General features: G+C 72.7%; 38 protein-coding genes, 3 tRNA genes and 1 pseudogene. 23 read left to right on the forward strand and 19 right to left on the reverse strand.

Annotation, left to right across the window (positions count from 1 at the left end):
• Window positions 1–114: 114 nt before the first annotated feature.
• The 5 genes from J7E93_RS37065 to J7E93_RS14180 all read left to right on the forward strand — a co-directional run bounded on the left by J7E93_RS37065 (window position 115) and on the right by J7E93_RS14180 (window position 5,005).
• The gene (locus J7E93_RS37065) at window positions 115–483 is read left to right on the forward strand and encodes a hypothetical protein (protein ID WP_251066542.1); all 369 of its coding nucleotides are present in this window, start codon (window positions 115–117) and stop codon (window positions 481–483) included.
• 427 nt (window positions 484–910) lie between these two features.
• On the forward strand, window positions 911–2,080 hold the full coding sequence (locus J7E93_RS14165) for a helix-turn-helix domain-containing protein (RefSeq protein WP_215069177.1): 1,170 nt from the start codon (window positions 911–913) through the stop codon (window positions 2,078–2,080).
• Between the two features lie 127 nt (window positions 2,081–2,207).
• Complete coding sequence (gene orn / locus J7E93_RS14170; protein WP_215069179.1) at window positions 2,208–2,810, forward strand: oligoribonuclease; 603 nt, start codon at window positions 2,208–2,210, stop codon at window positions 2,808–2,810.
• 105 nt (window positions 2,811–2,915) lie between these two features.
• Window positions 2,916–2,988: transfer RNA gene (locus J7E93_RS14175), tRNA-His, on the forward strand.
• Window positions 2,989–3,106: 118 nt separating this feature from the next.
• The gene (locus J7E93_RS14180) at window positions 3,107–5,005 is read left to right on the forward strand and encodes a rhamnogalacturonan lyase (protein ID WP_215069180.1); all 1,899 of its coding nucleotides are present in this window, start codon (window positions 3,107–3,109) and stop codon (window positions 5,003–5,005) included.
• On the opposite strand, the gene J7E93_RS14185 is transcribed toward J7E93_RS14180, so the two are convergent.
• The 5 genes from J7E93_RS14185 to J7E93_RS14205 all read right to left on the reverse strand — a co-directional run bounded on the left by J7E93_RS14185 (window position 4,992) and on the right by J7E93_RS14205 (window position 13,007).
• Window positions 4,992–6,338 (reverse strand): endo-1,4-beta-xylanase, encoded by a 1,347-nt coding sequence (locus J7E93_RS14185; RefSeq protein WP_215069182.1) that lies wholly within the window; start codon window positions 6,336–6,338, stop codon window positions 4,992–4,994. The genes J7E93_RS14180 and J7E93_RS14185 overlap by 14 nt on opposite strands.
• Window positions 6,323–8,977, reverse strand: coding sequence for a cellulose binding domain-containing protein (locus J7E93_RS14190; RefSeq protein WP_215069184.1), 2,655 nt, complete (start codon window positions 8,975–8,977; stop codon window positions 6,323–6,325). The genes J7E93_RS14185 and J7E93_RS14190 overlap by 16 nt, the downstream gene beginning before the upstream one ends.
• 227 nt (window positions 8,978–9,204) lie before the next feature.
• A complete protein-coding gene (locus tag J7E93_RS14195; protein ID WP_215069186.1) occupies window positions 9,205–10,710 on the reverse strand; it encodes a cellulose binding domain-containing protein in 1,506 nt (501 codons plus the stop codon).
• A gap of 165 nt (window positions 10,711–10,875) precedes the next feature.
• Complete coding sequence (locus tag J7E93_RS14200) at window positions 10,876–12,300, reverse strand: HAMP domain-containing sensor histidine kinase (protein WP_215069188.1); 1,425 nt, start codon at window positions 12,298–12,300, stop codon at window positions 10,876–10,878.
• Entirely contained in the window at window positions 12,297–13,007 is a 711-nt protein-coding gene (locus J7E93_RS14205; RefSeq protein ID WP_215069190.1) for a response regulator transcription factor, read from the reverse strand. The genes J7E93_RS14200 and J7E93_RS14205 overlap by 4 nt, the downstream gene beginning before the upstream one ends.
• A 78-nt stretch (window positions 13,008–13,085) precedes the next feature.
• On the opposite strand from J7E93_RS14205, the gene J7E93_RS14210 reads away from it, so the two are divergent.
• A complete protein-coding gene (locus tag J7E93_RS14210) occupies window positions 13,086–13,652 on the forward strand; it encodes a hypothetical protein (protein ID WP_215069192.1) in 567 nt (188 codons plus the stop codon).
• A gap of 19 nt (window positions 13,653–13,671) precedes the next feature.
• Here J7E93_RS14210 and J7E93_RS14215 read toward each other — a convergent pair whose 3' ends face one another.
• The gene (locus J7E93_RS14215) at window positions 13,672–14,547 is read right to left on the reverse strand and encodes a spermidine synthase (protein WP_215069194.1); all 876 of its coding nucleotides are present in this window, start codon (window positions 14,545–14,547) and stop codon (window positions 13,672–13,674) included.
• A gap of 49 nt (window positions 14,548–14,596) precedes the next feature.
• Window positions 14,597–15,034, reverse strand: a complete 438-nt coding sequence (locus J7E93_RS14220) for a hypothetical protein (protein WP_215069195.1) — start codon at window positions 15,032–15,034, stop codon at window positions 14,597–14,599.
• Window positions 15,035–15,255: 221 nt separating this feature from the next.
• Here J7E93_RS14220 and J7E93_RS14225 point away from each other — a divergent pair, with 221 nt between their 5' ends.
• Window positions 15,256–16,542 (forward strand): tetratricopeptide repeat protein, encoded by a 1,287-nt coding sequence (locus J7E93_RS14225; RefSeq protein ID WP_215069197.1) that lies wholly within the window; start codon window positions 15,256–15,258, stop codon window positions 16,540–16,542.
• A 52-nt stretch (window positions 16,543–16,594) separates the two neighbouring features.
• On the opposite strand, the gene J7E93_RS14230 is transcribed toward J7E93_RS14225, so the two are convergent.
• Window positions 16,595–17,188 (reverse strand): histidine phosphatase family protein, encoded by a 594-nt coding sequence (locus J7E93_RS14230; RefSeq protein ID WP_215069199.1) that lies wholly within the window; start codon window positions 17,186–17,188, stop codon window positions 16,595–16,597.
• Between the two features lie 137 nt (window positions 17,189–17,325).
• On the opposite strand from J7E93_RS14230, the gene J7E93_RS14235 reads away from it, so the two are divergent.
• Genes J7E93_RS14235 through J7E93_RS14250 form a run of 4 tightly spaced genes read left to right on the forward strand, consistent with a single transcriptional unit; the run spans window position 17,326 to window position 22,240 of the window.
• Window positions 17,326–18,195, forward strand: coding sequence for a phosphatase PAP2 family protein (locus J7E93_RS14235; protein ID WP_215069201.1), 870 nt, complete (start codon window positions 17,326–17,328; stop codon window positions 18,193–18,195).
• Window positions 18,128–19,270, forward strand: coding sequence for a hypothetical protein (locus J7E93_RS14240; RefSeq protein ID WP_215069203.1), 1,143 nt, complete (start codon window positions 18,128–18,130; stop codon window positions 19,268–19,270). The genes J7E93_RS14235 and J7E93_RS14240 overlap by 68 nt, the downstream gene beginning before the upstream one ends.
• A 46-nt stretch (window positions 19,271–19,316) precedes the next feature.
• Entirely contained in the window at window positions 19,317–20,912 is a 1,596-nt protein-coding gene (locus J7E93_RS14245; RefSeq protein ID WP_215069205.1) for a hypothetical protein, read from the forward strand.
• Entirely contained in the window at window positions 20,909–22,240 is a 1,332-nt protein-coding gene (locus J7E93_RS14250) for an AAA domain-containing protein (protein ID WP_215069206.1), read from the forward strand. The genes J7E93_RS14245 and J7E93_RS14250 overlap by 4 nt, the downstream gene beginning before the upstream one ends.
• Here J7E93_RS14250 and J7E93_RS14255 read toward each other — a convergent pair.
• Window positions 22,221–22,814 (reverse strand): peroxiredoxin-like family protein, encoded by a 594-nt coding sequence (locus J7E93_RS14255; RefSeq protein ID WP_308368566.1) that lies wholly within the window; start codon window positions 22,812–22,814, stop codon window positions 22,221–22,223. The two genes, J7E93_RS14250 and J7E93_RS14255, sit on opposite strands and share 20 nt — an antisense overlap.
• Before the next feature lie 77 nt (window positions 22,815–22,891).
• Between J7E93_RS14255 and J7E93_RS14260 the strand changes: the two genes are divergently transcribed.
• From J7E93_RS14260 to J7E93_RS14275, 4 genes are all read left to right on the forward strand, one after another.
• Complete coding sequence (locus tag J7E93_RS14260) at window positions 22,892–23,506, forward strand: TetR/AcrR family transcriptional regulator (RefSeq protein WP_215069210.1); 615 nt, start codon at window positions 22,892–22,894, stop codon at window positions 23,504–23,506.
• 95 nt (window positions 23,507–23,601) lie between these two features.
• A complete protein-coding gene (locus J7E93_RS14265; protein ID WP_215069212.1) occupies window positions 23,602–23,958 on the forward strand; it encodes a hypothetical protein in 357 nt (118 codons plus the stop codon).
• Window positions 23,959–24,183: 225 nt separating this feature from the next.
• Entirely contained in the window at window positions 24,184–24,882 is a 699-nt protein-coding gene (locus J7E93_RS14270) for a bifunctional DNA primase/polymerase (protein ID WP_215069214.1), read from the forward strand.
• A tRNA-Lys gene (locus J7E93_RS14275) sits at window positions 24,873–24,946 on the forward strand. The genes J7E93_RS14270 and J7E93_RS14275 overlap by 10 nt, the downstream gene beginning before the upstream one ends.
• Before the next feature lie 55 nt (window positions 24,947–25,001).
• On the opposite strand, the gene J7E93_RS14280 is transcribed toward J7E93_RS14275, so the two are convergent.
• The gene (locus J7E93_RS14280; protein WP_215069240.1) at window positions 25,002–26,270 is read right to left on the reverse strand and encodes a M6 family metalloprotease domain-containing protein; all 1,269 of its coding nucleotides are present in this window, start codon (window positions 26,268–26,270) and stop codon (window positions 25,002–25,004) included.
• Window positions 26,271–26,885: 615 nt separating this feature from the next.
• Here J7E93_RS14280 and J7E93_RS14285 point away from each other — a divergent pair.
• Window positions 26,886–28,601: a bifunctional diguanylate cyclase/phosphodiesterase gene (locus J7E93_RS14285; protein ID WP_251066535.1), complete on the forward strand. Its 1,716-nt coding sequence runs from the start codon at window positions 26,886–26,888 to the stop codon at window positions 28,599–28,601.
• 92 nt (window positions 28,602–28,693) lie between these two features.
• Here the strand turns inward: J7E93_RS14285 and J7E93_RS38350 are convergent, their stop codons facing one another.
• Window positions 28,694–28,981, reverse strand: a complete 288-nt coding sequence (locus J7E93_RS38350; RefSeq protein WP_374105384.1) for a carbohydrate-binding protein — start codon at window positions 28,979–28,981, stop codon at window positions 28,694–28,696.
• Between J7E93_RS38350 and J7E93_RS38355 the strand changes: the two genes are divergently transcribed.
• Window positions 28,905–29,075: a hypothetical protein gene (locus tag J7E93_RS38355; RefSeq protein WP_374105385.1), complete on the forward strand. Its 171-nt coding sequence runs from the start codon at window positions 28,905–28,907 to the stop codon at window positions 29,073–29,075. The two genes, J7E93_RS38350 and J7E93_RS38355, sit on opposite strands and share 77 nt — an antisense overlap.
• Here the strand turns inward: J7E93_RS38355 and J7E93_RS14290 are convergent.
• Window positions 29,042–30,601 (reverse strand): annotated as a pseudogene (locus J7E93_RS14290) (glycoside hydrolase family 18 protein); the annotation flags it as partial. The gene J7E93_RS38355 and the pseudogene J7E93_RS14290 sit on opposite strands and share 34 nt — an antisense overlap.
• A 59-nt stretch (window positions 30,602–30,660) precedes the next feature.
• The gene (locus tag J7E93_RS14295; protein WP_215069218.1) at window positions 30,661–31,740 is read right to left on the reverse strand and encodes an LLM class flavin-dependent oxidoreductase; all 1,080 of its coding nucleotides are present in this window, start codon (window positions 31,738–31,740) and stop codon (window positions 30,661–30,663) included.
• A gap of 127 nt (window positions 31,741–31,867) precedes the next feature.
• Between J7E93_RS14295 and ehuB the strand changes: the two genes are divergently transcribed.
• The 6 genes from ehuB to J7E93_RS14325 all read left to right on the forward strand — a co-directional run bounded on the left by ehuB (window position 31,868) and on the right by J7E93_RS14325 (window position 35,885).
• Window positions 31,868–32,758, forward strand: a complete 891-nt coding sequence (ehuB, locus tag J7E93_RS14300) for an ectoine/hydroxyectoine ABC transporter substrate-binding protein EhuB (protein ID WP_215069220.1) — start codon at window positions 31,868–31,870, stop codon at window positions 32,756–32,758.
• Window positions 32,755–33,414 (forward strand): ectoine/hydroxyectoine ABC transporter permease subunit EhuC, encoded by a 660-nt coding sequence (ehuC, locus tag J7E93_RS14305; RefSeq protein ID WP_215069222.1) that lies wholly within the window; start codon window positions 32,755–32,757, stop codon window positions 33,412–33,414. Before ehuB ends, ehuC begins: the two co-directional genes overlap by 4 nt.
• Window positions 33,411–34,061, forward strand: a complete 651-nt coding sequence (gene ehuD, locus J7E93_RS14310) for an ectoine/hydroxyectoine ABC transporter permease subunit EhuD (protein WP_215069224.1) — start codon at window positions 33,411–33,413, stop codon at window positions 34,059–34,061. Before ehuC ends, ehuD begins: the two co-directional genes overlap by 4 nt.
• Complete coding sequence (gene ehuA / locus J7E93_RS14315; RefSeq protein ID WP_215069226.1) at window positions 34,051–34,812, forward strand: ectoine/hydroxyectoine ABC transporter ATP-binding protein EhuA; 762 nt, start codon at window positions 34,051–34,053, stop codon at window positions 34,810–34,812. The genes ehuD and ehuA overlap by 11 nt, the downstream gene beginning before the upstream one ends.
• Before the next feature lie 167 nt (window positions 34,813–34,979).
• Window positions 34,980–35,738: an IclR family transcriptional regulator gene (locus tag J7E93_RS14320; protein WP_215069228.1), complete on the forward strand. Its 759-nt coding sequence runs from the start codon at window positions 34,980–34,982 to the stop codon at window positions 35,736–35,738.
• A 73-nt stretch (window positions 35,739–35,811) separates the two neighbouring features.
• Window positions 35,812–35,885: transfer RNA gene (locus J7E93_RS14325), tRNA-Lys, on the forward strand.
• A gap of 144 nt (window positions 35,886–36,029) precedes the next feature.
• On the opposite strand, the gene J7E93_RS14330 is transcribed toward J7E93_RS14325, so the two are convergent.
• From J7E93_RS14330 to J7E93_RS14355, 6 genes are all read right to left on the reverse strand, one after another.
• On the reverse strand, window positions 36,030–36,692 hold the full coding sequence (locus J7E93_RS14330; RefSeq protein WP_215069229.1) for a response regulator transcription factor: 663 nt from the start codon (window positions 36,690–36,692) through the stop codon (window positions 36,030–36,032).
• Window positions 36,623–37,933, reverse strand: a complete 1,311-nt coding sequence (locus J7E93_RS14335; protein ID WP_215069231.1) for a sensor histidine kinase — start codon at window positions 37,931–37,933, stop codon at window positions 36,623–36,625. The genes J7E93_RS14330 and J7E93_RS14335 overlap by 70 nt, the downstream gene beginning before the upstream one ends.
• A gap of 154 nt (window positions 37,934–38,087) precedes the next feature.
• The gene (locus J7E93_RS14340) at window positions 38,088–39,752 is read right to left on the reverse strand and encodes an AMP-binding protein (RefSeq protein WP_215069233.1); all 1,665 of its coding nucleotides are present in this window, start codon (window positions 39,750–39,752) and stop codon (window positions 38,088–38,090) included.
• A gap of 25 nt (window positions 39,753–39,777) precedes the next feature.
• On the reverse strand, window positions 39,778–40,368 hold the full coding sequence (locus J7E93_RS14345) for a lytic polysaccharide monooxygenase (RefSeq protein ID WP_215069236.1): 591 nt from the start codon (window positions 40,366–40,368) through the stop codon (window positions 39,778–39,780).
• Window positions 40,369–40,499: 131 nt separating this feature from the next.
• Window positions 40,500–41,648 (reverse strand): SPFH domain-containing protein, encoded by a 1,149-nt coding sequence (locus tag J7E93_RS37070; RefSeq protein WP_308368571.1) that lies wholly within the window; start codon window positions 41,646–41,648, stop codon window positions 40,500–40,502.
• A gap of 1,314 nt (window positions 41,649–42,962) precedes the next feature.
• A partial coding sequence (locus J7E93_RS14355) for a peptidoglycan-binding protein (protein ID WP_215069238.1) occupies window positions 42,963–44,104 on the reverse strand: 1,142 nt, incomplete at its 5' end.

Here is a 44,104-nt window from a genome sequence, read left to right on the forward strand (position 1 = left end):
CGGTTGTGTCCTACAGGTGTCCGTACGGGGGCCGAACGGACGCTCCGCGCAGTGACCGGAACGTTCCGCTCCTCGTTCCCACAGGTCCACCCCACCGTCGCAGGGAGATCGCCCGTGCCCGCACCAACGGCCACCGCCGCCCACACCTCCGCCCCCGCCTCCGTCCCCACCCCGGCACGCGGCCGGCGCCGCGCCCCGGGCCGGCCGTCGGCGGCGGAGCCCGCGGGGGGCGCGGGCGGTCCGGCCGCGGAGTCGGCGGGGGACGTCGTCCGCTGGGCGTCGTTCTGCTGCGTCCTCGTCCCGGTGGTCCTCGTCGTCTACGGCACCTCGCTGGGCGGGGCCGCGGGCACGGCCCTCGGACTCGTCGCGGTGACGGCGGTCTGCCGGGTGCTGCTGCGCCGCTCGGAGCGCGGACTGCGCGCCGAGGCGACGGGGCGTCCCGCCCGGCACTCGCACGGCGCCCGGAACCGGCGCCCCGGCTGACACCCGCCGCCGAGACCCGGCCCGACCTGACATACCCCTCGTGGAGCTGACAGGTTCGTACACCCACACCCGTAGGTTTTCAGCCAACTTCCACTCACGGGCGATTCCTTGACGGAATGGTCTCCCAACCCCGTTGCCACCAGGCATGAAAGCCCCGCGGCGGGCGCGCACACCCTACGGGGACGGGCCATGCACGCACGGCGCACTTCCCTGCGCGGCTCCCGAGTGGAACGCTTCGTGATCGAATGCTTCGCGCCAAGTTGCCTTGTCGACAATGTGCCGGATGGAGAACTTGTCACGCCGGCGCCACGGAACACAGTAGATTCGATCATGGGTATCGAAGACTGGGGTCTCGTGCAAAACCGAGGGGAAACGTGCAGGAGCGACAGGACCAGGGAGACGCGAACACCGAGGGGGGCTTAGCGTCATGAGCCAGGACTCCGCCGCGCCGGAGGCCGCACGGAAACTCTCCGGGCGCCGCCGTCGCGAAGTCGTCGCGGTGCTGCTGTTCAGCGGCGGCCCCATCTTCGAGAGCTCCATCCCGCTCTCCGTGTTCGGGATCGACCGGCAGGACGCCGGGGTGCCCCGCTACCGGCTGCTGGTGTGCGCCGGCGAAGAGGGCCCGCTGCGGACCACCGGGGGGCTCGAACTGACCGCGCCGTACGGCCTGGACGCGATCAGCCGGGCGGGCACGGTCGTCGTGCCGGCCTGGCGGTCGATCACCTCGCCGCCGCCGCCGGAGGCGCTCGACGCGCTCCGCCGGGCGCACGAGGAGGGGGCCAGGATCGTCGGGCTGTGCACCGGGGCGTTCGTGCTGGCCGCCGCCGGACTGCTGGACGGCCGGCCGGCGACCACGCACTGGATGTACGCACCGACGCTCGCCAAGCGCTACCCGTCGGTCCACGTGGACCCGCGGGAGCTCTTCGTCGACGACGGGGACGTACTGACCTCGGCCGGGACCGCGGCCGGAATCGACCTCTGCCTGCACATCGTGCGGACGGACCACGGCACGGAGGCCGCGGGCGCCCTGGCGCGCCGGCTGGTCGTCCCGCCGCGGCGCAGCGGCGGCCAGGAGCGCTATCTCGACAGGTCTTTACCTGAGGAGATCGGCGCCGACCCGCTCGCGGAGGTCGTCGCCTGGGCGCTGGAGCACCTCCACGAGCAGTTCGACGTGGAGACGCTCGCCGCCCGTGCGTACATGTCACGGCGCACGTTCGACCGCCGGTTCCGCTCGCTGACGGGCTCCGCCCCGCTCCAGTGGCTGATCACCCAGCGGGTGCTGCAGGCGCAGCGGCTGCTCGAGACCTCCGACTACTCGGTCGACGAGGTCGCGGGGCGCTGCGGCTTCCGCTCCCCGGTGGCGCTGCGCGGCCACTTCCGGCGCCAGCTCGGCTCCTCGCCGGCGGCCTACCGGGCGGCCTACCGGGCCCGGCGCCCGCAGGCCGAGACGGCGACGACGGTGCTCGACCCGGTCGTGCCCTCGCAGCTGTCGCCGGGCGTACGGCGCCCCGGCGGCCCGCTGGAGCAGGGCAAGCCGCAGACCGACATGTACGCGTCCGGCCGGGCGGCCCTGCCGGGCCAGCGGAGCGCCCAGTAGAACCGCTCGCCACGAGCCGCGCACCGAACGACGGGCGCCCGGGAACACCATCCCGGGCGCCCGTCGGCGTGCGAGGCGCCGCCACGACGCGGGTCCGCCGCCCGACCGACCCCATAAGGTAGGACGCATGAACGATCGCATGGTGTGGATCGACTGCGAGATGACCGGGCTCTCGCTGACGGACGACGCACTCATCGAGGTGGCCGCACTGGTCACCGACTCGGAACTGAACGTGCTCGGCGACGGGGTGGACATCGTGATCCGCCCGCCGGACGCGGCGCTGGAGACCATGCCTGAGATCGTGCGCCGGATGCACACGTCCTCCGGCCTCCTCGACGCCCTGCCCGGCGGCACCACGCTCGCCGACGCCGAGGCCCAGGTCCTCGCCTATGTGCGCGAGCACGTCAAGGAGCCGCTCAAGGCGCCCCTGTGCGGGAACTCGGTCTCCACCGACCGCGGCTTCCTCGCCCGGGACATGCCCGCACTGGAGAGCCACCTGCACTACCGGATCGTCGATGTCTCCTCGGTCAAGGAGCTGGCCCGCCGCTGGTACCCGAGGGCGTACTTCAACAGTCCGGAGAAGAGCGGCAACCACCGTGCGCTCGCCGACATCCGGGAGTCCATCGCCGAGCTGCGCTACTACCGCGAGGCGATCTTCGTCCCGCAGCCCGGACCGGACTCGGACACCGCGAAGCGGATCGCCGCGCGTCACGTCCTGCCCGCGGAATGAGCCCGCGCTCGCGCCCGCGGTGAATGCGGGCGCGAGCACCCCCTCGGACCCTGTAGACTTCTTCTCGGCCGGTCGGGGAAACCTTCGGGAAAACCGCCGGTCATGGTGGGTGTAGCTCAGCTGGTAGAGCACCTGGTTGTGGTCCAGGATGCCGCGGGTTCGAGTCCCGTCACTCACCCTTGAGGGTCAAGGCCCCGGTTCTTCGGAACCGGGGCCTTGTCGCATGGTCGGCAACGGATCCCGGCCGGGCGGCGACTGTGAGGTACGCAACGTCTCTCTTCCCCGCAGGAGGATTCGTGCAGCACCCGCAGCCACCTCGCCCCACGCGTCGCCCCACCCGTCGTACCGCACGGCGCAGAGCGGCGGCCGCCCTGGCGGCCGGTGTCCTCGCCGGCGTCGGGCTCACCGTCACCACCACCACCGGCACGGCGTCCGCCGCCGTCGCGCGGCAGGCCGAGCGGCTCGACCGGGGCGTGGTCAGCGTCCACACCGGGACCGGCAATCTGGTGAGCTGGCGCTGGCTGGGCACCGACCCGGACACCGTCGCCTTCAACGTGTACCGGGCCGGTACGAAGGTGAACGCCACCCCCGTCACCGCGTCCACCAACTACTTCCACGCCGGCGCGCCCAACCACGCCGACTACACCGTCCGCGCGGTCGTCGGCGGTGTCGAGCAGGCGGACTCCGTCCACGCGGTGCAGTTCCGCACCGGGTACAAGGACGTCCCGATCACTCCCCCGGCCGGCGGCACGACACCCGACGGGGTGGCGTACACCTACGAGGCCAACGACGCCTCCGTCGGCGACCTCGACGGCGACGGCGCGCTGGACTTCGTCCTGAAGTGGCAGCCGACCAACGCCAAGGACAACTCGCAGTCCGGCTACACCGGCAACACGATCGTCGACGGGATCAGGCTCGACGGCACCCGCCTGTGGCGGATCGACCTCGGTCGCAACATCCGCTCCGGCGCGCACTACACGCAGTTCCAGGTGTACGACTACGACGGCGACGGCAGAGCCGAGGTGGCGATGAAGACCGCCGACGGGACCGTGGACGGGCGCGGCACGGTGATCGGCAGCGCGTCCGCCGACCACCGCAACAGCGGCGGGTACGTGCTGGCCGGGCCCGAGTACCTGACCATGTTCAACGGGCTCACCGGAGCCGCGATGGGCACCACCGACTACGTACCGGCCCGCGGCACCGTCTCGTCCTGGGGCGACAGCTACGGCAACCGGGTCGACCGGTTCCTCGCCGGAACCGCTTACCTGGACGGCGCCCGGCCCTCGCTCGTCATGGCGCGCGGCTACTACACGCGGTCCGTGATCGCGGCCTGGGACTGGCGCGACGGCCGGTTCACGCGGCGCTGGACCTTCGACAGCAGCTCCTCCACCAACGCCGGCAAGGGATTCGACGGGCAGGGCTCGCACAGTCTGTCCGTCGGTGATGTGGACGGCGACGGCAAGGACGAGATCGTGTACGGGTCGATGGCCGTCGACGACAACGGCAACGGCCTGTGGACGACGAGGACCGGCCACGGCGACGCCCAGCACCTCGGGGACCTCGACCCGTCGACGGCGGGCCTGGAGTACTTCAAGGTGTCCGAGTCGGCCTCCCAGCCCGCCGAGCTGTACGTCGACCCGGCGAACGGGGCCGTCCGCTGGCGGCTCGCGGCCTGCTGCGACAACGGGCGCGGGCTCGCCGGGGACATCTGGGCGGGGAACGACGGCGCCGAGGTGTGGTCCTCCTCCGACACGTCGATACGGGACGAGGCCGGAGCCGCCAAGGGACGTGAGCCGTCGTCCGCCAACTTCCTGAACTGGTGGGACGGCGACACCACCCGCGAACTCCTCGACGGCACCAGGATCGACAAGTACGGCACGGGGGGCGAGACCCGGCTGCTCACCGGCGCCTCGGTCGCCTCCAACAACGGTACGAAGGCGACTCCGGCGCTCTCCGGTGACATCCTCGGCGACTGGCGCGAGGAGGTCGTGTGGCGTACGGCGGACAACCGGGCGCTGCGGATCTACTCCACCCCGCACGAGACCGGGACGAGGATCACGACCCTGCTGCACGACACGATGTACCGCACGGGGCTGGCCTGGCAGAACACCGCCTACAACCAGCCCCCGCACCCGAGCTTCTACCTGGGCGGCGGCATGCGGACCGCCCCGCGTCCGCTGATCACGACCCCGTAGCGCAGGAGAGGCCGGTCGGGGGCGGATTCGTCCCCGACCAGGTGCCGTTGAGTCCGAAGCTCACCGAACCGCCCGGCGGCACCGAGGCGTTGTAGGAGAGGCTCGCCGCCGTGACCCGGGCCGCTGTCTGGGTCACGGTGGCGTTCCAGGCCTGGGTGACCCGCTGCCCGGACCCGTAACCCCACTCGGTCCGCCAGCCGTCGAGCGCCGTCGTGCCGGTGTTGCGGACGGTGACCTGGGCGGTGAAGCCCGTGTTCCACTGGCTCTGCACCGTGTACGTCACGGCGCACGCGGTCCCCGTCGGCGGCGGGTTCCCGACCGGCGTCAGCGCCTCGGCGATCCCGTCGTACGCCGGTTTCCGGGCGAGGTTCTCGTCGTACGGGGTCGCCGCGCCCTCGCCGGGGAAGAAGTCCGGGATCCAGGAGTCGGCGTCGGTGAAGCCCCAGACCGTGACGCCCGCGCAGCGGGTGACAGCGAGGCAGGCGCGGAGCACAGAGGCGTAGTCGGCCTTCTGCCGGTCCAGTTTCGCCTCGGTCGCGGGCAGTTGCATGCGGATGTCGAGCTCGGTGATCGCGACGTCCACGCCGAGGTCCGCGAAGCGGCGGAGGTTCGGCTCCAGGGTGACCGGGACCTGCCCGAGGACGAGGTGGGCCTGGAAGCCGACGCCGTCGATCGGCACGCCCTGCGCGAGGAGCCGCTCGACCAGGGCGTACATGCCGTCGCTCTTCGCGCCGATGCCGTCGGTGGAGTAGTCGTTGAGGTACAGCTTCGCCGCCGGGTCGGCGGCCCGGGCGGCGCGGAAGGCATCGGCGATGTAGGACTCGCCGAGTGCCTTGGCCCACAGCGACTGCCGCAGCGTTCCGTCGTCGTTCAGCGGCTCGTTGACGACGTCCCAGTGGTCGATCCGGCCCTTGTACCGGCCGGCCTCGACCGCGATGTGGTCGGTCATGATCCGGCGCAGTTCGTCGGCGGTGAAGCTGCCGCCGGTCAGCCAGGACGGGAGCTGGCTGTGCCAGACCAGGGTGTGGCCGCGCACCTCCTGGCCGTTCGCCTCGGCGAAGGCGACGACCCGGTCCGCGCCGGACCAGTCGTAGGTGCCCCTGGTGGGTTCCACCGAGGACCACTTCATCTCGTTGCCGGGGGTGACCGATCCGAATTCGGCCCCGGCGATCTGTGCGTACCCGCCGGTGAGTCGGGAGGCGGTGACCGCCGTGCCGAGGTAGACGCCCCGGGCCGCTGCCAGGTCCCGGAGCGGGGCGTCGGCGGCGGAGGCGGGCGTCGCGGTCAGGGCGGCGGCGAGCAGGGCGACGGATGCGCTCAGACGACGGAACACGGGGCACCTCCCAGGGTGAAGGACGTCGGTACGCCGTTCACGCCCGACGCGTTGCCGGTGAAGCCGAAGGAGACCGAGGCACCGGCGCCGACGGCCGCGTTCCAGTTGACGTTCTGCGCGGTGGCGGTCGCGCCGCTCCCGCCGGGCACGGCGTTCCACATCTGGGTGACCGTCTGCCCGTCCGGGAACGTCCAGCCCAGCTTCCAGCCGTTCCAGGCCGCCCCGCCGGTGTTCTTCAGCGTCACATCCGCCTGGAAGCCGCCCTGCCACTGGTGGGTGACCTTGTACATGACCGCGCAGCCCGTCCCCCCGGTGGGCGGCGGCTGTTCGACCGAGGAGGTGTCGCCGTACACGATGCCCCGGCCGTTGGTGGAGACGTACACCCGCCCGTAGACCCGTGGATCGCCGGTGATCGCCGCTCCCGTCCAACCCCACTGGTGGGCGTCGTCGTTGATGCGGACCCAGCTCGCGCCCGCGTCCGTGGAGCGGAAGATGCCGCGTACGCCGCCGATCTTCGCGCTGGTGTAGAGGGCGGGGTAGGTGGCGCCGGGCGCCGCCTTGCCGAAGCCGATGGTGTCGGCCTGCTCGACCCCGCCGGCCTTGGTGAAGGTCGCGCCGCCGTCCGTGGAGTGCCACAGGCCGTAGGCCGCGTCGGTCGCACCGCCCGCGAGCCAGATGTCGCCGGCCCGGCCCGGGACCGCCTTGAAGCGGGCGTTCCCCTTCGCCGGGAGGCCGGTGGCCTTCGCGGTGAACGACACGCCGCCGTCGGTGCTGACGTAGAAGGTGCCGGAGTGGAAGCCGTAGAACGTCTTCGGCCGCACCCGGTCGGACTCGACGACCGCCCCCGCCGGAATGCCGCTGGACGCCGTCCACGCGCTCCCGGCCCCCGTTCCCGTGTGCACGCCCGTACCGTCCGGGCTCCACACGAAGCGGCTGCCGTCGGCGGCCGCCGCGACCGTACCGCCGCCGGTGACGCCCGACGGCTCCTGCCCGGCGGACCAGGTGGCGCCGTTGTCGGTGGAGAAGGCGATCCGCGGGCCGCCGTCGAGGTTCCCGGCCCGCACCACCCTGTTCGGGTCGGTCTCGGCGTGGTCGAGGCTGGTGGTACTGGTGAAGTTCGGGCCGGTGAACATCATCGAGGGGACCTTGGTGAGGTCGGTGTGGCGGAAGCCGCCGATGTCGCCGAGCGCGCTGAGCAGCGGCGCCCCGGAGGCCGGGGAGGCGAGGTCGTTGACGGCGGTCTCCTCCAGGCCCTGGACCATCGGCCTGATGGTGAAGGTGCCGCCGCTGTCCCACCGGCCGAGGTCCTCGGTGCCGTAGAGCGTGGCGCCCGTCCCGTACATCATCCGGTTCGAGTCGAACGGGTCGATCTCCAGGGCCTCGGTCATCCACCCCAGCTTCGGGCTCTGTTCGGGGGGTGCCGGGTTCGCGCCCCAGGCCAGCCAGGGCACGGAGGAGACGTCCATGGTGTAGCGGTTGGCGCGGGCCGGGTACGAGGTGTAGTCCCACGCCTTGGTCCAGCTCGCGCCGCTGTCCGTGGAGCGGAAGATCTGGGTGTCGGGCCACCAGGCGCTGTAGCCGGAGACCATGACCGTGCCGGGTTTCTTCCGGTCGACGGTCAGCCCGCTGAAGCCGTAGAAGGTGTCGGCCTCGGCGACCGGGCTGATGTCCTTCCACTCGCCGGTGGCCGTCGCGTACCGCCAGACCCGGCCCTTCCCGCCGTCGTAGGGGCCGCCCGTGTCGCTGTACGCGAGGTAGAGGTGGCCGTTGACCGTGTCGAGCACGCCCTTGTGGGCGAGGTACCCGGTGGGCTGACCGGGCAGCCGGGTCCAGGTGGCGCCCGCGTCCGTGGAGCGGTAGACGGCGTTCTCCTTGTCGGCCACACCGACGTAGATCGTCCGGGTCGCCGCGCCGGCCGTGCCCGTGGACTCGTCGAAGGTGACCCAGACGATGCCCTGGTTGTCGGAGTTGTAGCCACTGGTGTCGGTCGGATCCGCCTGATAATTCCCGGGGTTGGGGAAGGCGGTGACCTGTGACCAGGTGGCGCCGGAGTCGGTGGAGCGCCACAGGCCCTTGCCGCTGGGCGCGCCCAGGTAGAGCACGCTGTTCTTGTGCGGGTCGATCGCGAGCCGCTCCCCCATGCCCCGGCCGGGCATGTTGCCGCCGAGCTTGAACGGCAGGTCGGTCCGCTGCCAGCTCTCGCCCCGGTCGGCGGAGCGGAGCACGGCGCCGTTGCCCGGATCCCAGTCGTTCGTGTACGTACCGACGGCGGCGTACACCCGGTCCGGGTCGACGGAGTCGGAGGCGAGGCCGATGACTCCGGTGTGGCCCCAGTGGTCCCAGTCGACCGCGTCGAGCAGCGGGGTCCAGGTCTTCGTGGACTGCTCCCAGCGGTAGGCGCCGCCGATGTCGGTACGGGCGTAGGCCAGGTTCTTCTCGGTCCGGTTGAACACGATGCCGGGGACGAAGCCGCCGCCGTCGATCCGGACGTTCTTCCAGCTGTACGTGTCGGCGGCCGGGGCCTCGACCGATGCGGCCGCCACCGCGGTGGTCGGTGGCGCCGCGCCCGTGAGCAGGCCGGCGGCCAGGGCGAGCCCCGCCGCCAGATATCGGCCTGTTCGATGTCGTCCTGTGCGCATGGAGATCCCCTCGGAGCAGGTATGGGAGCGCTCCCACTATTGGACCGCTGTCAGAACACGGTCAAGATGCGTGCCCCGTCGAAGACGTTCGACGCGGGCGCGGGGAGGCGGGGAAGGCCTCGGGGATCCCATGGAGAAGCGCGCCCCGGTCGGCGGTGGGGTGGAACCGGCCGGGGCGCGCGTGTGGGGGAGGGTGAGGGCTCCGGGGAACCGCTCCTGAGGGGTGGCTACTTGTAGGCGGAGAACGCCTTGGTGAAGGCCAGCGGCTGCTGGAGGATCGAGGAGCAGGTGGGGTCCGCGTGGTTCACCGCGCCGCCCGCGCACTGCTTGTCGCGGGTGGCGGACCACATCGAGAGCCAGCCGATGCCCTTGGACTTGGCGAAGTCGACCAGCTGGGTGGCGTCGCCGACCGTGAAGATCTCGGACGTCACGTCATTGACGCCGATCATCGGGGTGACGGCGACGGCCTTCCACGCGGCCGCGTCGGAGAGGCCGAGGACCCCCTTGATCTGGGCCTGGGTGGCGGTCGCCGCCTGGATCGCGTACTGGCCCATGTCACCGCTGTAGGCCGGTCCGTAGTCCATCGCCATGATGTTGACGGCGTCGACCCGGACACCGTTCCTCTCGGCGTCGGCGAGCAGGTCCACACCCGGCTGGGTCAGGCCCTCCGGCATGACCGGCAGGGTGAAGGAGACGTTCAGGCCGGGGTGGGACTTCTGCAGCTGCGCGATGGCCTGCGAGCGGCGGGTGTTGGCGGCCGTGTCCGGCAGGGCCGCGCCCTCGATGTCGAAGTCGACCTTGGTCAGCTCGTACCGGTCGATCACCTTGCCGTACGCGGCGGCGAGGGCGGAGGAGGTCGAGCAGTTCAGGGCGAGCTCGTGACCGGCGGCACCGCCGAAGGAGACCCGGACGTCGCCCCCCTTGGCGCGCAGGGCACCGATCTGGGACGCCACCTTGTCGTTCGCGAGGTCGGTGACGCCGCCCCACAGCGGGGCGCAGGCGCCGCCGGAGGTGATGAAGGCGAGGTTGAACTCCTTCACCCCCGTGGTGTCGGCGGTGGCGAGCATGTCGTAGGCCGGGTGGAGGGATGTGTCGATGTAGGGCGCGTACGTGGCGGCCGCGCCGGGGGTGCCCGGAGTGCCGGTGGCGGTCGCCGTGGGCGTGGGCGTCGGGGACGCGGTGGCGGTCTGGCTCGGAGCGGCCGTGGGGGTGGCGCCGGGCGTCGCCGAGGTGCTCGGGGAGGCGGTGGCGGTGGGCTGCTCGGTGGGACGGCCGCTGGGCGTGGGGGTGGCGCCGCCGACGGAGCAGGAGGCCTTGTCGATGAGGCAGTTGGCGGGGTCGTCGGCCTCGCCGGTCGCCGAGGTCACGAAGCCGACGGTGACGGACTGGCCGGGGGCTAGCTCCTTGTTCCAGCTCGCGGGCTTCACGGTGACGTGTTGCCCGGAGACGGTGTGTTCGCCGTTCCACAGGGAGCCGATCGTCGTCCCGGCGGGCAGGTCGAACTCCAGCGTCCAGCCCCCCGACCGGACGCTGGAGGTCTCGTTGGTGACGACGTACTGGCCGGTGTAGCCACCGGTCCAGGTGCTCGTCCTGGTGTACGCCGCGCCGACCGCCGCGGCCTGCGCGGTGCCGGTGAGCGCCAAGGCCGCGCCGCCGATCACCGCGGCGGCGACGACGGCGCCGACGGCCTTGGTGCTGCCGCTCGCCCTGCGCCGGTGCGAACTGGTGCCCATCGCGTGCCTGCCTCTGCGTGCCGGGGGTGGGGTGGGGTGCGGCAGCACGTTAGCGAGCGGGATCCGGACAAATGCCCCGAGTGGGCGAGGGTTGAGGATTCTTAGGCTCCGCTTAAGGAAGCCATCGGGAGGGCGAAAGGTTCGGCCCTCCGGCCGGGTTCCGGATCAGGCCCCGGCGCCCCGCCGGGCACCCACGCCGGTGCCCGCGCCGCCCCGCCTGCGGCGGCCCACCCGGTGGCCCCGCCGGCCTCCCGTACCGCCGGAGCGGCGCCCGTCGAGCCCGATCCAGATGCGGACCTCCGTACCGCCGAGCACCGAGTGGCCGATACGGACGTCACCGCCCGTGGACTCGGCCATCCGGCGCACGATGTCGAGGCCGAGACCGGTGGATCCGTCGCGGTGGCCGCTGTTGCCCCGGGTCAGCGCGGCGGCCGGGTCGGGGATGCCGGGGCCGGCGTCGGAGACCAGGACGATGACGGCGTCGTCGCCGTTGTGGACGTCGACGGAGAAGGCCGTCCCCTCGGGGGTGTGGCGGAAGACGTTGCCGAGCAGCGCGTCGAGGGCGGCGGCGAGTTCGGGCCGGGCGACCGGGATGCGCACCGGCCGCTCGATGCCCGCGACCCGTACCTTGCGGCCCTCGTCCTCGGCGAGCGCGGACCAGAAGTCCATCCGCTCCCGTACGACCTCGGAGGCGTCGCAGCCGGCACCCGGGCCGGTGGCGTGGGTCTGGGGCTTCGCCTCGCGTGCCGTACGGATGATCGTGTCGACCTCGCGCTCCAGCTGCTCGACGGCGGCGCGGGTCTGCTCGGCGGCCGGACCGGAGCCGAGCGAGGCAGCGTTGAGCCGGAGCACGGTCAGCGGCGTGCGCAGCCGGTGGGAGAGGTCGGCGGCCAGCTCGCGCTCGTTGGCGAGGAGCTGGACGACCTGGTCGGCCATGGAGTTGAAGGCGATCGCGGCCGACTTGAGCTCCGGCGGCCCCTCCTCGGGGACGCGCGCGCCGAGCCTGCCCTCGCCCAGGTCGTGGGCGGCGCCCGCGAGCCGCTGGGCGGGCCGGACCATCCGGACGCCGAGCCGGTCGGCGACGGCGACGGAGCCGACGATCAGGGCGATGCCGACACCGGAGAGGACCAGCCAGGCGGTGGCGACGCCGTTGGAGACCTCGCCCTCGGGGACGAAGAGTTCGACGACGGCGACCTGTCCGGAGCTCAGCGCGGTGGGCTGGAGCAGCACGGAGCCGCCGGTCACCTCGGCGATGGTGGCCCGGCCCAGTCGGCGGGTGGTCCGCAGGTCCTCCTCGCCGGCCCGGCGGGTGCCGATCTCCAGCGCCTTCCCGCCCGGCTCGTCGGCGGCCGGGACATGGACGGCCATCCGCCCGGCGGCGCCGTCCTCGGTGGTGGCCACCGCCCGGTCGAGCTCCTCGCGGTCGGTGGTGATCGCCAGCACGGGCGCGAGCCCGGCGGCGCGCCGTTCGGCGTTGGAGAAGGCGCGGTCGCGCGCCATCTCCTTGACGACGAGGCCGAGCGGGACGGCGAAGGCGACGACGACCATGGCGGTGACGGCCAGCGACACCTTGACGAGCGCCCATCTCACCGCTGTGTCTCCTGGGGCTCCCGCGGCGGTTCGAGCTTCACGCCCACCCCGCGCAGGGTGTGCAGATAGCGGGGCCGGGCGGCCGTTTCGCCCAACTTGCGCCGCAGCCACGACAAATGGACGTCGATGGTCTGGTCGTCGCCGTAGGACTGCTGCCACACCTCGGCTAGCAGCTCCTTGCGCGGCACGACCACCCCCGGCCGGCCGGCGAGGAAGGCCAGCAGGTCGAACTCCCGGCGGGTCAGGTCGAGCCCGGCACCGTCGAGCTCCGCCTGCCGCCGCAGCGGGTCGATCGAGAGACCGCCCACCCGGATGACCCGCGACGGCGGCGCCTCTCCCGCGGCGGCCCGCGACCGCCGCAGCACGGCGGCCATCCGCGCCGACAGGTGCTCCACGGAGAAGGGCTTGGTCAGATAGTCGTCCGCCCCGTCGTTGAGGAGCCGGACGATCTCGCTCTCGTCGTCCCGCGCGGTCGCGATGATCACCGGTACGTCGGTGATGCCGCGCAGCATCTTCAGCGCCTCGGACCCGTCCAGATCGGGCAGTCCGAGGTCCAGGACGACCACGTCGAAACGGAAATGGGCGACCTCGCGCAGCGCCTCCAGGGCCGTGCCGACGCTCCGTACGGTGTGGGAGGCCTCGGTCAGATGCCGGATGAGGGCCGAGCGTACGAACTGGTCGTCCTCGACCACGAGCACACTTGCCATGGCCCGCACCGTACGCCATACGGGGGACGGCGAGGGAAGGTCCACCCTCCGCTTCGACGGTGCGCACGGTGGTGCACTATGGCCCGGATGCGAAGAGGACTTGTTCACGCCATGGCGTGGTCGCTCGCCACCGGCGCGGCGGTCACGCTCTCGTGGTGGGGTGTGCACACGGTGCTGGCCGGTACGGTCTACGACCCGCCGCGCGCGCTCCCCATTCCGGCCGGCAGCGGCGAAGGAACGGCCGCCACGAGCGGCGGCCCGTCGGCGTCCCCCACCGGGCGCCCGGCCGGCTCCCCCACCTCCTCACCGACGCCCTCCCCGGCGAGGACGGCCGGCGCCCCCACGACGTCCCCGTCCTCGCCCCCGTCGCACAGGCCCACCGCCACGAAGCGGCCGGACGGCGACGCCACCGCCGGGAGCACGGTCAAGAGCTACCCGGTCGACGGCGGCCGGGTGGTCTTCGACCTGGGCGAGACCTCCGCCGAACTGGTCTCGGCGACCCCCGCGTCCGGCTGGCAGATGCAGGTGTGGAAGCAGCCGACCTGGATCCGGGTCACGTTCACCAGGGACGGCCGCGAACTGTCGGTCTTCTGCGTGTGGCACGACACCGCACCACGGGTGGAGATCGAGGACCGCAGGACCTGAGACAGGCCCCGGACAGGTTCTAGCGGAAGACGGACGCCGGCGGTACGGGTGAGGGCCTGGCGCTCGCGTCGGTGACCGGGACCGCTCCCCCGGTGAAGTCGGCGAGCGCCCTGCCGTGCTCCACCCGCCCGGCGTGCGGGTCCGTCGCCACCCGGCGGGTCAGCTCGGCGACCGGCAGTTCGCGGTCGGAGGCGAGCAGCACGGCGTTGCCGAAGCGGCGGCCGCGCAGCACGGCCGGGTCGGCGGTCAGCGCCAGCTCGGGAAAGACGGTCGCGGCGGTCGCGATCTGGCCGCGCAGGTGCGTCAGGGGCGGGCCGTCGGCGAGGTTGGCGGCGTAGAAACCGCCGGGCTTCAGCACCCGGCGGACCTCGGTGAGGAACTCCGTGCTGGTCAGGTGCGCGGGCGTGCGGGCGCCGCTGAACACATCGGCGATGACCAGGTCCGCCCAGCCGTCCTGCACCTTGGCGAGTCCGGCCCGGGCGTCGGTGGAGCGGACGCGGATCCGGGCACCGGAGTCCAGCGGGAGTTCCCTGCGGACGAGCTGCACCAGCGGGCCGTCGAGCTCCACGATCTGCTGGGTGGAGCGGGGCCGGGTGGCGGCGATGTAGCGGGCGAGCGTGAAGGCTCCGCCGCCGAGGTGGACGGCCTGGAGTGGCCGGTTCGGCGGGGCGGCGAGGTCGGCGATGTGGCCGAGGCGCCGCTGGTACTCGAAGGAGAGATGGGCCGGGTCGTCGAGATCGACGTGCGACTGCGGGGCGCCGTCGATCAGCAGCGTCCAGCCGCGCGGGCGCTCCCGGTCGGGTATGAGCTCCGCGAGCCCGCCGTCGACGGTCTCGACGACGGCGGCGGCGGCTGCCGCCCGTTCACGCTGTTTGTTCCTGGCCACGAGCCCCATTATCGGCGCTCGCGCCGACACCCCGCCCGACGAGCTCGGGACGCGGCGGTCAGCGGCAGCCGTCGGCCGCCTCGATCAGGCGGGCCGCCTGGCCCAGGGCCTCCCGGAGCACCGCCGGGTCGGTGACCTCGCCGGTGTCGCCGGGCGGCAGCAGCCAGCCCGCGGGGCGGGGCGCGTCACCGGCGGGCTCGGGAAGCTCCGGCAGCTCGGGGATGCGCAGCCCCCGCCCCGAGGTCTGGGTACAGGCGCTGCCCGGCATGTCCCAGCCCGCGGCCGTGCCGGGCGGGACCAGGAAGCCGAGGGTGTCGCAGGCTCCGTCGTGCAGCACCGGGCCGACCACGGGGGCGCCGCCTCGGCGCAGGATGTCCACGGCCTCCAGGCCCTGTCGGACCGGCACGGTCACCAGGTCGCAGGCTTCGCCGTGCGGGGCGCCGGCGTCCGGGGTGGGTGCATGGCGTTCGGTCGACTGCGATCCGATCTCCAACAAGGGGACCCTCCTCGCTCCTGAGAAGACACGTTCCGTCTCTCCGCATGGTTCAACGCCCGTGCGCGTCAACGGCTACGGCGGCACGCCGCCGCAAAGGATGGCAGTTCATGGCAGATCACGCGTGAGATATCCGATTTGTAGCCAAACTCTGCGTACGCGTCCGGTGACAGCAGGTACGTTCTTGCCGCCGGAACACCGGCAGCACAGGAGAGGGCTCGGCCATGGCGATGTCACGGGCAGTTCCCAATCTCGCCTTCCGCCGGCTCCGCGGGCAGCTTTCGCCGGCGGAGTTCGCCGCCGCGGTCCGCCGGGCGGCGCGGGAGATCGGCGAGCAGGTGGCCTGCGACGCCCGCTACATCGGACGCGTGGAGGCGGGCGAGATCCGCTGCCCCAACTACGCCTACGAACGGGTGTTCCTGCACATGTTCCCCGGTCTCGGCCTGGCGGACCTGGGCTTCTCGGCACGGGAGGCGGTACGCGGCCGACGGCCCGCCGCCACGGCCGGGGCCCCGCCCCCCACCGCCATCACGACCCGGAACGATGAGGAGAGCGACGTGCTGCGTCGCGCATTCATGACGAGCGGCACCGCCACCGTGGCGGCCGCCTCGCTGGGACTCGGCGGCACCGCCGCCGCGATCCCCGCCCCTCGGGGGACCCACAGGATCGGCGAGCCCGAGGTGAGGGCCGTCGAGGAAGCCGTACGGCAGATCCGGTTGCTCGACGACCGGCACGGCGCCGACGGGCTCTACAAGGCAGCCGCTCAGCCGCTGCGGGCGGCGTACGCCCTGCTCGACGCGGGCGTCGCGACCCGCCGCTCCACCGAGGACCGGCTGCACGCGGGCGCCGGCGAACTGGCCATCTCCGTCGGCTGGCTGGCCCACGACTCGGGCCGCCTCGACGACGCCCGCTCGCACTACGCGGAAGCCCTCGCCACCGCGCGCGTGGCCGGCGATCCGGCCCTGGAGGCGCACGCCTTCTGCAACACCTCGTTCCTGGCCAGGGACGACGGCCGGTACCGGGAGGCGGTCCGGGCGGCCCAGGCGGGGCTGCGGGCGGCGCAGCCGCTCTCCTCGGCCCGGCTGCTCTCGCTGCTCTCCCTGCGGGAGGCGGGGGCCTGGGCCGGACTCGGCGACCGGACCGCCTGCGAGCAGGCCCTCGGCCGCGCGCACACCCACTTCGCCCGGGGCAGCGGCGACAGCGATCCGGAGTGGATGACCTTCTTCGGGGAGCCGGAGCTGGAGGCCCTGGAGGCCCAGTGCTGGTCGCTGCTGGGCGAGTGGGGTCGCGCCGCCCGCCACGCGCACCGCGCGACGGTCCTGCAGAACCCGCACTTCGCCCGCAACCTCGCCCTCTACCGCGCCCAACTGGCCGGCGACCTGGCCCACGCCGGCCGCCGGGACGAGGCCGCGGTGGAGGCGCGCAAGGTGGTGGACTCGCTGGGCGAGGTCCAGTCGAGCCGCATCCGCCGCATGCTGGCCGAGACCCGACGGGTCCTCGCCACCTCCTGAGCCGGATGGCGCGCCCTCTCCGTCGGGGGGCGGCGCGCGACCGGCCGTGGCCCTACTCCAGGTGCCCCGTGTCGTTCCAGCGCTCCAGTGCCGGCGCGCCGTACGCCCAGCCCAGGACGGAGAGGCTCGTCGGGTCGAGGCGGATCCGCGCGCCGAAGCCCAGGTCCTCGCCCAGCCAGCGTGCCGCGATCGACCGCAGGATGTGGCCGTGCGCGAAGACCAGCACGTCCCGCTCGGCCGACCGCGCCCACTCCACGACCTCGTCGGCCCGCGCGGAGACCTGGGCGAGGCTCTCGCCCTCCGGGACGGCGTCGCGCCACAGCAGCCAGCCGGGCCGCAGCTCCTGGATCTGGGCCGGGGTCAGTCCTTCGTACGCCCCGTAGTCCCACTCCATGAGCGTGTCCCACTCGCGCGCCCGCTCGCCGAATCCGGCGATGTCGCAGGTCTCACGCGCGCGTGCCAGCGGGCTGGTGCGGATCTCCAGATCGGGCAGGCCGTTCCACGGCGCCCGGTGCAGCCGCTCACCGAGCAGCTTGGCGCCGCGCCGGCCCTCGTCGAGCAGCGGGATGTCGGTCCTGCCGGTGTGACGGCCGAGCAGCGACCATTCGGTCTGACCGTGCCGGGCGAGCAGGATGCGCGGTGCCATGAAGGCTCTCCAGGTTCAGCGAGGCTGTGTATCGGGGTGCCCTCTCATCATCGCCCACATGAATTCACGGCCACGCGCGGGCAACCCCCTCACCCCGTCCGGCGTCCCCCAGGAAGAAGCCGAGGGGGAACACACGTATGAGGGAGAGTGCCGCCCGCGCGGGGCGGAGGCCGCGTTGGTGGGTCGAGCTGCTGCTGATCGGCGTGGTCTACGGCGCCTACTCGTGCGGCCGGCTGCTCGCCCGGGGCGACGTGGGGACCGCCGTCGAGCACGGGCTTGCGATCCTCCGCCTGGAGACGTCCCTGGGTCTGGACGCCGAGCACCAGCTCAACCGGCTCTTCACCGGCACTCCCGCCCTCGGGATACCCGCCGACTTCGCGTACGCGTCCCTGCACTACCTCGTCACTCCGGCCGTCCTGATCTGGCTCTTCCGTCGCCGCCCCGGCCGCTACCGGGCCGCCCGCACGTGGTTGATGGTCTCCACCCTGCTCGGCCTGGTCGGCTTCACCCTGCTGCCCACCTGCCCGCCCCGGCTCCTGGACGCCCGGCACGGCTTCGTCGACACGATGGCGCAGTTCAGCTCGTACGGCTGGTGGGGCGCGGAGGCCAGCGCGCCGCGCGGGATGGGGGCGATGACGAACCAGTACGCGGCGATGCCGAGCCTCCACGTCGGCTGGGCGCTGTGGTGCGGGGTGATGCTGTGGCGGTACGGGCGTACGCCGCTGCTGAAGGCGCTGGGTGTCGCCTATCCCCTCCTCACCACGGTGGTCGTCATGGGCACGGCGAACCACTACTTCCTCGACGCGGTCGCGGGGGCGGCCGTGATGGGCCTCGGGCTGTGGCTTGCGGGGCCCGTGATGCGGCTCGCCGACCGGTTGCGTCTCCCCGTCGTGGGGAACCGGGCGCCGATTGTCGGTGGCGGATGGGAGACTTCCGCGGGTGAGCGAATCCCTGGGCAGCGGAGCTCCTCGGCCTCCGCAGACGACACTCCGGCACCGGCTCGCTGAGCTGCGCGGACCGGCCGTCGTGCCGCATCCGCTGGATGCGCGGGCACTGGCGGCTCTGGCCGCCAACCCCGGCTGCCGGCGGCGTGCGCTGCTCGACGGCGCCGGCGTCGACAAGACCGCGCTGGCCGCGAAGCTCGGCGCCTCGGCGGCCTTCGGCCAGTCCCAGTTCGCGTTCATGCGGGGCAACGCCTTCGAGGCCAAGGTCAAGGCGGACGGTGGGCGTGAGCTGCTGCGCCTGCTGGGTATCGACGAGCCGGGGACGGTGTGGGTCCCGGAGCTCACGGCGGCCGGGCCCGAGGGCCGGGTGGCCCGCACCGCGCTCGCGCTGCGCGAGGCGACCGAGGCCGGGAGGTGGGCGCTGCTCGACCACCCCATGTTGAGCCTGGAGGTGGCGGGGTCCCCCGCGCATCTGGAGCCGGACGCCGTCGTGGTGCACCCCGACGGGAGGTGGACGGTCGTCGAGATCAAGTCCTTCCCGATGATCGACGGCGCGGCGGACGCCTCGAAGGTGGGTGCGGCGGCGCGCCAGGCGGCGGTGTACGTGCTGGCCCTGGAGCGGGTCGCGAAGCTGACGCGGGGCGCGGAGGTGGCCCACTCGGTGCTCCTGGTCTGCCCGAAGGACTTCTCCAATCTGCCGACGGCCTCGGTCGTCGACGTCCGCAAACAGCTGTCGGTGACACGTCGGCAGCTGGCCCGGCTGACCCGGATCGAGGAGATCGCCGCCGCGCTGCCGGACGGTGTCACGTTCGATGTGGAGGGGTGTTCGGCGCAGGAGCTGACGGCGGCGGTGGAGTCGGTTCCGCACGCGTACGCGCCGGAGTGCCTGTCCGCCTGCGAGCTGGCCTTCCACTGCCGGGAGCGGGCGCGCAGCGCGGGCGCCGTGGAGGCGCTCGGCCGCTCGGTGCGGGGTGAGCTGGGCGGGCTGACCACGGTGGGGGACGTGCTGGCGGCGGCCCGTGGAGAGGCGGGCGACGCGGACGATCCGACGGTGGAGGCCCTGCGCCGGGCCCAGGGGCTGCGCGGCGAGGCGCTGGCGGACGCACCCGCCCGGGCTTCCGGGGAGGTCGTCGCATGACGCCGCCGATCACGCGCCCGCGTGCCGCGTCCGGGGAGGTACGGACATGTCGCTGATCTCGACCCTGGCCCGCCTGGAGGCCGTCGAGTCGGGGCGGGCCCAGCCGCTGGCCACGGTCCGGCACCGGCATCTGTCGGACCGGCCCCTCGTCCTCGTACCGCTGACGACGGCAGGCGAGGCGGGCGCGCCGCTCGGCGCGCTGGTCGGGACGGATCCCGAGGAGCCGCGGCTGCTCGTGGTGGCGCAGCCGCGCGACCGGGACCTGCGGTTCGCGTTCCTCGCCGATCTGGCCGAGGAGGTGCTTCCGTACATCGACTCGTTCACGGACACGGTCGAGGCGGCGGAGCGGAACGAGACCGACCCCGAGACCGGGAAGAAGGTCAAGGTCGAGGTCGAGCTGTGCGCCGACGCGCCGCAGGTGATCGTGCCGAGCCGGGCGGGCATCGAGTACGTACGGCTGCTGGGACGCTCGATGCGGTTCCGGCGGACGGCCGAGCAGGACCCGGAGACGCCGTTCCCGGCGCCGCCGCGGGTGCCGCTGCTCGGGCGCTGGCTGACGCACCTCGGCGAGCGGGCACGGGTACCCGGCTCCTCGCTGCTGCTGTCGGCGACGGACCTGCTGAACCGGCACTGGGCGACCGGCCAGTCCTCCCTGGAGGACCAGCACCTCGGTGCGCTCCTCGCCTGGATCGACCCGCCGGAGGGAGAGTCCGGCGCGGAGGCGGCGCTGCGGGCCGAGCTCGGCCGGGACCGGGACGGACAGTTGCTGTGCCCGCCGGCCGGTCCGGCGACCGACCCGGCCTTCGACAACCGGCTCCTCGCACCCGCGATCGAGCTCTTCGACCGGGCCCGGCAGGCGCTGGCCTCGGCCGAGGACGGGGAGAGCGCAGACGAGCGGCTCGGTGAACTGCACCGCGCCGAGCGGGAGATCCGCCGTCTGATCGTCTCGCAGCTGAAGCCGACCTGGCATGCGGTGTGGCGCTCCCTCGACCTGCTGCGGGAGCTGCCGGAGGGGGCGCGGGTGGCGGACCGCTGGACACGCGACCGCTGGTCGTTCACCGGCCATCGCGACCGGGTGACAGCCGGGGAGCCGCCGCAGCCGCGCCGCGACGACGCGGTGACGGCGGCGCAGAAGCTGGCGGCCAGGGAGTCCGCGCAGGGCCAGTTGGAGGCGCAGGAGGCGCTCGACGATCCGCTGGTGCTCGCGGGTCGGCGGCTCGCGGGCGAGGCGTTCGTCGCCGAGGTGGTGGAGGTGACGATGGCCTGGTCGGAGTCGAAGCGGCCCTCCCCGCGGCCGCTGCTTACGGTCCGCACCGACGACCGGCCGCATCTGGGCGAGGGGACGAAGGTGTACCGCTCGCTGGAGGGCAAGCCGCAGACGGCCGAGTTCGTACGGCAGGAGGAGGACGGCTCGCTCGTGCTGCGGGTCACCGACCGGATGGGGCGGTCCAAGGAGCCGGCGGCGGGATCGGTGCCGGAGAAGGGCGAGCGGATCGCCTGGACGCTGTTCGAGCACGACCAGCGGGTGGGCGCGAAGCTGCCGGACCGGGAGGAGACGCCCTGGACGCACGGCGGGCCCCCGCGCTCGGACTCCGCGGACGCCGAACTGCCCGATGCCATGACCCCGGAGGACCTGCTGTGAGTTTCGATCCCGGAGCGGAGGCTGCCCGGGCGACCGCCGGGATCCTGGCCGACACCCTGCACGGGGACGCCCGGGGGGTCGTGGTCGACTCTCCGCCGGGCGCCGGCAAGTCGACGCTCGTGGTCCGGGCCGCGCTGGAACTGGCCGCGGCGGGGCGGCCGCTGATGGTGGTCGCGCAGACGAACGCACAGGTGGACGACCTGGTGTTGCGGCTCGCGGAGAAGGAACCGGGTCTTCCGGTGGGCCGGCTGCACTCCAACGACAGCGACCCGTACGACAAGGCGCTCGACGACCTGGAGAACGTACGGAAGTCGTCCAAGGCGGGGGATCTCGCCGGGCTCGACGTGGTCATCTCGACGGCCGCGAAGTGGGCGCATGTGAAGAACGTGGAGCCGTGGGCGCACGCGATCGTGGACGAGGCGTACCAGATGCGCTCGGACGCGCTGCTCGCGGTGGCGGGGCTCTTCGAGCGGGCGCTGTTCGTGGGCGATCCGGGGCAGTTGGACCCCTTCTCGGTGGTCGGCGCCGAGCAGTGGGCGGGGCTTTCCTACGACCCGTCGGCGAGCGCGGTCTCGACGCTGCTGGCCCACAACCCGGATCTGCCGCAGCACCGGCTGCCGGTGTCCTGGCGGCTTCCGGCGTCGGCGGCGCCGCTGGTGTCCGACGCGTTCTACCCGTACACCCGGTTCCGCAGCGGCACGGGGCACGGGGACCGGCGGTTGACCTTCGGGGTCGCGTCGGACGGCTCGGGCCCCGACCGGGTCCTGGACGAGGCGGCCGAGTCGGGCTGGGGCCTGCTGGAACTCCCGGCCCGCCACACCCCCCGTACCGATCCCGAGGCGGTACGGGCGGTGGCGCTGGTGGTGCGCCGGCTCCTGGACCGGGGTGGCGCCGCGGTCTCCGAGCGCGGCCCCGATCCGGTGCCCCTCACGCCCGACCGGATCGCGGTCGGCACGGCCCATCGCGACCAGGCGGCGGCGGTCCGGGCGGCGCTCGGGGAGCTGGGCGTCACGGGCGTGACCGTGGACACCGCGAACCGTCTGCAGGGCCGCGAGTACGACGTGACGGTGGTCCTCCACCCCCTGTCCGGCCGCCCGGACGCCACGGCTTTCCATCTGGAGACGGGCCGCCTGTGCGTGCTCGCCTCGCGCCACCGCCACGCCTGCATCGTGGTGTGCCGCGCGGGCGTGGCGGAGCTCCTCGACGAACACCCGTCGACGGAGCCCGTGCAGCTGGGGGTCACGGTCAAATTCCCGGACGGATGGGAGGCGAACCATGCGGTCCTCTCCCATCTGGCGGAGCACCGGGTCAGCTGGTCACCGGGGTGACGGGGCCGCGCGGCGCGTGGGAGGCCAGGGCGAGGAGTTCGTCCACCGACCACTGGTCGTCGACGTGCTCGCCGTACTTCGCGGCGACGATCCGGCCGTCGCTTCCGATCAGGAAGTCGGCCGGCAGCCCGAGCCGTCCGCCCCGCGGGCGCAGCACCGGTGGCTTGTCGCGGCCGCGCAGCATGCCCCATGTGCCGATGAGGACGGCCCGGGCCATCGGCCACCAGGCCCGTGGGGAGAGCAGGGACCGGGGCGTGGACTCCACCCCGAACGCGGTGTAGAGCCGCTTGTCCGGGTCGGCGACGACCGGCAGGGGCAGGCCGTCGAGGTGGGGGCGCAACTCCTCGGGCGGTGAGTGGAAGACCACGACCTCGCGGACGCCGGCCGCCTCGATCTCCTCGCGCCGTCGTACCACCGAGCGCAGGTGCAGATGGCAGACGGGGCAGCCGGCGAAGCGCCGGAACTGCAGATGGATCAGCCGCTCGGGGTCGGGGACGGTGACCGGGTCGCCGAGGAGCGGGTCGAGCCTGCGGACGGGGGCGGGAGAGCCGGGCTTCAGTGGCCCTTGGGGCATGCGCATGGAGCACCTCTCACGTAGGCGTACGGCGTACTCCTAACAGCGTAGGCGTATGCCGTACGCTGTCAACCGTCATGCCACGCCCCCGTTCCCTCACCCAGGACCAGCTGGCCGTCGCCGCCCTCGCCGTCATCGACCGCGACGGGCTCGCCGGCCTGTCGATGCGCGCCGTCGCCAAGGAACTCGGCATGAGCACGATGGGGCTCTACCGGTACGTGGCCGACCGCGACGAACTGGAGGGGCTGGTCGTCGAGCGCGTGCTGAGCAGCGTCGATCCCGAGCCGCCCGCCGCGGACGCGCCCTGGCGGGACCGGATCGAGGTCATGGTCCGGCGGCTGCGCGACAGCGTGAGCGCCCACCCCTCGGCCGTCCCGCTGACCATGACCCACCGGCACCGGCTGCCCGGTCTGCTGCGCTGGTCGGAGTCCGTGCTCGGGCTGCTCGCCGAGGCGGGCATCGAGGGCGAGCAGCGGGTGGTCGCACTGCGCGGGCTGATCAGTTACGTGGTGGGGGCGATCCAGCTGGAACACCTGGGGTCCCTCGCGGGCCAGGGGACGGTCGTCATCTCCGAGCTGCCGCGGGAACGGTTCCCGTACATGTCGGAGGCCGGCCGGCACGCGCGCGAGATCGACGCCGACCGGGAGTTCTTCGGCGGGCTCGCGGTGTATCTGCGCGGTCTCGGCGCCTGACTTCGCCCCAGGCACTGCCGCCCCCTTGCGCGGCGCGGGACAATGGAAGGCGGCCCGGGTTTCCGGGCCGTGTGTGTGCGAGGAGGAGAAGGACGATGGCGGAATCCGCGGAGCGGAACGAACAGCGGCGGCTCCGGCCCGCACCGCTGATCTTCGAGCCTGCCGAGGCGACCGCCGACCCGGAGCACTTCTTCGACCTGGAGTCGATCGAGGACCCGCGCGAGCTGCTGTCCCGGGCGACCGAACTGACGCTCGCCTTCCGTGCGGCGACGGACCGGGCGACCGAGTTCCAGGCGATCGCCGCGGCACAGCTCGCCGACCCGCGCCGCTTCGACCGGCTGACGCCCGCGGACGTCGCCGAGCGGGCGGAGTGGACCGAGGACTACGCCCGGAAGATGATCGAATTCGGCCGCGACCTGATCCGCTCGGGCGGCCGCCCGTCGGAGGACTGAGCCCGGGGCTCCCGATCGGAAGCCGACGCCGGGGGCGGCCGGCGACCGGCCGCCGGAGGAGCCCCGGTATGCCGGGCCTCGTGAGGCTTCCGCGCGTCGTCCGGGTGCCCGCCCCTCACTCGCCTGGCATATGCCGGGGCGAAAGATACTCCTCCCGCCCCCGCCCTGTCCGGGTTTCCGCGAACTCTCGGCAACGTCACAGTGACGCACGGTAGATCTGGCTCCATGAGCGCATGGTTGCGAGACGAGACCCCCCTGAGCCCCGCCCGGAGCGACACCGACGAGCGGCGGAGCGACCGGCCCGACATCTTCCGCTTCCTGCGCGACCGGGACGAGGGGCACCACACCGCGCGGGTCACCGCCGCGGGGGCCGGATGGCTCGCCTCCGCCGCCGCGTATCCGCGCTCCACGCTCGCGCTCTGGGAGGGCCGCCCGACCGCCCCCGCCGTCCTCCCGTGCGGGACCGTCTTCGACGTCGTGAACGTGGACACGACCTTCGGGCGGCGGATGCTCGACCGGCTCTGGTCGGAGGGCCCGGGCTCCGGGCCCGTCGCCGTCCACCGGGGCCGGATGCTGCTCTTCGCCGCACCCGGAACGGCGCAGCGGTTACCGTCCCTGCTCGACTGGGAGGTGAGGGTCCCCCCGGGACGAAGTCCGAGGGGGAGGGGAGACGCCGTCCCGCCGCCGCTCTGCCACGGCACCGGCGACGCCGTGACCATCCCGGCGCTCACCCCGACGGAGGCCTCCGGCGCCCGCTGGGTGGTGGCCCCCGACACCCGCCATCCATGGCTCCCGGGGCCCGAGGTCATGCTCTGGGCCTGTGTCCGGGCCGTCCGCGCCGCCTCCGCTGCCGACGTGCGGGTATCGATTTTTCCTCCCGCCGATCAGGATGCTAAGGTCTACGACGTCAGCAGGCGCCGCTAGCTCAGTTGGTTAGAGCAGCTGACTCTTAATCAGCGGGTCCGGGGTTCGAGTCCCTGGCGGCGCACAGACGGGAAAAGCCCCTCGCGGAAGCGAGGGGCTTTTTCGTGCGCCCGGGGCTTTCAGGGGCGGGCGTCCGGATCGACCGTCACCTTCACCGTCCACACGCCCGCGCGCGTCCGGTCCACCACCTCCACCCGGGTGCCCTCCCCCGGCACCGTGAAGGTCTCCCCGACACCCAGCGGGGCGTCCGCGAGCGGTGGGTACACCGAGCGGTCCCAGCAGGCCTCGGTGCTCGGATGGGTGTCCACGACCTCGACCGGCCCGTCCCCGGACGCCGCCTCGTTCCGTACGCGGTAGATCAGCACACCCTCCGTACAAGTGTCCCGGTCGTTCCCGGTCGAGCCGCGTGCCTCGATCGCCAGCACGCTGCCCGGCCCCGTCCGTACGACCGCGAGCCGGGTGCCGACCGTGCCGCCGGCCACCGGTGCCGCCGCCAGTGGCTCCAGGCTGAGCAGGCGGGTGCCCGCACCCTGGATGCACCTCACCTGGCGGGGCTCCAGCCAGCCCAGCTTCCACTTGTGCCAGCCGAAGAGGTCCGGGGCGAGGCCGAACTGGCTTCCCATGACGTCCCAGTCCCCCACATGGGTGTCCCAGTCCCCCTTGCCGTCGGTCGGCCGGTGGTAGAGGTCCGGCAGGTCGAAGACGTGCCCGGTCTCGTGGGCCAGGACGTTCCGGTCCGGCGGGTGCCGTTCGAAGACCGTGACGACCCGCTTGATCTCCGTGCCGTCCACCGTCAGCGGGTGCTCCAGGTTGACGACCTTCGTGGCGTCGGAGTCGACGCCCGGCGCGTCCGGGTCGGCCACGAGGTAGACGATGTCGTACCGCGAGAAGTCGACCTTGTCGTCCGCCGCCGCGAGCGCGTCGCGCAGGTACGCGGTGCGCTTTCCGGCCTCCCAGTCGCGCCGTATGGCGTACGCGGTGGAGGTGCGCGGCATCCGGGTCCACTCCGGCCGCGGGTGCGGCTGGAGCACGAAGCGTCCGTAGGAGGCCCGCCGGAAGAAGTCGCTCGTGCCGGGGAAGTGGTCGGCGGCCAGCTCCTCGGGGGCGGTCAGCGGGGCGGAGTCCGGGAAGGACAGGAAGATCATGACGGCGTCGAGGGAGCGGCTGGGCTTCGGGTAGGAGCCGTTCCAGGTGTCCAGGCCCAGGGAGTGGTGGGCGGCGGTACGGGGCAGGGCGCAGGGGCCGCCCGAGGGGGCGCCCACGGCGGGGCCCGCCACGAGCCCGGTCGCGGCGAGCGCCACGAGGGAGGTGAACGCCGCCGCTCCGGCACGGAGCCGGGCACGCTCCACTCCCCCGGCCACTCCCTCGGGTGTCTGCTGACCCCTCACGTAGACCTCCGGCTCCGGATTGCGGGACACCTCACCCACCTTGTGATGGTTTGCGGTATTTCGCACTTTTCCGTTGCCCCAGTCGAGTGAGCGGGCGACACGGCGTCGACGCGACACGAGCCCCCCGCGACTCACGGAACGTCACAATCGGTCAGGCCGTCATCGTCCCGTGTCAGACCCGCGCAGAAACGATCGGGCAGAGTGGGCGGCGGGGCGGCTCACCGCCCTCGTGGGGCGTGAAGGCGTCCACGGAGCTGGAACGGCCCCCGGGCCAGCCTCTATGATCGGCACACTTTCCTTGGCCGACCATCCCGACCACGTCTGTACGGCCCGACTGCACTACGGGAGCGAGCGGTGAGCGGAACCCCCGAAGGACCGGTGCACACCCAGCTCTCGCCACCATGGGAGCCCACGCCCGCGGTTACGGAGCGTCACCAGGGCGCCTCGCTCGACGAGGAGCGCGCCGCGGAACGCCCCGAGGGCGGCCACCACGCCGTGCAGGACGCTGTGCAGGACGCCGTGCACGGAGCAGCCCAGGAAGGCATCCGCGCCGCCGATCGGCGCGCCACCGAAGTCGCCGACTACCGCGCCGCCTTCCGCGCCGCCCAGCTGGCCATGGCCGTCGTCGACCAGGACGGCCTCGTCGTCTCCGCCAACGACGCGCTCGGCGCCCTCTTCGGCACCGAGGCCGGCGCGCTCCGGGAGCAGGCCGCCGCCGACCTCGTCGACCTCGCCTCCGACGGCCGCACCTGGCACGCGTACCGCGAAGTGCTGCGCGGCCGCCGCTCCCGCTTCCGCTGCACCCGCCGGCTCAAGCACCCCGACGGGCGCTCGCTCTGGGCCGAGGTCACCGTCTCCCCCGTCCCCGACAGCCGTCGGGTGCTGCTCTCGATCGCCGACATCAGCGACCGGCGCGAGCTGCAGGCGCGGCTGCGCCATCTCCAGATGCACGACCCGGTGACCCGGCTGCCCAATCGCACGCTCTTCTTCGAGCGGCTCTCGGCCGCTCTGGAGACCGCCTCGCAGGACGACCCGGCCGACGGGACGGAGATCGGATCGTCGTACGAGTCGTACGGGCATGGCGGAACAGGGCGGATCGGTCTCTGCTACCTCGACCTCGACGGCTTCAAGGCGGTCAACGACACGATGGGACACCGGGTCGGCGACCGGCTTCTCGCCGCCGTGGCCGCCCGGTTGACCGAGTGCGCGGACAGCGACGGGTACACCAGGAGCGGCGGGCACCTGGTGGCTCGGCTCGGCGGCGACGAGTTCGCGATCCTCGTCGAGGAGTCCACGGGCACGGAACAGCTCGCGGATCTGGCCCAGTCGGTGCTCTGCGCGCTTCAGCAGCCCTTCGACCTGGCCGGCCAGCGGCTCTCGGTCTCGGCGTCGATCGGGGTGGTGGAGCGGGGCGCCCGTGGCACCACGGCGACCTGTCTGATGCAGGCCGCCGACACCACGCTGTACTGGGCGAAGGCGGACGGCAAGGCCCGCTGGACCCTCTTCGACCCCGAGCGCAACGCGCACCGGATGACGCGGCAGGCACTCTCCTCGACGCTGCGACCGGCGGTGGAGCGCGGGGAGTTCGCGCTGGAGTACCAGCCGCTGGTGGGGATGGCGGACGGGGCGGTGCGCGGAGTGGAGGCGCTGGTGCGCTGGAACCACCCGCAGTTCGGGACGCTTGCGCCGAATCGGTTCGTCGGTATCGCCGAGGAGGACGGCTCGATCGTCGAACTGGGGCGGTGGGTGCTGCGGACGGCGTGCCGCCAGGCCCGGCAGTGGCAGATGGACCATCCGCGCCGGCGACCGCTCTTCGTGAGCGTCAACGTGGCGGTGCGTCAGGTCTGGGATTCGGACCTGGTGGCGGACGTCGCGGGGATCCTCGCCGAGACCGGTCTCGCCCCGCACCTGCTGCAGTTGGAGCTGACCGAGTCCGCGGTGATGGGCTCGGCGGGCCGCCCGCTCCAGGCGCTCCAGGCGCTGAGCGACATGGGGGTGCAGATCGCGATCGACGACTTCGGCACGGGCTACTCGAACCTGGCGTATCTGAGCCGGCTGCCGGTGTCGGTCCTGAAGCTGGACGGATCGTTCGTCCGGGGCTTCCAGGACGAGGCGCACGCCAACCCGGCGGACGAGCTGATCGTGGAGGCCCTGGTGCAGCTGGCCCACCGGCTGGGGCTCACGGTCACCGCCGAGTGCGTGGAGACCTCGGGGCAGGCGACCCGGCTGCGCCGCATCGGCTGTGACACGGGGCAGGGCTGGCTCTACTCGCGCGCGGTGACCCCGGACCGTATCGCGCAACTGCTCGGGGCCGCTCCGCTGCCGGTGTGAGCCGGTGAAGGGCGTGGAACCGCCCCCGGCCGGAGGGACATCCGGGCGGGGGCGGTGGTCATGAGCGACCCGTCACGGGGCCGGTGGTGCGGTCAGCAGGCGCCCTGGTCCTTCCAGACGCCCCACTCGCCGGTCGTGCCCGGCTCCTCGTTCTGCGTCCACCACTGGGCCTTCCACGTGTGGCCCCTGTGGGAGACGAGCGAGCCGCCGGTGTAGACCGTGCCGGCCACGTACGCCGGGGCGGTGCAGCCCGTGGTCGGCGGCGTCGTCGGCGGGGTGGTGGGAGGCGTCGTCGTCGGAGGCGTGGTCGGCGCTGTGGTGGGAGGGGTGGTCGGCGGCGTGGTGGGCGGCGTCGTCGGGGAGGTCGGGGAGGAGCCCACCGCGGTCACGATGTCGTTGAAGAGCGTCGCGTTGGCGTCCAGGCCGAGCAGCGAGTACATCATCGCGCCCGCCAGGCCGCGCTGGTGGCCGTAGTCGGCGCGGGCCTGGATGGTCCGCTTGTCGAGGCCGGTGAAGAACTCGCCGTCCTTGTAGAAGTAGGCCGACTTGGCCCGGTCGTCCCAGAAGGTCGTGGCCGCGTTGTCGACGATGCCGCCGAGCTCCTTGTAGTGCGCGATGCCCGCCTGCTGGCTGACCGGGCGGGCCGCCGACGCGCCGGTGGCGGGCTGCGCGAGGCCGTGCGCGGTCCCGGCCGGGACGCCCTTCCAGCCGCGGTAGTAGAACTCGTAGCCCAGGGTCAGCTTGTTCGCGGGGAAGCCGCCCGCGATGCCGTAGGCCGGCTTGCCGTCGATCCAGGAGTCGATCGCGTTGTCGATCGAGTACTTCTCGGTGCCCGGCTTGATGGGATCGGTCGGGTCGTCGGCGCCGGAGTACAGCGGCGACTGGTGGTACGTGGGACCGTCGCCGTCCCAGGCGCCGTGCATGTCGTACGTCATGATGTTCGCGTAGTCGAGGTACGCGCCGATCTTGTCCGTCTCGATGTTCTTGATCTTGTCCTGGCCGGCCGGGAGGGCCGCGGTCAGCAGGTACTTCTTGCCGCCGTTGGCCGTGCCGTACGCGTCGAGCTGCTTGCGGAACTCGGCGAGGAGCAGGGTGAAGTTGGCCTTGTCCTCGGGGCCGTAGTGGTTGCCGAGGTGGCCGTCGGGCGAGCCCGGGTACTCCCAGTCGATGTCGATGCCGTCGAAGATCCCAGCGGCGGTGCCGGGGCCGCCGTACCCGCCCTCGACGGGCAGATCACCGGCGATGTACTGCTTGACGCAGGAGGCCACGAACTTCTTGCGGCTCGCGTCCGTCTTCGCCGCGTCGTGGAAGTACTTGGAGTACGTCCAGCCGCCCAGCGAGATGTTGATCTTCAAGTGGGGGTGCTTCGCCTTCAGTTCCTTGAACTGGTTGAAGACGCCCACGATCGGCTGGTCCCACTTGTCGGCCACGCCGTCGACGCTGTCCGCCGCCGAAAAGGAGCGCTGGTAGTCGGCGTACGAATCGCCCGCGCCGTCACCGGCGTTGGGGTTGGCGTCGTCACCGGCTGCCTTGTTGGCCTCGAAACAGGTCAGTTCGGTCGGGTGGATGTTCCCGAACGAGTAGTTGATGATGTCCAGCTTGCCCGCGATGCCCCGGGTGTCGAGGTGTTTGGGATAGAAGGCGTTCCCGTACACGCTCCACTGGTCGTAGTAGGCGATCTTCACGCCGCCGGTCGACGGGGCGGCGGCGGCGTCGGCCGCCTGGGCGGAACCGAGTCCGGCCGTGGCGGCGAGCGCGCCGGCGGCGAGGGCCGAGCCGAGCAGCGCGGCGAGAAGGGGTCTGCGGGGGTGCACGAGCGGCCTCCGGAGGGGTGCGCGGTACAGGCGATGGAGCAGTGATAGCGCCCGGGTGAACAGCGCGTCAATGGTCTGAACCAGATTGAGGACTAGACCAATTGACAGGAGAAAGCCCTTGTCAGAGCGGTGCACAGCACAGAAGAACCGCTCGCCACCACAGGTGACGAGCGGTTTAAGGTTCACTTAGGGATCTTCGGGCGGGTCGTTCGAGACTGAACCAACCGGCCCCGGAGCTCCAGGTTCTACTCGGCCGGAACGACTCCGTCCGGCAGTCCGTACGCGTCCGCGATCAACTCGTAGCTGCGCAGCCGGACATCACCGCCGTGCGCGTTGGCCGTGATCATCAGCTCGTCGGCGCCGGTCCGCTTACGCAGATCGTCCAGACCCGTCCGCACCTCGTCCGCCGTCCCGTGGACGACGTTGGCCAGCCAGCCGCTCACGAAGTCCCGCTCGGCCGCGCTGTAGGCGTACGCCTCCGCTTCCTCCGGCGTCGGGATCAGACCGGGCCGGCCGGTGCGCAGCCGCAGCATCGACAGCGCACCCGTGAGGACCTGACGGCGGGCCTCCTTCGGGTCGTCGTGCGCCAGCGCGGAGACGCCGATGAGCGCGTACGGCGCGTCGAGCACCTCCGAGGGGCGGAAGGAGTCCCGGTAGAGGTCGAGCGCGGGGAGGGTGTTCTGCGCGGAGAAGTGGTGGGCGAAGGCGAAGGGCAGACCGAGCATGCCGGCGAGGCGGGCGCTGAAGCCGGAGGAGCCGAGGAGCCAGATCGGGGGGCGGCCCTGGGAGCCCTGCACCGGTCCGGGCACGGCGTGGATACGGGAGTAGGGGTGCCCGTCGGGGAAGTCGTCGTCCAGGAAGCGGGTCAACTCGGCGAGCTGCTGCGGGAAGTCGTCCGCACCCTCGCCCAGGGTCTGGGTGCGGCGCAGGGCGGCGGCGGTGGCCCCGTCCGTACCGGGCGCGCGGCCGAGGCCGAGGTCGATCCGGCCAGGGGCGAACGCCTCCAGGGTGCCGAACTGCTCGGCGATGACCAGTGGGGCGTGGTTGGGCAGCATGACCCCGCCCGAGCCCAGCCGGATGCGGCGGGTGTGGGCGGCGAGATGAGCCAGGATCACGGCCGGCGAGGAGGAGGCGACACCGGGCATGGAGTGGTGTTCGGCCACCCAGTGGCGGTGGTAGCCGCGCCGCTCGGCGAGCTTGCTGATCCGGACACTGGTGGCCAGCGCCTGACTCGCGGTCCTCCCGCTGCCGACGGTCACCAGGTCCAGTACGGACAGCGGTACGGGGGAATCCCCGTGTGCCGTGCCCCGAATCGCGTCGCTCACCGTTGACGACCCTTCTGCGCAAAAGACGTACGTTCAGGGAAGGGAACAGGAGGGTGTCTCCGGTTATTCCGTCGGCTCGGCGAAAGTCGCAGGAATGGCCTGAGCGGCTTCGGGTAGCCGCGCGCCCATGGCTCGAACAGCTCGCCCGAGATGGACAGAACACATAAATCGCCGCATACTCCTCCTCGGCACCGCCGGGGCGGCCGTCGCGGCGACCGCCGGAACCGCCGGCTGCGCCCGGGTCGCCTCCGGCGACACCCTCGGCCGGCTCAGATCCCAGCGCACGGTCCGTCTCGGCATCGCAGGCGAAGTGCCCTACGGCTACGTCGACGAACAGGGCGCCTTCACCGGCGAGGCTCCCGAGCTCGCCCGGGTGATCTTCCAGCGGCTCGGCATCGAACGGGTCCAGCCCGTCGCCACCGACTTCGCCTCGCTCATACCCGGCCTCAACTCCCAGCAGTTCGACGTCGTCTCGGCCGGGATGTACATCAACAAGGAGCGCTGCGCGCAGGTCCTCTTCGCCGACCCCGAGTACCAGATGCTCGACTCCTTCATCGTCCGCAAGGGCAACCCGAAGGGGCTGCACTCGTACGAGGACGTGGTCCGCGCCAAGGCGCGCTTCGCCACCGGCAGCGGGTACGCCGAGATCGGCTACGCCGTGGCCGCCGGCTACCCGGAGAAGGACATCGTGGTCCTCCAGGACCAGGTGGCCGGGCTGAACGCGGTCGAGTCCGGCCGCGTCGACGTCTTCGCCGGCACCGCCCTCACCGCCCGCTCGGTCGTCCGCAAGTCCACCAGGGCCGAGGCCACCCAACCCTTCGCCGCCGTCGTCGACGGCAGGAAGAAGATCGACGGCGGCGGCTTCGCCTTCCGCCCGACCGACACCGCCCTGCGGGACGCCTTCAACACCGAGCTGCACAAGATGAAGAAGAGCGGCGAACTCTTCCGGATCCTGCGGCGCTTCGGCTTCACCGAGGCCGAGATGACCACGCTGACCGCCGAGGAGCTGTGCCGATGACCGCGGGACTCTGGCAGAACTGGGTCCTGCCCGGCATCTGGATCACCCTCCAGCTCCTGATCGCCTCCGCCGCGCTGGGCGCGCTGGTCGCCTTCACCGTCGGCACGGCCCGCACCCACCGCTCCCGCGCCGTCCGCTTCCTCGCCGGGCTCTACACCGAGGTCTTCCGCGGCACCTCCGCGCTGATCCTGATGTTCTGGCTGTTCTTCGTCCTGCCGCCGCTGGTCGGCTGGCAGCTCGTCCCGATGTGGGCGGCGATCCTCGCACTCGGACTCTCCTACGGGGCGTACGGCGCCGAGATCGTGCGCGGCGGGCTGAACGCCGTACCGAAGGCGCAGCGCGAGGCGGGCATCGCGCTCAGCCTCACCCCCTGGCAGCGACTGCGGCTCGTGCTGCTCCCCCAGGCCGTGCCCGAGATGATCCCCTCCTTCTGCAATCTGCTGGTCGAGCTGCTCAAGGGCACGGCCCTGGTCTCGCTGCTCGGCGTCGGCGACGTGTCCTTCGCCGCCTATCTGGTGCGGCTCGCGACCCAGGAGAGCGGCGGGATCTACACGGTCACCCTTCTCGTCTACTTCGCGATCGCGCTGGTCATCACCCGCTCGATGAAGGCGCTGGAACGACGGACCAAGGCGAACCTGGGGGTGGTGGCCAAGTGAACTGGGACTGGTCCGCGGTGGTGGACTTCCTGCCGCGCTTCCGGGACGGGCTCCTCGTCACCCTTCAGGTGCTGGTGCTCGGCTCCCTGATCTCGTTCACGCTGGGTCTGGTGTGGGCGCTGGGCTTCCGGGCCCCCAGCCGGTTCGTCCGGTGGCCGGTGCACGCCGTCACCGAGTTCGTCCGCACCACCCCGCTGCTCGTGCAGCTCTTCTTCCTCTTCTTCGTCCTGCCGGAGTGGGGGGTGCAGTTCTCCGCCCTGACCACCGGCACCCTCGCGATCGGGCTGCACTACTCGACGTACACCGCCCAGGTCTACCGGGCCGGCATCGACGCCGTACCGGCCGGACAGTGGGAGGCGGCGACGGCGCTCAGCCTGCCGCGCCACCGCACATGGCTGACGGTGATCCTGCCGCAGGCACTGCGGCGGATCGCGCCCGCACTCGGCAACTACGTCATCGCGATGCTGAAGGACACGCCTCTGCTGGCCGGAATCAGTGTGCTGGAGCTCCTGCAGCAGTCCCGCCTGGAGAGCGCCGCCACCTTCCAGTACACCGAGCCGCTCACGGTGGTCGGTGTGGCCTTTGTCCTGATCGCGTATCCCGCCTCCCTGCTCGTCCGCACTCTGGAGCGCCGCCTTGTCCACTGAAGCCACCGATTCCGGCCACGACCTCATCCGCTTCGAGAACGTCACCAAGCGTTTCGGTGACCAGACCGTCCTCGACGATCTCTGCTTCTCGGTCCGGGCCGGCCGGCACGTCACCCTGATCGGACCTTCCGGTTCCGGCAAGACGACGATCCTGCGGCTCCTGATGACGCTGGAGAAACCGGACGCGGGGACCATCCGGGTCAACGGCGGACGGCTGTACCCGGCCGACGAGAAGCACCGGCGCGAGGTCCGCAAGAAGATCGGCATGGTCTTCCAGCACTTCAACCTCTTCCCCCACATGTCCGTCCTGCGCAACATCACCGAGGCGCCGGTCCGGGTCCTGGGGAAGAGCCGCGAGGAGGCCGAGGAGCGCGGCCGCGAGCTGCTCGACCTGGTCGGTCTGGCCGACAAGTACGAGGCCAGACCGGCACAGCTCTCCGGCGGCCAGCAGCAGCGGGTGGCCATCGCGCGGGCGCTCGCGATGGAGCCGAAGGTGCTCCTGCTGGACGAGGTGACCTCGGCGCTGGACCCGGAGCTGGTGGCGGGCGTGCTCGACCTGCTGCGGGAGATCGCCCGGACGACCGACATCACCATGATCTGTGTGACGCACGAGATGAACTTCGCCCGGGACATCTCGGACGAGGTCCTGATGTTCGACGGAGGAAAGGTGATCGAGTCCGGTTCTCCCGAAAAAATCTTCTCGGCGGCGGAGCACGAACGTACGCGCGAGTTCCTCGGCGCGGTGCTCTGACCTCAGACTCTGTCGAGCAGGTGTGACTCTGGCATATGCCAGGGTGGTGCGCCCCAGCGTACGGCGCTGGGGCGCCGCATCATTCTCGCCAACAGAGGCCCCGCAAACGGCTCTTGACGGCTATCGTGGTACGGAAGCTTGCGGTCACAACCTGGTAGGGGGAAACCGTGGCGCTGAAGCCCGAGCCCACCGCGCCGTTCCATTCGGTGCAATACGCCCTGCGCGTCCTCGAGACGGTCTCGCGGCACGGTGGCGGGGTGACGGACGTCCAGATCGCGCGGGAGGCCGGTCTCCCCGTGGCCCATCTCTCGTCGCTGCTGCTGATGCTCCGCCGCGAGGGGTACGTCGAGCAGGTCGCCGACGGCGCCTATGTGATCGGCGACTCCCTGGTCCTCCTCGGCTCGGGCATGACCCGACGCGAGGCCCTGGAGGGCAAGCTCCAGGAGACCCTGACCGAGCTGCGCGACTCCGTCGGCGCGGCGGTCTACATCAGCCGGTACATCGACGGCGAGGTCAAGATCACGCAGTTCGCCGACGGGCCGCGCACCCCCAAGGTCAACGAGTGGGTGGACTTCCGCTCGGCCGCCCACGCCAGCGCCGTCGGCAAGTGTCTGCTGACCCAGCTGGACCAGAACGGCCGCCGCGACCACCTCTCGCGCCACAAGATCGCCCGGCTGACCTCCCGGACGATCACCAACGAGAAGGTGCTCTTCTCCAAGCTGGACAGCCAGCCGCCGACCGTGCCGGTCCTCGACCTGCAGGAGTACGCGGTGGGGACGGTCTGCGCGGCGGTGCCGCTGACGGCCGGCGCGGCCGTGGGCTGCCTGGCCCTCTCGCTGCCGATCGAGCACGCCCACCGGCTGCGCTCCGCGGCGGACACCCTCAACCGCAGGGCGGCTCCGGTGGTGCTCTCGCTGGCGATCTGAGGCCCGGACCCCGGTGGCCCAGGGGTGGTCGTGAGCACCCCTGGGGACCAGGTAGTATTTTCTCTGTCAGCAGGCGCCGCTAGCTCAGTTGGTTAGAGCAGCTGACTCTTAATCAGCGGGTCCGGGGTTCGAGTCCCTGGCGGCGCACAGACGGAAGAAGCCCCTCGCGCAGGCGGGGGGCTTCTTCGTGCTTCCCGCGGGCCGTGCTCCCACGACGGGTGCCTTCCGCGGCCGGGCTCCTGCGACGGGTGCCTTCCGCGGCCGTGCGCCCGGGGCGGCCGGCCCCGCCCGCTACGCCCTCAGGTACGTCAGCACCGCGAGGACCCGGCGGTGGGTGTCCTCGGCAGGCGGCAGGTTCAGCTTTCCCAGGATGTTGCCGATGTGCTTGCCCACGGCGGCCTCCGTGACGACGAGCCGGCGGGCGATCTTCCCGTTCGAATGCCCCTCGGCGACCAGGGCGAGCACCTCGCGTTCGCGCGGGGTCAGGGCCTCCAGCGGATCACGGTGGCGGCGCAGGAGCCGGCGTACCACCTCTGGGTCCACGACCGTGCCGCCCTCCGCGACCCGGGTGAGGGCGTCCAGGAACTCCTCGACCTGGCCGACGCGGTCCTTGAGGAGATAGCCCACGCCGGTGCCGTCGCCCGCGTCCAGGAGGTCGGCGGCGTAGGTCCGCTGCACGTACTGGCTCAGGACGAGGACGGGCAGCCGGGGGCGCTCGGCGCGCAGGGCGACGGCGGCGCGCAGCCCCTCGTCCTGGAAGCCGGGCGGCATCCGCACGTCGGTGACGACGATGTCCGGATCGTGCTCCTCGACGGCCGCGCGCAGGGCGTCGGCGTCGCCGACGGCGGCGACGACCTCGTGACCGAAGCGGGCGAGGAGTCCGATCAGCCCTTCGCGGAGGAGGACGCTGTCCTCGGCGAGGACGACACGGAGAGCTCGGACAGCGGTCGGCACGGGATCTCCACTCGTAGGACGGTCGGCCCGCCCGTCGGGCTGGTGATCGTCAGTGTGCCATCGAGGACCGCGATCCGGTCGGCGAGTCCCGTCAGACCGGAGCCTGCGGACGGGTCGGCGCCGCCGCGTCCGTCGTCCTCGACATCGATACGGAGCCGCCGCGCCGTGTACCGGGCGGTGATCCGGGCCCTGGTGGCGCCGCTGTGCTTGCCGAGGTTGGCGAGGGCCTCGCAGACGGCGAAGTAACCGGCGCTCTCCACGGCGGTGGGGAGCCGGGGCAGGTCGAGATCGGTGTCGACGGGGACGGCGGAGCGGTCGGCGGCGTCGGCGAGGGCGGCGCCCAGGCCGTAGTCGGCGAGCACCTGCGGGTGGATGCCGTGGATGAGTTCGCGCAGCTCCGACAGGACCCGGCCGGCCTCCTGGTGGGCCTTGCCGAGCTGGTCGGCGAGCGGCCCCGGCGGGGCGTCGAGCCTGGCCAGGCCCAGGGTCATGGTGAGGGCGACCAGGCGTTGCTGGGCGCCGTCGTGGAGGTCGCGCTCGATCCGGCGGCGCTCGGCCTCGAAGGCGTCGACGAGCCGGGCCCGGGAGGCGGTGACCTCGCCGATCCGGTCCCGCAGCTCGGCCTCGCGAGGGGCGAGCAGGGCCCGGCTGAGCGCGGCGCGAGCGCCGGCGAGGGCGGCAAGCGGATAGAGGAGCGCGAGGAGGAGCACCGCCCCGAGGAGCGCGGTGGCGAACGCCTGGGGATAGGAGGTGACCAGGAAGGCCTTGACGACCTTGATCTCCGGCCTCGCGTGGCCGTCCAGGGCGAGCTGGAGAGGGGCGGTGATCAGGGTGACCGGCAGCCCGAGGGAGACCGCCAGCACGATCAGGTCGAGCGGCCACAGGACGGTGGCGTGCAGCACGGCGTACGCGAGCTCCCGCCAGGTGGCCTGTTCCCGGACCCGTACCCGAAGCCAGGCGGCGAGACCCGGAGCCTCGGGGACGCGGTGCGGATCGACGGCGGGATCGAGCTCGACGAGCCGGAGCCGCCGCCGCTCGATGCCGCCGAGGGCGACCCCCGCGAGGAGCAGGAGCGGAAGCCCGACGAGAAAGAGGGAGCACACGACGAGCAGGAGCAGCGCGAGCAGCGCGGCGACGCCGGTGACCACCCCGCTCGCCAGATACCCGGCGGACCGCCAGGGCCAGGCGGTGCGCGGATACCGGGGCCGGGTGAGGGCCTGCCAGGGGGTACGGGGCTGCATGGCGCCCACGGTAGGGGTCGCTCACCGCGCGGGGCCATGTGCCTGGAGGGTGTACGGCGGGTGGGCCTGGCCCTACCCCTGGCAGCTTGGCCCCACCCCTGCCGGCTGTCGGCCGGCCCTGCCCCTGGTGGCCGGCGGTCCTGGGCGGCGTGCTTCACGCGGGGTCCTGGCGCTGTCCGGGCAGTGGGCGGTTCTGGGCGGCGTACTGCTCGCGCAGGGCGGTCAGGTCGTGCGGGCTCAGCCTCCGGTAGGGCGCCTCCGGCGTCGGGCGCCACCAGACCGGGTCCTCGCAGCGGAGGGCCTCACGGCGCAGGGCCACGCGGTGGATCTTGTTCGTGGCCGTCAGCGGGAGTGCGGGCACGACGCGGACGTAACGCGGCGGCATCTTGGTGCCCAGGTCCGGCTGGGCGGTGAGGAACTCCTGGAAGGTGGCCGGGTCGAACACCGCGCCCTCGCGCAGCGCGAGCGCCGTCATCACCTGGTCCCCCGCGACGGGGTCGGGTATCGCGTAGACGGCGACGCCCGCCGCGCGCTCCCAGCGGGACAGGATCTGCTCGATCATGGCCGCGGCCAGGTTCTCGCTGTCCACCCGCAGCCGGTCGTCCGTGCGCCCCGCGAAGTACAGGAAGCCCGCCGCGTCCCGGTAGAAGAGGTCCCCCGTCCAGTACCAGCCACCTCGCAGCCGCACCGCGTCCGCCTCGGGGTTGCGCCAGTAGCCCTCGAAGGGGGTGCGGCCACGGTTGACCAGCTCGCCGATGGCCGAGGAGGCGTTGAGCAGGGTGCCGGAGGGCGAGAAGGCCGCCGGCTCGCACTCCTGGCCGGTCGCGGGATCCACCACCGCCAGATCGTCGCCGGGCGCCGCCCGCCCGATCGCCCCGGTCGGTGTGTCGGGGGTCCGCTGGATCGCGGCGCCGCCCTCCGAGGAGCCGTACCCCTCCACGAGCCGCACCCCGAACCGCGCCTCGAAGCGGGCGGCGTCCACCGCCCCCGCCTCCGTGCCGAAGCCGATGCGCAGCCGGTGCTCCCGGTCGTCGGGGCCCGCGGGGGTGGCCAGGAGGTACTGGACCGCCCGTCCCACATAGGTGAAGTAGGTCGCGCCGAACTCCCGTACGTCCGACAGGAAGCGCGAGGCGGAGAACCGGGCGCGCAGCGCCACCCCCGCGCCCGCCGCGAGCGCCGGGGCCCAGTCCGCGATCACCGCGTTGCCGTGGAACATCGGCATGCAGATGTAGTGGACGTCGTCGGGGCCGAGACGGAAGTGGGTGACGAGCGAGCGGCCCGCCGCCGCGAGCCGGCCCTGGCTGCAGATCGCCGCCTTGGGCGCGCCCGTCGAGCCGGAGGTGAAGTAGAGCAGCATCCGGGAGTCGGGGCGCACCGGCCGGACCGTGGCCTCGCCGGGCTTCGCGCCCTCGTGGGGGGCGAGGAGCTCCCGGTAGGCGTCGGTGTCGGTCACCAGGACCCGTACGCCCGGCAGGGGAAGCCCGTCGAGCAGGGGAAGGTACGCGCGCCGGGTGACCAGGACCCGGCACTCGGTGTGCCGGATGTCGCGGGCCAGTTCGGCGCCGCGCCGGGTGGGGTTGATCCCGGCGACGGCGGCCCCCGCCAGGGCCGCCGCGCTGAGCCAGAGCGGGAACTCCGGCGTGTTGTCGAGGAGCACCCCGAGGTGCGGCTCAGCACCTCGGGGCAGCAGATCGACGAGCAGCGAGGCCCGCGCCGCGGCTCCTGCGGCGACCTGGTGGTGGGTGAGGGTGGCCTCATGGCTCCTCAGTCCGATCCTGTGGTCGCCCCACTGACGCTGCACGAGCTCCGCCACGGTCATGCTCCGGACGGTAACTGACTACCCGTCAGAACTGAACGTCCGAGCAGGCGTAGAACGCGTTCGCGGTGTCCGCGATCGTCCAGACCGCCAGGATCAGATGCTTGCCGGTCTTGCCCGCCGGGATGGTCCCGAAGTGCGAGAGCGTGGCCGGCGGCTGCTGGCTGTTGTACGGGACGGTCAGGAAGGGCTGGGAGTCGAGAGCCGCCCGGGTGAGCGGCTTGGTCCTGTCCCAGCCGTTCTTGGTGATGTAGTACCGGAAGTCGGTGGTGCGGTGGCGGGCGGTGAACTGCCAGCGGAAGCTGTAGCTCTGGCCGGCCGTGACCTTGGTGGCGGGCCAGTTGCCGCCGCGCGGGTCGTCGAGTTGGGCGAACTGGGTGAGTCCGGCGGAGCAGATCCTTCCGTCGGCGGGGCCGGCGGACGGGAAGCCCTTGGGACCCTCGACCGACTGCGGCTCCCACTGGATGGAGCCGCAGCTGGTCACCGTGCCGTTGGCACAGAGCTTCTGCCGGCTGATCGGGGAATCGGTGTAGCCGTGGCTACTGGCGCTGCTCGTGGCGAAGAGGGAGGCGCCGGCGACGCCGAGCGCCACCGCCGCCACGCCTATCTTTTTGCGCATGCTGTCGCTCCAGGTGAACGTGGGGGAGTTCGATGAGCCGTGCTGCACGCGTGCGTGTTTCCGCGGTGGAAGCTATTCCGGTCTAGACCAAGTACCAAAGTATTGACGGAAGTTGAACATGTCCATACCGCTCACGCGCCTTCCCCGGGGTTGGAGCGGCCGGTGTAGAACGCCACCGTCAGGTCCTTGACCAGCGACTTGCGCTCGTAGTCGTCCAGCTCGACCAGACCACGCGTGGTCAGTCGGTGGACCACGTCGTCCACCGCGTCCACGACCGCGGTCAGGACGCTGTCCCGGTGCTTGGCGTCGATCGCGGCGATCCGGCGGCGCTGCATCGCCGCCGCGATCTCGGGGGCGTACTCGATACGGGTCGGCTGCACCGAGAACACCTCGATGCCCACCGGCGCGCACTCAGCGGAGAGCATCCGGGTCAGGGCCTCGCCGACCGCCTCCGCGTCGCGCAGGGTCGGGGCGTCCTCGTGGAAGGCGTCGGCGGGGAGTTGGGAGAGGACCCGGGCCATGGCCGCCTCCACCTGCTCGCGCAGGTACTCCTCGTGGCCCTCGACCCCGAGCGCGGCCAGGACCGTGTCCCGGATGCGCCAGATGACGAGGACGACGACGCGGAGGGCGGTGCCCTTGGCGTCCACCGCGGAGAGCGGCTCGCTGCGCCAGTGGCGCAGACGGACGTCGACCCGGTGGCGCAGCAGGAGGGGACTGACCCAGAGGAGACCGGTGCGGCGGACGCTGCCGCGGTAGTCACCGAAGAGGGTGAGGACCCAGGCGTAGCCGACGCGGCCGCGGCCGAGACCGCCGAGGGAGAAGAGGGTGGCCAGGACCCCGAGGGCGAGCAGGGCCCACTGGCCGAGGTGGATGCCGTGGTACGGGCGCGGGGGCAGCCCGAGCATCAGGGCGACCTGATCGGGCACGGCCCCGACCCACCACAGGACGGCCGCGCACCCGGCGAGCGCCAGCATCCCGCCGAGGACCCCGATCCAACCGGGGAGAACGGGCCCGGGGCGCTCGACGAGCTGAGGGTCGGCGGTGGGGGCGGGACGGGTGGCCGTGGGACGGGCGGGGGCGGGGATGACGGCCTTGAGCGGCGCGAGGGCGGGTGTCGGGGCCGAGGTCGCCGTCACCGGCCCGGCCATGGCGACGGTGGCCGGGCCGTCGTCGCCCCCGTCGCGGTCGCGGTCACGGTCACGGTCCCGGTCACTCGGCTCCGGCTCGTCGCGGAAGAGCAGGTGCACGGGGATCGACCCGGTCGTGTCGGTCCCGATCACCGTCCTGCGGCGGGCTCCGGCCCGCGTCGGGGACGAGGAGGACGGAGACGAGGAGGGAGACGGGGAGGGAGACGGGGACGGGGTGGCGGTCTGCGCCCGCGGCGGGATGGGCTCGGCGGCCACGGGGCCGGTGACGACGCCGATACGCGCGCCGGCGATCCGCCGGATGTCGGGGAGGCGACCGGCGGTGCCGACCGACGGCGCGGCGGCGCTCCCGCCCGACGCGGCGTCGGCCCCCGCCGCGGCCGGACCCGTCGGCCCCGGGCTCGCCTGGGAACCGGCGGGTGCGGCAAGGCCGCCGGGGCGGGCAGGTCCGGCGGGTCGGGCGGGTCGGGCTCCGAGGGGCGTACCGGTGGAGGCCTCGGAAAGGCCCGGGGCCGGGGCGGTCGGTGTCTCGGACCCCTGCGACCCGGGTTGTACCGAGGACTTCGGGGCCGTGGGACTGGGAGCGGCGGTCGGTGCCGCACCCCCCAGGGCGACAGCCGCGCCGGACTCAATGTCCGGCGCGCTCGAAGTCGCGGTTGCCTGGGCGTCCGGCGCACCGGCACCACTCGGCGCGGCTCCGTCCGGCGCGGCCGAGGTGCCAGGGCCCGCGGGAGCTGTACGGGACAAGGCGCTGTCGTCCGGCTTCCCCTCCGGCTCTCCCGCGACACCGACGGGCGTGTCGGCCCGGGGGCCGACGCTCGCCTCGGCGCCGTGGTCCGCGCCTGCCGGAGCCGTACCGGCGAGGCCTTCGGGGCCTTCCGAGGCCGTACCGGCACGGGGCTCGGTGTCCGCAGGGGCCGTCGCGGCGGCCTCATCGCCTGCCGGAGCCGAGACCGGGGACGGCGCGGGACCCGGGGACGGCGCCGCGGGCACGGCGGGGTCCGGCGCCGTGTCGCTCGCCGCGGTCGGCGTCGTCGCCGGTGCCGCGGCGGAACCGTCCGTACCCGGGTCCTCCGGTCGGGAGTCCGCAGCCCCGGAGCAGGTGCCCGGTTCCCCGGTTGCCGGCGCCGACACGGGTGCGGTGCCGTTCCCGGTGCCGTGTGCGGTGCCGTTCGCAGTGCCGTTCGCGGCCCGGCCTTCCGCCCCTGTCTCGCCCTGTGCCGTGTCCGGAGCAGAGGGAGCGATCGACGCCGCACCCGCCCCGGGCCGCGTGTCGGTCTCCCGGCCGGTCTTCCCCGGCGGCCGCGGCCTCGACGCACGGTTCTCGTCCGTCAGGCGTCTCGCCGTACGGGCCGCGTCGCGCGTGGCCGCCGCGCCGGAGTCCCCGGGCGGCAGGCCCAGCGGATTCGGGGTCCTTCGGGTCATTCGGTCCACCTCATGCTCTCGGGGTCATCGGAACAAGCGCCGCCAGGTCTCCGGGCCCGGGTAGCCGTCGGCCGCACCGCCGCGCCATCCCTGTGCCCGCTGGAACGCCTCGACATTGCGACGGTCCGCCTCCGACCAGCGCGGACCGGGACCCGACAGGTAGTGCTTGCCGTAGCCCCGCTTCACCAGCTGTTTGCCCAGCTTCTCCACATATGCGCTGGATTGGCCCGGACGGAAGTAGCCACGCCCGGGGAACCCCGGCGCATTCGCGCTCGGGCCGCCCGAACCACTCGAACCGCCGATGTTCCTGCCCTGGCCGTTCGTGAGCAGCCGCCAGGTGTGTGGCCCCGGCAGCCCGTCCGCCTCCTTGCCCTTCCAGCCCTGCGCGAGCTGGAACGACCGGGTCGCCCGGCGGTCGGCCTCACCCCAGCGCGGACCGGGCCCCTGGCCGTAGTACTTCTTGCCGCCGCGCTGGACGAGCAGCCTTCCGAGCTGGGTGACGTGCCCGTTGTTCGCGCCGGGCCCGAACTTCGACCCGCCCGGGTACGCGGTCGAGGCCGACGAACCGCCTCCGCCGCTTCCCCCGCTGACCACGCCCTTGTAGCGGTAGGCCGTATAGCGGTCGGAGTGGGTCCAGTACGCCATGGGCGTGGCCTGCTTGCGCGTGCGCGGTCTGGCCTGCTCGTACGCGATGTACGACGTGTGGGTGTAGTCGGTCCAGCCGCCGAAGATCGTGACGTGCGAGCCCTTGGTCGGGTCGGCCGGGTTGTGGAAGAGCAGGATGTCGCCGGGCTGGAGCTCGGTGCGGTCGATCCGCTCGCCGAAGCGGTCGAGGCTGCCGGTCCACTCGTTGGCCCGCAGGCTCCACGCCATCGAGATGTAGCCGGAGCAGTCCTGGCGGTATCCGTCCGACCAGTACTTCTCCATGGAGTAGGGCACCTGGGCGCTCACCCACAGCTTGGCGCGGTTGATGATCTCGGAGCGGGTGGTCTTCCGCAGGGACGCGACGGGGATCTGACTGGTCGTCGGGGTGGCGCCGGGGGACGGCTGGGATCCGGGGCCGGGGGCTCCGTGCAGCGGGCCGGTGCCGCCCTGGGGAGTGTCGGGACCGGGGCCGGCCGCTTCCGCCGGGTCCGCCACGCCCGCCGCGCGCGCCGCGCCCGCAG

The sequence above is a fragment of the Streptomyces sp. ISL-36 genome (genome assembly GCF_018614205.1).
In the GTDB taxonomy this organism is placed as follows: Bacteria; Actinomycetota; Actinomycetes; order Streptomycetales; family Streptomycetaceae; genus Streptomyces.

Excerpts from the sequence above, each read along its gene's own strand:
- J7E93_RS14165 (WP_215069177.1), top strand. The coding sequence starts at position 911 with ATGAGCCAGGACTCCGCCGCGCCGGAGGCCGCACGGAAACTCTCCGGG.
- orn (WP_215069179.1), top strand. The coding sequence starts at position 2,208 with ATGAACGATCGCATGGTGTGGATCGACTGCGAGATGACCGGGCTCTCG.
- J7E93_RS14190 (WP_215069184.1), bottom strand. The coding sequence starts at position 8,977 with ATGCGCACAGGACGACATCGAACAGGCCGATATCTGGCGGCGGGGCTC.
- J7E93_RS14195 (WP_215069186.1), bottom strand. The coding sequence starts at position 10,710 with ATGGGCACCAGTTCGCACCGGCGCAGGGCGAGCGGCAGCACCAAGGCC.
- J7E93_RS14205 (WP_215069190.1), bottom strand. The coding sequence starts at position 13,007 with ATGGCAAGTGTGCTCGTGGTCGAGGACGACCAGTTCGTACGCTCGGCC.
- J7E93_RS14210 (WP_215069192.1), top strand. The coding sequence starts at position 13,086 with ATGGCCCGGATGCGAAGAGGACTTGTTCACGCCATGGCGTGGTCGCTC.
- J7E93_RS14215 (WP_215069194.1), bottom strand. The coding sequence starts at position 14,547 with ATGGGGCTCGTGGCCAGGAACAAACAGCGTGAACGGGCGGCAGCCGCC.
- J7E93_RS14225 (WP_215069197.1), top strand. The coding sequence starts at position 15,256 with ATGGCGATGTCACGGGCAGTTCCCAATCTCGCCTTCCGCCGGCTCCGC.
- J7E93_RS14230 (WP_215069199.1), bottom strand. The coding sequence starts at position 17,188 with ATGGCACCGCGCATCCTGCTCGCCCGGCACGGTCAGACCGAATGGTCG.
- J7E93_RS14235 (WP_215069201.1), top strand. The coding sequence starts at position 17,326 with ATGAGGGAGAGTGCCGCCCGCGCGGGGCGGAGGCCGCGTTGGTGGGTC.
- J7E93_RS14245 (WP_215069205.1), top strand. The coding sequence starts at position 19,317 with ATGTCGCTGATCTCGACCCTGGCCCGCCTGGAGGCCGTCGAGTCGGGG.
- J7E93_RS14255 (WP_308368566.1), bottom strand. The coding sequence starts at position 22,814 with ATGCCCCAAGGGCCACTGAAGCCCGGCTCTCCCGCCCCCGTCCGCAGG.
- J7E93_RS14260 (WP_215069210.1), top strand. The coding sequence starts at position 22,892 with ATGCCACGCCCCCGTTCCCTCACCCAGGACCAGCTGGCCGTCGCCGCC.
- J7E93_RS14265 (WP_215069212.1), top strand. The coding sequence starts at position 23,602 with ATGGCGGAATCCGCGGAGCGGAACGAACAGCGGCGGCTCCGGCCCGCA.
- J7E93_RS14270 (WP_215069214.1), top strand. The coding sequence starts at position 24,184 with ATGAGCGCATGGTTGCGAGACGAGACCCCCCTGAGCCCCGCCCGGAGC.
- J7E93_RS14285 (WP_251066535.1), top strand. The coding sequence starts at position 26,886 with ATGGCCGTCGTCGACCAGGACGGCCTCGTCGTCTCCGCCAACGACGCG.
- ehuB (WP_215069220.1), top strand. The coding sequence starts at position 31,868 with ATGGCTCGAACAGCTCGCCCGAGATGGACAGAACACATAAATCGCCGC.
- ehuC (WP_215069222.1), top strand. The coding sequence starts at position 32,755 with ATGACCGCGGGACTCTGGCAGAACTGGGTCCTGCCCGGCATCTGGATC.
- J7E93_RS14335 (WP_215069231.1), bottom strand. The coding sequence starts at position 37,933 with ATGCAGCCCCGTACCCCCTGGCAGGCCCTCACCCGGCCCCGGTATCCG.
- J7E93_RS14340 (WP_215069233.1), bottom strand. The coding sequence starts at position 39,752 with ATGACCGTGGCGGAGCTCGTGCAGCGTCAGTGGGGCGACCACAGGATC.
- J7E93_RS14345 (WP_215069236.1), bottom strand. The coding sequence starts at position 40,368 with ATGCGCAAAAAGATAGGCGTGGCGGCGGTGGCGCTCGGCGTCGCCGGC.